This window comes from Streptosporangium sp. 'caverna' (genome assembly GCF_003203775.1).
Taxonomy (GTDB): domain Bacteria; phylum Actinomycetota; class Actinomycetes; order Streptosporangiales; family Streptosporangiaceae; genus Streptosporangium; species Streptosporangium subroseum.
In genome coordinates, this window is sequence record NZ_CP029711.1 from 5,880,770 (window position 1) to 5,938,102 (window position 57,333).

At 69.3% G+C, this 57,333-nt stretch carries 49 protein-coding genes (2 of these 49 only partly in view); 17 read left to right on the plus strand and 32 right to left on the minus strand.

Annotated features, from left to right (window positions below; genetic code table 11):
- Together DKM19_RS52790 and DKM19_RS25895 are read right to left on the minus strand one after the other, a co-directional pair.
- Positions 1–167 carry the start of a type I polyketide synthase gene (locus DKM19_RS52790; protein WP_162641758.1) on the minus strand. The gene continues 12,454 nt to the left of window position 1, outside the view, so only the first 167 of its 12,621 coding nucleotides appear in the window; the start codon lies at positions 165–167; its stop codon lies off the left edge, out of view.
- A gap of 807 nt (positions 168–974) precedes the next feature.
- Positions 975–2,570 (minus strand): MFS transporter, encoded by a 1,596-nt coding sequence (locus DKM19_RS25895; protein ID WP_110698993.1) that lies wholly within the window; start codon positions 2,568–2,570, stop codon positions 975–977.
- A gap of 178 nt (positions 2,571–2,748) precedes the next feature.
- On the opposite strand from DKM19_RS25895, the gene DKM19_RS25900 reads away from it, so the two are divergent.
- Positions 2,749–3,717 carry a zinc-binding alcohol dehydrogenase family protein gene (locus DKM19_RS25900; protein WP_110698994.1) on the plus strand — a complete coding sequence of 323 codons (969 nt, stop codon included), beginning with the start codon at positions 2,749–2,751 and terminating at the stop codon, positions 3,715–3,717.
- A gap of 11 nt (positions 3,718–3,728) precedes the next feature.
- Here the strand turns inward: DKM19_RS25900 and dpgD are convergent, their stop codons facing one another.
- The 9 genes from dpgD to dpgA are packed head-to-tail and all read right to left on the minus strand — an operon-like array spanning position 3,729 to position 14,638.
- A complete protein-coding gene (gene dpgD / locus DKM19_RS25905; protein ID WP_110698995.1) occupies positions 3,729–4,520 on the minus strand; it encodes an enoyl-CoA-hydratase DpgD in 792 nt (263 codons plus the stop codon).
- Positions 4,504–6,309 carry a biotin carboxylase N-terminal domain-containing protein gene (locus DKM19_RS25910; protein ID WP_110705979.1) on the minus strand — a complete coding sequence of 602 codons (1,806 nt, stop codon included), beginning with the start codon at positions 6,307–6,309 and terminating at the stop codon, positions 4,504–4,506. Before DKM19_RS25910 ends, dpgD begins: the two co-directional genes overlap by 17 nt.
- Positions 6,310–6,361: 52 nt before the next feature.
- A complete protein-coding gene (locus DKM19_RS25915) occupies positions 6,362–6,592 on the minus strand; it encodes an acyl-CoA carboxylase subunit epsilon (protein ID WP_110698996.1) in 231 nt (76 codons plus the stop codon).
- Entirely contained in the window at positions 6,589–8,223 is a 1,635-nt protein-coding gene (locus DKM19_RS25920; protein WP_110698997.1) for an acyl-CoA carboxylase subunit beta, read from the minus strand. The genes DKM19_RS25915 and DKM19_RS25920 overlap by 4 nt, the downstream gene beginning before the upstream one ends.
- Before the next feature lie 30 nt (positions 8,224–8,253).
- Positions 8,254–9,714: an aldehyde dehydrogenase family protein gene (locus tag DKM19_RS25925; protein ID WP_110698998.1), complete on the minus strand. Its 1,461-nt coding sequence runs from the start codon at positions 9,712–9,714 to the stop codon at positions 8,254–8,256.
- 2 nt (positions 9,715–9,716) lie between these two features.
- A complete protein-coding gene (locus tag DKM19_RS25930) occupies positions 9,717–11,405 on the minus strand; it encodes a thiamine pyrophosphate-binding protein (RefSeq protein WP_204358222.1) in 1,689 nt (562 codons plus the stop codon).
- On the minus strand, positions 11,402–12,724 hold the full coding sequence (gene dpgC, locus DKM19_RS25935) for a (3,5-dihydroxyphenyl)acetyl-CoA 1,2-dioxygenase DpgC (RefSeq protein ID WP_239513591.1): 1,323 nt from the start codon (positions 12,722–12,724) through the stop codon (positions 11,402–11,404). The genes DKM19_RS25930 and dpgC overlap by 4 nt, the downstream gene beginning before the upstream one ends.
- Positions 12,721–13,440 (minus strand): enoyl-CoA-hydratase DpgB, encoded by a 720-nt coding sequence (dpgB, locus tag DKM19_RS25940; protein ID WP_110698999.1) that lies wholly within the window; start codon positions 13,438–13,440, stop codon positions 12,721–12,723. The genes dpgC and dpgB overlap by 4 nt, the downstream gene beginning before the upstream one ends.
- Positions 13,441–13,486: 46 nt before the next feature.
- Entirely contained in the window at positions 13,487–14,638 is a 1,152-nt protein-coding gene (gene dpgA, locus DKM19_RS25945; protein WP_110699000.1) for a 3,5-dihydroxyphenylacetyl-CoA synthase DpgA, read from the minus strand.
- Between the two features lie 770 nt (positions 14,639–15,408).
- On the opposite strand from dpgA, the gene DKM19_RS25950 reads away from it, so the two are divergent.
- The 7 genes from DKM19_RS25950 (at position 15,409) to DKM19_RS25970 (ending at position 23,219) form a co-directional block, all read left to right on the plus strand.
- Positions 15,409–16,128 (plus strand): TetR/AcrR family transcriptional regulator, encoded by a 720-nt coding sequence (locus DKM19_RS25950; RefSeq protein ID WP_110699001.1) that lies wholly within the window; start codon positions 15,409–15,411, stop codon positions 16,126–16,128.
- Between the two features lie 221 nt (positions 16,129–16,349).
- Positions 16,350–16,586, plus strand: coding sequence for a hypothetical protein (locus DKM19_RS49755; RefSeq protein ID WP_162641759.1), 237 nt, complete (start codon positions 16,350–16,352; stop codon positions 16,584–16,586).
- Between the two features lie 356 nt (positions 16,587–16,942).
- The gene (locus tag DKM19_RS25955; RefSeq protein WP_110699002.1) at positions 16,943–17,722 is read left to right on the plus strand and encodes a thioesterase II family protein; all 780 of its coding nucleotides are present in this window, start codon (positions 16,943–16,945) and stop codon (positions 17,720–17,722) included.
- Between the two features lie 217 nt (positions 17,723–17,939).
- The gene (locus DKM19_RS53080) at positions 17,940–18,521 is read left to right on the plus strand and encodes a DUF6444 domain-containing protein (protein ID WP_369986509.1); all 582 of its coding nucleotides are present in this window, start codon (positions 17,940–17,942) and stop codon (positions 18,519–18,521) included.
- A gap of 878 nt (positions 18,522–19,399) precedes the next feature.
- Positions 19,400–22,144, plus strand: a complete 2,745-nt coding sequence (locus DKM19_RS25960) for a LuxR family transcriptional regulator (protein WP_110699003.1) — start codon at positions 19,400–19,402, stop codon at positions 22,142–22,144.
- The gene (locus DKM19_RS25965; RefSeq protein WP_110699004.1) at positions 22,144–22,998 is read left to right on the plus strand and encodes a metallophosphoesterase; all 855 of its coding nucleotides are present in this window, start codon (positions 22,144–22,146) and stop codon (positions 22,996–22,998) included. Before DKM19_RS25960 ends, DKM19_RS25965 begins: the two co-directional genes overlap by 1 nt.
- A 32-nt stretch (positions 22,999–23,030) precedes the next feature.
- Positions 23,031–23,219, plus strand: a complete 189-nt coding sequence (locus DKM19_RS25970) for a hypothetical protein (protein WP_162641760.1) — start codon at positions 23,031–23,033, stop codon at positions 23,217–23,219.
- Positions 23,220–23,270: 51 nt separating this feature from the next.
- Here the strand turns inward: DKM19_RS25970 and DKM19_RS25975 are convergent, their stop codons facing one another.
- From DKM19_RS25975 to DKM19_RS25995, 5 genes are all read right to left on the minus strand, one after another.
- Positions 23,271–24,677 carry a cellulose binding domain-containing protein gene (locus DKM19_RS25975; protein ID WP_110699006.1) on the minus strand — a complete coding sequence of 469 codons (1,407 nt, stop codon included), beginning with the start codon at positions 24,675–24,677 and terminating at the stop codon, positions 23,271–23,273.
- Between the two features lie 117 nt (positions 24,678–24,794).
- Positions 24,795–26,072 (minus strand): beta-N-acetylhexosaminidase, encoded by a 1,278-nt coding sequence (locus DKM19_RS25980; protein WP_239514483.1) that lies wholly within the window; start codon positions 26,070–26,072, stop codon positions 24,795–24,797.
- Between the two features lie 9 nt (positions 26,073–26,081).
- A complete protein-coding gene (locus DKM19_RS25985) occupies positions 26,082–26,906 on the minus strand; it encodes a carbohydrate ABC transporter permease (RefSeq protein WP_110699008.1) in 825 nt (274 codons plus the stop codon).
- Positions 26,903–27,883 (minus strand): carbohydrate ABC transporter permease, encoded by a 981-nt coding sequence (locus DKM19_RS25990; RefSeq protein WP_204358223.1) that lies wholly within the window; start codon positions 27,881–27,883, stop codon positions 26,903–26,905. The genes DKM19_RS25985 and DKM19_RS25990 overlap by 4 nt, the downstream gene beginning before the upstream one ends.
- Positions 27,884–27,922: 39 nt before the next feature.
- Positions 27,923–29,194 carry an extracellular solute-binding protein gene (locus tag DKM19_RS25995; RefSeq protein ID WP_110699009.1) on the minus strand — a complete coding sequence of 424 codons (1,272 nt, stop codon included), beginning with the start codon at positions 29,192–29,194 and terminating at the stop codon, positions 27,923–27,925.
- Positions 29,195–29,360: 166 nt separating this feature from the next.
- Between DKM19_RS25995 and DKM19_RS26000 the strand changes: the two genes are divergently transcribed.
- Positions 29,361–30,086, plus strand: coding sequence for a GntR family transcriptional regulator (locus DKM19_RS26000; RefSeq protein WP_089210015.1), 726 nt, complete (start codon positions 29,361–29,363; stop codon positions 30,084–30,086).
- A 150-nt stretch (positions 30,087–30,236) separates the two neighbouring features.
- Here the strand turns inward: DKM19_RS26000 and DKM19_RS26005 are convergent, their stop codons facing one another.
- The 6 genes from DKM19_RS26005 to DKM19_RS26030 form a co-directional block, all read right to left on the minus strand.
- On the minus strand, positions 30,237–31,571 hold the full coding sequence (locus DKM19_RS26005; RefSeq protein WP_110699010.1) for a hypothetical protein: 1,335 nt from the start codon (positions 31,569–31,571) through the stop codon (positions 30,237–30,239).
- A gap of 403 nt (positions 31,572–31,974) precedes the next feature.
- On the minus strand, positions 31,975–33,273 hold the full coding sequence (locus tag DKM19_RS26010) for a helix-turn-helix domain-containing protein (RefSeq protein ID WP_239513592.1): 1,299 nt from the start codon (positions 33,271–33,273) through the stop codon (positions 31,975–31,977).
- 502 nt (positions 33,274–33,775) lie between these two features.
- Positions 33,776–34,207: an ester cyclase gene (locus tag DKM19_RS26015; protein ID WP_110699012.1), complete on the minus strand. Its 432-nt coding sequence runs from the start codon at positions 34,205–34,207 to the stop codon at positions 33,776–33,778.
- A 114-nt stretch (positions 34,208–34,321) separates the two neighbouring features.
- A complete protein-coding gene (locus DKM19_RS26020) occupies positions 34,322–35,182 on the minus strand; it encodes an ABC transporter permease (RefSeq protein ID WP_110699013.1) in 861 nt (286 codons plus the stop codon).
- Positions 35,142–36,014, minus strand: coding sequence for an ABC transporter ATP-binding protein (locus DKM19_RS26025; RefSeq protein ID WP_110699014.1), 873 nt, complete (start codon positions 36,012–36,014; stop codon positions 35,142–35,144). The genes DKM19_RS26020 and DKM19_RS26025 overlap by 41 nt, the downstream gene beginning before the upstream one ends.
- Positions 36,011–36,466, minus strand: coding sequence for a MarR family winged helix-turn-helix transcriptional regulator (locus DKM19_RS26030; RefSeq protein ID WP_110699015.1), 456 nt, complete (start codon positions 36,464–36,466; stop codon positions 36,011–36,013). The genes DKM19_RS26025 and DKM19_RS26030 overlap by 4 nt, the downstream gene beginning before the upstream one ends.
- A 362-nt stretch (positions 36,467–36,828) precedes the next feature.
- Here DKM19_RS26030 and DKM19_RS26035 point away from each other — a divergent pair, with 362 nt between their 5' ends.
- Together DKM19_RS26035 and DKM19_RS26040 are read left to right on the plus strand one after the other, a co-directional pair.
- Positions 36,829–37,296: a hypothetical protein gene (locus DKM19_RS26035; RefSeq protein WP_110699016.1), complete on the plus strand. Its 468-nt coding sequence runs from the start codon at positions 36,829–36,831 to the stop codon at positions 37,294–37,296.
- Positions 37,297–37,563: 267 nt separating this feature from the next.
- Entirely contained in the window at positions 37,564–38,502 is a 939-nt protein-coding gene (locus tag DKM19_RS26040; RefSeq protein ID WP_110699017.1) for a MerR family transcriptional regulator, read from the plus strand.
- A 155-nt stretch (positions 38,503–38,657) separates the two neighbouring features.
- On the opposite strand, the gene DKM19_RS26045 is transcribed toward DKM19_RS26040, so the two are convergent.
- Together DKM19_RS26045 and DKM19_RS26050 are read right to left on the minus strand one after the other, a co-directional pair.
- Entirely contained in the window at positions 38,658–39,281 is a 624-nt protein-coding gene (locus DKM19_RS26045) for a carboxymuconolactone decarboxylase family protein (protein WP_110699018.1), read from the minus strand.
- Between the two features lie 86 nt (positions 39,282–39,367).
- The gene (locus DKM19_RS26050; protein WP_110705982.1) at positions 39,368–40,186 is read right to left on the minus strand and encodes a class I SAM-dependent methyltransferase; all 819 of its coding nucleotides are present in this window, start codon (positions 40,184–40,186) and stop codon (positions 39,368–39,370) included.
- 72 nt (positions 40,187–40,258) lie between these two features.
- Between DKM19_RS26050 and DKM19_RS26055 the strand changes: the two genes are divergently transcribed.
- Positions 40,259–42,727, plus strand: a complete 2,469-nt coding sequence (locus DKM19_RS26055; RefSeq protein WP_110699019.1) for a LuxR C-terminal-related transcriptional regulator — start codon at positions 40,259–40,261, stop codon at positions 42,725–42,727.
- A 45-nt stretch (positions 42,728–42,772) separates the two neighbouring features.
- On the opposite strand, the gene DKM19_RS26060 is transcribed toward DKM19_RS26055, so the two are convergent.
- On the minus strand, positions 42,773–45,034 hold the full coding sequence (locus DKM19_RS26060; protein WP_110699020.1) for an ATP-dependent RecD-like DNA helicase: 2,262 nt from the start codon (positions 45,032–45,034) through the stop codon (positions 42,773–42,775).
- 207 nt (positions 45,035–45,241) lie between these two features.
- Here DKM19_RS26060 and cpt point away from each other — a divergent pair, with 207 nt between their 5' ends.
- Positions 45,242–45,763, plus strand: a complete 522-nt coding sequence (cpt, locus tag DKM19_RS26065) for a chloramphenicol phosphotransferase CPT (RefSeq protein WP_204358225.1) — start codon at positions 45,242–45,244, stop codon at positions 45,761–45,763.
- 38 nt (positions 45,764–45,801) lie between these two features.
- On the opposite strand, the gene DKM19_RS26070 is transcribed toward cpt, so the two are convergent.
- The 4 genes from DKM19_RS26070 to DKM19_RS26085 form a co-directional block, all read right to left on the minus strand.
- Entirely contained in the window at positions 45,802–46,539 is a 738-nt protein-coding gene (locus tag DKM19_RS26070; RefSeq protein ID WP_110699022.1) for a TetR/AcrR family transcriptional regulator, read from the minus strand.
- A gap of 78 nt (positions 46,540–46,617) precedes the next feature.
- Complete coding sequence (locus DKM19_RS26075; RefSeq protein ID WP_162641764.1) at positions 46,618–47,916, minus strand: cytochrome P450; 1,299 nt, start codon at positions 47,914–47,916, stop codon at positions 46,618–46,620.
- Between the two features lie 211 nt (positions 47,917–48,127).
- Positions 48,128–48,772 carry a LysE family translocator gene (locus DKM19_RS26080; RefSeq protein ID WP_110699023.1) on the minus strand — a complete coding sequence of 215 codons (645 nt, stop codon included), beginning with the start codon at positions 48,770–48,772 and terminating at the stop codon, positions 48,128–48,130.
- Between the two features lie 307 nt (positions 48,773–49,079).
- The gene (locus DKM19_RS26085; protein ID WP_162641765.1) at positions 49,080–50,357 is read right to left on the minus strand and encodes a hypothetical protein; all 1,278 of its coding nucleotides are present in this window, start codon (positions 50,355–50,357) and stop codon (positions 49,080–49,082) included.
- 137 nt (positions 50,358–50,494) lie between these two features.
- Here DKM19_RS26085 and DKM19_RS26090 point away from each other — a divergent pair, with 137 nt between their 5' ends.
- On the plus strand, positions 50,495–51,499 hold the full coding sequence (locus tag DKM19_RS26090; protein WP_110699025.1) for a ketopantoate reductase family protein: 1,005 nt from the start codon (positions 50,495–50,497) through the stop codon (positions 51,497–51,499).
- A gap of 198 nt (positions 51,500–51,697) precedes the next feature.
- Here the strand turns inward: DKM19_RS26090 and DKM19_RS26095 are convergent, their stop codons facing one another.
- From DKM19_RS26095 to DKM19_RS26105, 3 genes are all read right to left on the minus strand, one after another.
- Positions 51,698–52,792, minus strand: a complete 1,095-nt coding sequence (locus DKM19_RS26095) for a winged helix DNA-binding domain-containing protein (protein WP_110699026.1) — start codon at positions 52,790–52,792, stop codon at positions 51,698–51,700.
- A gap of 243 nt (positions 52,793–53,035) precedes the next feature.
- Positions 53,036–53,833, minus strand: a complete 798-nt coding sequence (locus DKM19_RS26100; RefSeq protein ID WP_110699027.1) for a GNAT family N-acetyltransferase — start codon at positions 53,831–53,833, stop codon at positions 53,036–53,038.
- Positions 53,834–53,940: 107 nt separating this feature from the next.
- Positions 53,941–54,486 (minus strand): MOSC domain-containing protein, encoded by a 546-nt coding sequence (locus tag DKM19_RS26105; RefSeq protein WP_204358226.1) that lies wholly within the window; start codon positions 54,484–54,486, stop codon positions 53,941–53,943.
- Between the two features lie 102 nt (positions 54,487–54,588).
- Here DKM19_RS26105 and DKM19_RS26110 point away from each other — a divergent pair, with 102 nt between their 5' ends.
- The 3 genes from DKM19_RS26110 to DKM19_RS26120 all read left to right on the plus strand — a co-directional run.
- On the plus strand, positions 54,589–55,563 hold the full coding sequence (locus tag DKM19_RS26110; RefSeq protein ID WP_110699028.1) for a tyrosine-type recombinase/integrase: 975 nt from the start codon (positions 54,589–54,591) through the stop codon (positions 55,561–55,563).
- 268 nt (positions 55,564–55,831) lie between these two features.
- The gene (locus DKM19_RS26115) at positions 55,832–56,299 is read left to right on the plus strand and encodes a hypothetical protein (RefSeq protein ID WP_089210039.1); all 468 of its coding nucleotides are present in this window, start codon (positions 55,832–55,834) and stop codon (positions 56,297–56,299) included.
- Between the two features lie 177 nt (positions 56,300–56,476).
- Positions 56,477–57,333, plus strand: the 5' portion of a protein-coding gene (locus DKM19_RS26120) for an RNA polymerase sigma factor (protein WP_204358227.1). Its footprint extends 109 nt past the window's final position; only the first 857 of its 966 coding nucleotides appear in the window; the start codon lies at positions 56,477–56,479; the stop codon falls past the right edge of the window.

Sequence of the window (57,333 nt, forward strand, 5' to 3'; positions counted from 1 at the left end):
CGTTCGACACCCAGACTCGCCAGGTGACCGGCGAGCCGTGCGGTGTTCCGTTCGAGTTCGGCGTACGTGACGTCACGCCGATGATCACGATAGGCGAGCTTGTCGCCGCGGCACACGGCATGGGAACGAAGAAGTTCAGCCAGCGGCCGTACCAGTTCACTGCGCACTTGCGTACTCCCCGCCGGAGCTCGGATCTGCCAATCACGCAATCGGCGTGATCCAGCTCTAGAAGACACCGTGCTTGCAGTCTTGGTCACGGCGGTCGGCGCAGGTAACCCCTAATCAATAGGCTGTATCCGACCCCTGAGCCACAACCCCTCAGCACCCCTACATATCGACGCGGAATAGCATCAAATCCCCCTTTTGCCATTTATCCAAGGTTGCGATTCAAATCCGTGCGATCACTCTGTATGTTCGTTGGCGCCGGGTGTGGCCTGCCGATAGGGCGGCTGCTTGGCCTTCGGCCTATTTCCCGGGGGCGTTCCAGGTTCGAGCCGCGGCTGCCGGCAACGGCGAAGATCGCCAACGTGCCGGCCGGCCGAAGCTGTGCACAGGCGACCGTGATCAGATCCATCCACCGGCCGGTAACCGCGCCGAGGAAAGGCGCGCGCGGGCCGTGCCCGATCAGGCCTTCGCGAACCGATGGAAATACTCTTGGTCGAAGCGGCGCAGGTAGGCCGAATGTTCTGTGGGGCGCTGCCGAGGTCGGCTCACTCGGCCGCCAAGAAGCATCCGGCCGAAATCCGGAACGCCGAAGACAAGGAGCACGCCCAGGCCTCGGTCAAGGACTTCCAGGCCGCCTCCGGCGCCGAATACCCCAGGGCGGTTCGCCAAGGTGGTCAACGACCTGGACGAGCTGCTCGCCGACAATCCCCTATCACCGAGAGGCAGCCGGTAGCCACCTAATGATCTTGATCCGGGCGTATTGACGATTCCTCAAGATGTGATGGGCGGCCCGACTTCGCTCGGTGCCGTCAGGAGACCTGATCGTGCCGCCGCAGCGGGCCGGCGGCGGCCTGCTCTCCCTGCGCTTCCTCTTCGCTCTGGCCCTCGGCGTCGTCTGAAATGATCTTTGGTACGGAGCCCAAGGTCAGTAGCGCGACGGCCGCGGCGGCCAGGGCGAGCGCGACGCTGCAGTAAAGGTTGATGTGCAGGGCGTCCACGAAGGCCGACCGGGCTGCGGCGACGGCCTGCCCGGCGAGATCGGCGGGGAGTTCGGCCGCCGCCTCGACGGCTCCGGCCAGCGAGCCCCCGATCCGCGCGGCCGGGTCCCCAGTGATTCCGGACGGTACGGAGACCTCGCTCCGGTAGACCGCGTTCACCACCGACCCGAGCAAAGCGATGCCCAGCGCGGCGCCCAGCTGTGATGCGGTCTCCGAGGCCGCGGACGCCGACCCCGCCTGGGTCTTGGGTACCGTCGCGAGGATGGTGTCGGAGGTGATGGCGAGCGTGATCGACATGCCCAGCCCGGTCAGCATGATCGCCGCAAAGACCAGCACATAGTTGATCTGCTGGTCAAGCAGAACGGCGGAGGCCCCGAACGCGCCGGCGCCGATGACCAATCCGACGGTTATCGCCCTGGCTCGGCCCAACAAGTTGATCAGGAGCGGGGCGAGTGCCGCACCGCCGATCATTCCGCCGACCGCGCTGGGCAGTCCGGCCAGGCCCGCCTGCCAGGGCGACCAGTCGAGGACCAGCTGCCAGAACTGCGCGAACATCAGGGACTGCGCGATAATCGAGAACATCGCGATCATGTTGACGACGATCGAGCCGGAGTACGCCCGGATCCGGAATAGCCGGAAGTCGATCAGCGGGTCGGCCAGTCGGCTCTGCCGGCGGACGAACATGACCAGCAGCACTGCCCCGACGATGCCGACGACCAACCGCGTCACCTCGACCCCGTTGGCGGCCATCTCCTTGATCGCCCAGATGCAGCCGACCACCCCGGCGGCGGAGAGCGCGACGCTGGGGAAGTCAAGCGTCCTGGATCCCGGGTCGCGCGACTCGGGGAGCAGCAGCACTCCGGCGACGAACATCACAAGCATGACCGGCACGTTGCACAGGAAGACCGAACCCCACCAGAAGTGGTCCAGCAGCGCGCCGCCGACCAGCGGGCCCATGCCCACGCCCAGGGCGCTGACCCCGGTGAACATGCCGACCGCCATGGCACGCTCCTTGTGGGCCCGGAAAACGTTGCGGATCAGCCCCAGCGCGGACGGCATGAACGTTGCGCCCGCCGCGCCGAGCAGCACCCGGGCCACGATCAGCAACTCGGCGTTCGGCGCGTAGGCCGTCAGCGTCGAGGTGACGGCGATCGCGCCGACCCCGATGAGGAGGAGGCGCTTGCGCCCGATGTGGTCTCCGAGCCAGCCCATTGTGATCAGGAGGGCGGCGATCGCGAAGGCGTAGCCGTCTGCGATCCAGAGTATCTGGGTGGCCGACGGATGAAGGTCGGTGACCAGCCGGGGAATCGCCAGGTGCAGCACGGTCAAGTCGATGGAGAGGACGAGGCCGCCGACTGCGGCGATCGCCATCGTGCCCCACTTCTGGGCGGTAGAGATCGAGTCCATAGTGCCGGGATCTGCCTTTCCATTGGCTCTGGGCTGATGAGCGGAAGAACGATGCGGTCAAGGCGCCGTCCCGCTTGACACGTGGGATCACCCGACTGCACACTGAACACCGTATCAGCGAATCGAGATTCGCTGAAGATTGATTCAGTTTCATTCGAGAGGCTCAGGTGGTTCAGACATGCATGCGGCCGTACTCAACGCGTTTGGCACGTTGCCCCGCTCGGCGGAATTCTCCGACCCTGTTGCGGGCGAAGGAGAGTCTCTGATCGAGGTCCGCGCAGCCGCCCTCCACCGGGTGGATCGGGTGCGTGCGACGGGCGACCACTACACCAGCGGCAACCCGGGTGACCTGCCGCTGGTCTGCGGCCTCGACGGCGTCGGGATCAGCCCGGACGGTGGCCGGTACTACTTCGCGCTCCCGCGGGCCCCATACGGATCGATGGCGGAGCGCACCGTCGTGCCGAACTGGATGCTCGCCCCGATGCCCAGCCAGCTCTCGGACGCGGAGGCTGCGGCGTTGATCAACCCCGGCATGGCGGCCTACCTCCCGCTCGCCTGGCGCGGGCGGCTCGCCGCGGGCGAGACGGTGCTCGTCATCGGCGCGACAGGGGTGACCGGCCGGCTCGCGGTCCAGATGGCGCGTCTCCTGGGTGCCGGGCGCGTGGTCGCCGCCGGGCGCAACCCGCAGGCACTGGAGTCGCTGACCGAGCTCGGCGCCGACTCGCTGATCTCGTTGGACCGGCCCAAGGACGAGCTGGTGTCCGCCTTCGCCGCCGAGGCGGGCAAGGACGGCTTCCAGGTCGTCGTCGACTACCTGTGGGGACCGCCCATGGAGGCCCTGCTTGCCGCCATCACCCTGCACGAGTTCAAGGCGGTCGAGCACGAGACCCGGATCGTCCAGGTCGGGGACATCGCCGGACCTACGCTCGAACTGCCCGCCGACGCACTGCGCAGCGTCCCGGTGACGCTGACGGGCTCGGGAGGATTCGTCCCGATGGAGGTGCGAACCGAGGCATTCGGCAAACTCTGCGAGTTCGCGGCCTCCGGCGCGATCAAGATCGCCGTGGAGGAGGTCCCATTGGCAGAGGTGGAGGAGGCCTGGCGGCGGGGCGACCGGGACGGCCGACGCCAGGTGCTCATCCCCTAGGCGCGACCCGCTCAACGTCCCAGCCACCGCGGTGGGCGCTTCTCCGCGAACGCGCGCGGGCCTTCGAGCGCGTCCTCACTGTGCATCCGGCGCTCCTCCCAGATGTACCGGGTGGCGAAGGCCCGCTCCAGCGGCAGACCGGCGGACGTCTGCGCCGCTTCCTTCACCGCTCGTACGGAGAGGGGCGCGCAGCTGAGCACGTCGGCTACCCAGGAGTCCACGCAGGCATCCAGCTCCTCGCCTGGCACGACCTCGTTCACCAGGCCGTACTCCAGAGCCTGCGCGGCCGAAAGGCGGCGTCCGGTGATGAGCAGCCCCATCGCGGTCCGGTAGGGGAGCTGCCGGGTGAGGCGGAAGACGCCGCCGGCCCCCGGGATGAGGCCGAGCCGGGCCTCGGGCAGCCCGAAGGTAGCGTGTTCCGCGGCGATGATGAGGTCGCAGGCCAGGGCGATTTCGAACCCGCCGCCCAGCGCGTGACCATTGACCCTGGCGATGACCGGCTTGGCGAGCGAGAAGCGCTCGGTGAGGCGTGGCCAGCCAGGCTTCCCCCGGCTGCCGAAGGTCGACGGCCGGGCGGTGCCGTTCTCGTTCTGGACCGCGAGCTCCTTGAGGTCCTGCCCGACGCTGAAGGCACGATTCCCGGCTCCGGTGAGCACGGCGACCCACAGGTCGTCGTCGGCCTCGAAGTCGTCCCATACCCGGGCCAGCTCCTCGTGCGTGGCCAGATCCATGGCGTTGAGGACCTCGGGACGGTCGAAGGTCACGTGGGCCACGTGCTCGCGCTTCTCATACCGGACTCGCAACGTCGGCTCCCTCGGTAATGGCGCAGACGGCAAAGCCCGTCCCGACCGAGGCCCCGACCTCGACGGCGAGGCCGCGGACCGTGCCGGTCCGGTGCGCGGTGAGCGGCTGCTCCATCTTCATCGCCTCCAGGACGACCACGAGGTCACCTTCCTGGACGAGCTGTCCCTCCTCGACGGCGACCTTCACGACCGTGCCTTGCATCGGCGCGGCGAGCGTCTCGCCGGACTCCGCGGTCGCGGCCTTCCGGAGGTCCCGCCGCCTGGGCCGTACCGCGGCCGGTCCCGCGGTTCGCGCCGGGCGGAGGCCGAGACCGGCCGGCACCGAGACCTCCAGGCGACGACCGCCCACCTCCACCACGACGGTCCCGCGTTCGTACTGGTCGGTGGGGTTGGCGGGGCCCGCCTCAGGGTTTCCGGCGAACTGCGGGATGGTGTTGACGAACTCGGTCTCGATCCACTGGGTGTGGACCGAGAAGGGGCCCGCCGAGCCCTTCAGCTCGGGGGCGAAGGACGGATCCGCCACCACGGCCCGATGGAAGGGAAGCGTGGTGGCCATCCCCTCGACCCGGAACTCGGCCAGCGCCCTGGCCGCCCGCCGCAGCGCCTGCTCGCGGGTGGCGCCGGTGACGATCAGCTTGGCCAGGAGCGAGTCCCAGGCCGGTCCGATCACGCTGCCGCTCTCCACCCCGGAGTCCAGCCGTACTCCCGGGCCCGACGGCGGCGCGAAGACGGTCACCACGCCGGGAGCCGGAAAGAAGCTCCGGCCGGGGTCCTCTCCGTTGATGCGGAACTCCAGAGAGTGCCCGCGCACCTCGGGATCGTCGTAGCCGAGGGCCTCGCCATCGGCGATGCGCAGCTGCTCGAGCACGAGGTCGATTCCGGTCACCTCCTCGGTGACCGGGTGTTCCACCTGGAGCCGGGTGTTGACCTCCAGGAACGACATCGTCCCGTCGGCGCCCACAAGGAACTCCACGGTGCCCGCGCCGACATACCCGGCTTCCCGGAGGATGGCCTTCGAGGCGTCATACAGCCGCCGGGTCTGCTCCGTCGTCAGAAAGGGAGCCGGAGCCTCCTCGACGAGCTTCTGGTGCCGCCGCTGGAGAGAGCAGTCGCGCGTGGAGACCACAACGACGTTGCCGTGAGCGTCGGCCAGGCACTGCGTCTCCACGTGCCGCGCCCGGTCGAGGTAGCGCTCCACGAAGCATTCACCTCGCCCGAAGGCGGAGACGGCCTCCCGCACGGCGGACTCGAAGAGCACAGGCACCTCGTCCAGGGTCCGCGCCACCTTTAGGCCGCGTCCACCGCCGCCGAACGCGGCCTTGATGGCGACGGGCAGCCCGTGCCTCTCGGCGAACGCCACCACCTCCGCGGCGTCGGCCACCGGGCCCGGGGTGCCGTCGACCAGCGGTGCCCCGGCCCGCTCGGCGATCCGCCGGGCCGCGACCTTGTCGCCCAGGTCGCGGATCGCCTGCGGCGGCGGCCCGATCCAGATCAGCCCGGAGTCCAGTATCGCCTGGGCGAAGTCTCCGTTCTCGGAGAGGAATCCGTAACCCGGGTGGACCGCGTCGGCACCGGAGTCGGCAGCGGCCCGGAGCACCTTGGCGATGTCCAGGTAGCTGGCCGCCGGAGTGTCGCCTCCCAGTGCGAACGCCTCGTCGGCCGCTCGGACGTGGACGGCGTCGCGATCCGGTTCGGCGTACACAGCTACGCTTCTGATCCCGGCGTCGTGGCAGGCCCGGATCACCCGGACCGCGATCTCGCCGCGATTGGCGACGAGAACCTTGTGCAGTGCCACCGCAGCCTCCTTCCTGTCGATGCTCCGTGCGATGTGGCGGCCGCGCTCAAAAGAGCGGTCGCCACGCGGGATGGGGCCGGGCCGCCCATGAAAGGGCGGGGGCCGAGAGGAACGGGGCGGCCCAACGGCTGGCCACGGTGGCGGGCGGGTCGTCGTCCTCGGGGAAGCCGGTGGCCAGCACCGTGGCGAGCACGACGGTGAGCGCGGCCAATTCGTGGGGGTCCGGATTCCCCCGGACGATCTGGATCGTCGAGGGCTCGGGGAGTAATGGATTCACTGCGGCTGGTTCCCGTGCTTGCGGCTGGGCAGGGAGGCGTTCTTGGCACTGAGCATGGACAGTGCCGCGATGAGCCGAGCCCGGGTCTCGCCGGGCTCGATGACGTCGTCCACGAGACCCCGTTCGGCGGCGTAGTAGGGGTGCATGAGCTGCTCCCGGTACTCGGCGGCCCGGTGCCGCCGCATCCGCTCCGGGTCCTCCGCGGCCGCGATCTCCCGCCGGAAGATGATGTTGGTGGCGCCCTCCGCGCCCATCACCGCGATCTCGTTGGTCGGCCAGGCGAAGGACAGGTCCGCCCCGACCGACCGAGAGTCCATGACAATGTACGCGCCGCCGTACGCTTTGCGGAGGATGACCTGGATCCGGGGCACGGTCGCGTTGCAGTAGGCGTACAGCAGCTTCGCGCCGTGCCGGATGATCCCGCCGTGCTCCTGCTCGACGCCGGGCAGGAACCCTGGCACGTCGACGAGCGTCACCAACGGGATGTTGAACGCGTCGCACATCGCGACGAACCGTGCGCCCTTCTCGCTGGCCTCGATATCGAGGGCCCCTGCGAGCCTGGCCGGCTGATTGGCGACGATCCCGGTCACCTGGCCGCCGAGCCGGGCCAGACCGCAGATGAGGTTCTCCGCCCACCGCTCGTGCACCTCGGTGAAGTCACCGTCGTCCACGATCTCCTCGATCACATGGCGCATGTCGTAGGAGCGGCGGGAGTCGGCGGGGACGAGGTCGAGGAGCCGGTCGGTGGGGCGGTCCGCCGGATCGCCGGGCGGCAGCGCGGGGGGCTGCTCGCGGTTGTTCGACGGCAGCAGCGAGAGGAGGTAGCGGACCTCCTCCAGGCACTGGGCCTCGTCGTCGTGGACGAAGGCCGCGACGCCCGAGGTTGTGGCGTGCACGTCGGCACCGCCGAGGTCGTCGTGGGTGATGGTCTCGCCGGTGACGGCCTGGATCACGTCGGGCCCGGTGATGAACATCTGCGAGGTGTTGCGGATCATGAAGACGAAGTCGGTCAGCGCGGGGGAATAGGCCGCGCCGCCGGCGCAGGGGCCAAGTATGACGCTGATCTGCGGGATGACCCCGGAGTTGCGGACGTTGCGCTGGAAGATCCCGCCGTACCCGGCGAGCGCGGAGACGCCCTCCTGGATGCGGGCCCCCGCGCCGTCGCACAGCCCGACGATCGGGGCGCCCGCGGCCGCGGCCAGGTCCATCAACTTGTGGATCTTCGCCGCGTGCGCCTCGCCCAGCGCACCGCCGAAGATCCGGAAGTCGTGCGCGTAGACGAAGACCGTCCGCCCGTGCACCGGCCCCCATCCGGTCACGACCCCGTCGGTATAGGGACGGCGGTCCTCGATGCCGAAGCCGCTGGCCCGGTGCCGGCGCAGCCCATCGATCTCGATGAACTCGCCGTCGTCGAAGAGCAGAGCGATGCGCTCGCGGACGGTCAGTTTGCCCCGCGCGCGCTGCTGTTCGGTGGCCCGGTCGCTCGGGCCGCGCCGGGCCTGCTCACGCCGTTCCCGGAGGGCGCCGACGGCGGCTCGCACGTCCGGTTCCAGCTCGCTCTCGGCTACGTCCCACTGTTCGGGCGCATTCAGCGCGGGGGTGAACGAAGCGTTTTCCTGGACAGCTGTCATCTCATCACCTTCGAAAGGTCTCGGAGTAACTCAGAACGCCGGAGATACCGCCGTGTCCCGCGTCGTGATCCAACGCCATTCGGTGAACTCGTCCCAATGGTGGAGTGCGCCGTGCCTGCTTCCGTTGCCGGAGGCGCCGAGCCCGCCGAACGGGACGTACGCGTCGTCCTCAATGATCGGATCGTTGATGTGCACGATGCCGACCCGGAGCCGGTCGGCCAGCGACTCGGCCCGCTCGGGAGCGCCGGTGACGATCGCGGCGACCAGCCCGTGCTCGTCGGTGTTCGCGACCTCGATCGCTTCCTCCTCGTCCCGGACCCGGACGATTGGCGCGACCGGGCCGAAGATCTCCTCCCGGAAGGCGGGCATCTCGGGCGTCACCCCGTCGAGGACCGTCGGCGCGTAGTACAGGTGCCGGTGCGTCCCGCCGGCCAGTAGCCGCGCCCCGCCCGTCACCGACTCGGCCACGATGTCACTGACCCGCTTGAGCTGTCCGGTGTCGATGAGCGGGCCGAGGCTCACCTCCTCGCGCCACGGGTCGCCGACGGTGATCTCATTCGCTCGGCGAGTCAGCAGTTCGGCGTAGGAGTCGGCCACCGCGTCAAGGACGATGTGCCGACCGGCGGCCATGCACACCTGCCCCTGGTGGAAGAACGAGCTGAACGCGCCGATCGCCGCTGCGGTCGCGATGTCGGCGTCGGCGAGGACGAGCAAGGCGTTGTTCCCTCCGAGCTCCAGCGAGGTGCGCTTGAGCGCCCGTCCCGCCCGCTCGCCGATGGCCCGGCCGACAGCGGTTGACCCGGTGAACGCGATCATCCCCACGGCGGGGTCTTCGACCAGCGCCGCACCGGCGACGGCCGTTCCTGGAAGAACGTGCAAGACGTTGTCCGGCAGCCCCGCCTCCTCGAAGAGCCGGGCGATCAGCAGGCCGCCGCAGACCGCGGTCCGCGGGTCGGGCTTGAGCACCACCGCGTTGCCGAGCGCCAGAGCGGGCGCGACCGCGCGCATCGACAGGACAAGGGGGACGTTCCACGGGCTGATCACGCCGACCACGCCGATCGGCGTCCGGTGCGCCACACTGCGCCTGCCCGGCGTCGGCGGAAGGAGATGACCCGGCGACTGGCCGGGCAGGCCCGCCGCCACATAGAGCTCGTCGAGCACGGACTCGATCTCGAACGCCGCCTTGCCCCGGGTGGAGCCGCTCTCCCGCACCAGCCACTCGGTGAACTCGTCCCGGTGGACGCGCAACAGGCCGGCGGCATCGCGCAGCACGCGAATCCGGTCCCGGTGCCCGGCCGCCGCCCACTGCCGTTGCGCGGCGGCGGCGAGCCTCGTGGCGCGGCGTACGTCGTCAGGGTCGGCGAGCCCGACCTTGGCCAGGACCTGACCAGTGGCCGGTTCCACGGCATCGGCCGAGCCGCCGCCCGGTCGCCGCCAGCCGCCGGAGCTGATCACCCCATCGAGGGTCTCAGGAAGCAACAGAGAAACCATGTCTACTCCTCCGGATTCAGCGGTGCCTTGGCGTGCCCGGCGATCGGGACCTCCACCAGCAGCGGTCCCTGGGCCGCGGTCGCCTTTGCGACCGTCTCGGCGAGTTCGGTGAGCGACCCGACGCGCACGGCCGGGACCCCGAACGTCTGCGCGGCGGCCAGGAAGTCGACGTGCGGCGGCGCGAGGTCGAGGCTGGCGTAGGCGGCGCTCCGCCCGGGCGCGTCCTCGTGCCAGGCGTCGAGGGTGTCCTTGAGCGTTCGGTACTCACCGTTGTTCATCACCACGAACGTCACGGGAACCCCCAGTCTGGCTGCGCTCCACAGGCCCTGGAGGCCAAACAGGGTGCAGCCGTCGCCGAGGACCGCGACGACCGGACGCCCCGGCGCGCCCAGCGCGGAGCCGACCGCCGCGCCGATCCCGTGGCCGAGGCCACCGCCGACCGTATGGACGTACGACCCGGGCCGGTTGAGCCGCAGCGCTTTGCGGAGCAGCACACCGGAGGTGATCGCCTCCTCCACGACGATGGCGTCGTCGGGCAGCGCGGCGGCGATCGCGCAGACGGCCGCCAGCGGATCCAGCCGGGTACCGCCTGGAGGGCTCGAGGCAGGACCCGCGGCAAAGCTCGCGAGTTCCGCGTTCCGGCGGGTGGCCCGCTCGGACGCCGCATCGAACCGCCGCCGTGCCGCGTCGTGGTCGGGGCGGAGGCCGTCGGCGAGGACGGCGAGGCTGGGCCGGATGGCGCCGACCATGGCGACCGTGGCCGGGAAGTTCCGCCCGATCTCCGCCGGGTCGCTGTCGAGTTGCACGACCCTGACGCCGTCGGGGATGGGCACGTCGGGCGTGTAGTGGTGCGGGGTGAAGGCGTGGCATCCGACGATCAGTACCGCGTCGTGCCCCGTCAGCGCCTGCCGTACGGCCGCGTTGGTCGCACCGAGCATTCCGGCGTGCAACGGGTGGGCGAAGGGGAAGTCCACCCCGTCGTGGAAAGGCTGGTGGAAGACCGTGGCGCCGAGCGCCTCCGCGACCTCGACAAGCTCGGCCACCGCGCCCTCCCGGCCGACGCCGTCACCGGCCACGATGGCCGGTGCGACGGCCGAGGAGAGCAGCGCCGCCGCTAGGCGCACGTTGCCGGGGTCCGCCGGGCCGGGCGTCCCGACGTCCCCGCGCGCCGGCACGTCCACCGGTGTCCGCTCCGCGAGCAGGTCCATGGGGATGGACAGGAACACCGGTCCCGCCGGTGCCCGGCGCGCCGCGGCGAAGGCCCTGCGGAACAGCACGGGCAGGTCGTGGCCGTGCTGGATCTCGTAGGACTCCTTGACGGCGGGTCGGGCGAGCGCGGCGAGGTCGGCGGAGAGCATCGGGTCCTGGACCAGGTGACGCCTGTCCTGCTGACCGGCCATGACGACCAGCGGCGTGCGTGAGCGGCGAGCGTTCAGCAGCCCGACGAGGCCGTTGGCGGTCCCGCCCGCCGCGTGCAGGCTGACGACCGCCGTCCGGCCGGTGGCGCGAGCGTACCCGTCAGCCATCGCGACCACCGACGCCTCCTGGACGCCAAGCACGTATTCGATTCGCGGGTCGCTCGACAGTGCCTCCAGCAGCGAAAGCTCGGTCGTCCCCGGATTGCCGAACACCCGATCCACGCCTTCCTCTCGGAGGATGTGGAGCAGTGCCTCGACGGGCGTGCGCATCATAGGGACCGGCCCGCCCGGCGCCCCACCTTGGCGATCACGTCATCGCCGTAGAGGCGCAGCGCCTGCTCAAACGCGAACTCCGCGAGATAGCCGCGGAAGGCGTCGAACGGCTCCTCGACGGTGTGCAGGATACGGCGGTTGGCCTGGACGGCCGGGGAGTCGAGTCGACGTACCACCACTTCCAGGGCAGAGTCCATGGCCTCCGCTGGGACCACCTCGTCGAACACCAGCCGTCCTTCCGCGCTGGAGGCCCAGATCTTGCTACCGGAGAGCAGGATCTGCCGGGTGAGCCGGGCACCGGTGTGGCGGCTCATCCGGAAGCTGCCCGCCCCCGGCACAATGCCCTCCTGGGCGGCGGGCAGGCTGAAGTAGGCGTCCGAGGCGGCGAGGACGTAATCGAAGACGAGCAGCAACTGCGCGCCGCCGCCGATCGCGAACGTGTCCACCGCGGCCACCCAGGGCTTGTGCGTGAACCGGTGCGGCCAGGTGTCGGGGCCGGGAGACAGCAGTCCCCGGTAGATCTTGTGGATGTAGCCGAGCTCCCGGCCCATCAGGAAGCCGGTGAAAGAGATCCGTCCCTCGTGCAGGTGCTTGAGGTTGATCCCGGCGCTGAACACCCGCCGCCCCGCGTAGCGCGGGTGCGTCATGACCCCGCCGCGCAGCACCCCGACCCGCGTGCACGGGTCGAGCAGCACGAGGTCCACGGCGGTCTCCATGTCCGCGATGAGCTCGTTGTCCTCGGCGTTTAGGCAGTGTGCGTTGTGGACGGTGAGCTGGGTCGTGCCGTCGCTGCGCTCCATGCGCACCGCGCCGAGCTCCACCAGCCCCTCGGCGGTGAAGGCGTCGAGTAGATCCAGCGCGCGGGTCGTCGGCATGAGCATGCTCTCCATGAGGTGCCTGCCCGCGGTGGGGGACCGGAGCACCGCGGAGAGGAACACCCCCTGGTCGATCTCCCGGCCCTCCTTCTCGGCCTGGGTGAGCTCCGCCTCCTCGGCCAGTTGCTCGCTTGTCGGGGTCAGACCGGGGAACAGATCCGCGGCCGTCAGCGCCAGCTCGGTGACCCGTGGCCGTCGGCGCAGGCCGTCGGTGAGTTCTGTGTAGACCTGGTCGACGTGCTCGGCGAGGAAGGCGGCGCGCGCCTGCCTCGCGACGCGGTGGATCTCCTCTGCCCGCGCGGCCTGGTCCCGGTCCCGGGCGGGTTTCACGGGCAGCTCCGCCAGCATCTGGTCGGCGGCCCCGGCGACGGCGGCCAGATGTTCCGCGTCGGCGGCGAGCGAACCAGACCAGGCCGGTACGGCGAGTTCCACGCCGGCGGTCATCGGGGCTCCTCGCAGTCGTCGGCTCGGCCCTTCCGTAGAGTGCGGTCGACGGCGGACAGGTGCCCCCCGAGCGCCTCCTCGTAGCTGCTGACCACGGCCTCCAGCAGTAGTCTGCGCCGCACCGCCAGCTCGGTACCGGCGAGTTCACCGGCCTGGCCGACCACCACGGCGGCCGCGGCGGCCGTGTCCTCGGTCACCTCATCGAGCAGGCCGAGCTCCAGGGCCTCCCGCGCGGTCAGGCGCCGGCCGAACAGCGCCATCCGCCGAGCGGTCGCCATGCCGAACTGCTGCACCAGCCGGTGCAGCGCCATCCCGGGCCAGAGCATCCCTTCGCTCCGCGCCACCCCCAGCCGAACGTCCGGCGCGCCGATTCGGTAGTCGGTGGCCAGGAGCAGATCCAGCGACTGGCCCGAGCACTCGCCGGAGACCAGCGCGATGGTGGGAACGCCGAGCCACTCGAGCCTGCGCACCACCCGCTCCCACTTGTTGACCAGGGTGACACTCACATCCTTGGTCCATCCCGTGACCGCCTGCGCGTCCGGGTCGGGGCCGGCCAGTTCAAGCACGACCGGGCGCGGGACAGCGGAGTCCTCGGCCCGGTCACAGAGCTCGGAAACCTTGAAGATGATGTCGTCGGACGACCAGTAAGGATCGTCCAGCTGAAGGCGTAGATCGATGATGTCCGCAACCACGCCGGAGGAATAGACGGGCGACATACTGTTTACCTCTTTCTCTCAGGCTTTTTGTTCGGTCGACGGGTGCTCAGCATCGGACAAGCGCGGTTTCGATCGTCGACCCCGGGCCCATGGTCATGAATACGGCATGGTCGCCGGGCCGTACGACGCCCTCGTTGCGCAGCCGTTGGTAGGAGAAAAGGAAAGAGCCGCTCGATAGATTTCCGAAATCCCGGAGAACATCGGTGGTGTGCCGTAGATCATGCACGGTCAGACCCAGGTTGACGCGGACCGAGTCCACCACCTTCTTGCCACCGGAATGCACGATCCAATGCGTTATATCGGAACAGCGAAGGCCATTTCCTGCGAGCAGCCGGCTTATTACGCCCTCGGCATGTGCGCCGATGACATAGGGAACCTCGCGGTCCAGGAAGAAGCTGAACTTGACCGCCTCGTCGTCCCACTCGAAACGCATCGCGTCGATTGCCTCGGGAATCATGCAACTGGCGAAGTCCAGCAGTTCCGGGAGATCCGCGCAGGAACCGTCCGGCGCCTCTCCCGCACGGACCGCCAGCGCCGCCGACCCGTCTCCGAACAGGCTGTTGACCACAGATGTGCGCATCGTGCCATCGAACACATAGGCTGCCGAGCACGCTTCGGTGCAGACCAACACGGCTAGGTCGCCGGGGTGCGCGGCCGCCCATCCAGCGACTGCGGTGAGCCCGTTGAGCCCGGCATTGCATCCCATTCCGACTACGTCGAGCCGCGCGCAACTCGGGTCGAGGCCTAGCTCGCGGATCATGAGCGCCGTGAAGCCGGGCGTCAGAAAACCGGTGGAGGAGACGCACACCAGGTACCGAATGTCGGTGGCCTCGGCCCCGGCCTCCTTCAGACACTCGTTGAGGGCGCGGTTTCCCATGTCCAGCCCCTGCATGCGGTGCTTGGCCAGCAGCTGCCCCTGGCTCTCCGGCTGCCGGATTCCCTCCGGCCCCTCCGGGGGCAACGTCAGATAACGCCTTTCGATGGCGCTGTTCAAAAAGACCGAACGAACCTTTGGATCCGCCACCCGGAATTTGTCGAGCAGTTCCTCTTGCGTGTAGGAGCTATCCGGAACCGCCGTGCCGACGCCGAGGATTTTCGGCTTTAAACCGGCAAGTCCAAAAGTGCGCTTCGGCGCCTCTTTAGGATAGTTGGATGTTGTGTCGACCGCGCTGTCCACGATCGGCGTGAGACTCGCCATCTAACTTCTCCAATTCCCGAAAGGACATGTACTCCCGGGGTGTGAATGCGGGCCGTCCCCCGGCGTACGATGACCACCCCTAGTCCCAATGGGTACCTTAACGACCCTTAGCCGGATATGGGTATCCGGGTTCGGTGGGCGGCGACGGCCGCGATATAGGGGTGCTTAGGGGTTGAGTCCCGGGTATTGCGAAGCGGCATCTGTCAGGGCTTTATGCGCCCGCCGGTTCTTCCTCAAACTCCGACAAACAACTGCCATCAATATCACAGCCGAGGACCGACCATGGTGCGTAACGAACTAGTACGCCGCCACAGCCTGGCCGTCAACACCGCCCGGGCCCGCCGCCGGCGGCCGCCACAACAGCGACCGGGGCACCTGCGCCTCCTGAATCACCTTCCGGTGGCGTTGCCACAGCGGACATGGGCGTGGAGACGTGGACGAGCATGATGTTGACGTGCCGAACCGTGGCAACAAAGCCCCTGGTCCGAGCGTCAGGATCTTGACAATCCACGTCCCACCAGGAGCTTTGCCATCTTCCGATCACCGCCCGCATCAGACGATCGTCACCGACCGGTGATCAGCTCCAACGCCAACGGTCACTACGCCACGTATCGCCCATAGCTAAAGGATGGCAGGCGCCGCGCTCGCTCTATAGTGATCCTTAACGAATCTGTCTCATTGAATCTAGATTCAATGAACGCAGTTACAGATTTCGGTGATAGCCTCCCCGGTGGGAGGACGACGCGCCGTCCGGCGCTAAAGGAGTATCGATGGCCGAAATGACACCGGTCCGGTCTACGCAGGTCGGGGCGGAGACGAGGCAGGGCCCGCCGGCCGGCGGCACCAGGAAGGCCAAGGCCGCCGCGACCGAGGCCGCGCTGAAGGCTGCGGCGTTGCGGGTCTTCGAACGCTCCGGCTACATCAACGCCAAGGTCACCGACATCACCACGGAGGCCAACCGGTCCGCGGGCTCGTTCTACAGCCACTTCCCGCACAAGGAGGCGCTGCTGGAGGCGCTGCTTGCCGACTGGATCGAGGAGATGGGCGACGAGCTCACCGCCCACACCATGGTGCACGATCTCACCAACCGCGAACACCTGCGCTGGCACGTCGCCGTCGTGTGGGGCACCTACGGGCGGCGCCGGCCGGTACTCATCGCGTTGCAGCAGGCGGCGCTGAGCAGCGAGGCCTTCGCCCAGCGCATGCTGGAGCTTCGCTACGAGGAGACCGCGATGCTGCGCGCCCACCTGGACGACATGCGCGCCAAAGGAGTCCCGCTCGCGGGCCGGTCCGCCGTACTCGCCTCGGCGGTGCTCGCGCTGCTCGAACAGTTCTGCCGGGTGTGGCTACTGGAGGGCGGCGACCCGATCACGCCGGAGCTGTCCGACGATGAGGCCATCGACACGGTCACGGATCTGCTGCTCTACGGCCTGACCGGGCCGCCGGCCGACTGGCGCTCAGCAGTGCCCTCCGACGGTGACGGCCGCTGACGGCGAGCAAGCGCATTCGCTCCATCTAGCGTGCACGAGCTTCAGCCCTCATCAGCAGCCGCCGCTGCCGTTCATCGAGATGAGGAAGATCGCCTGAAACTCCGCCCTCGGCGTCTCCCCCTCTCTGCGTCACACCCACGCCATCTCAACGACGAACTCCACCAGACCCGCGCCCCGATCAGCCACTACCGCCGCCGCGGCGACCCACTCCCTCAAGATTTATGCATGTAGTACAGGCCGGCCGGGCCACCAAGCCCGGCGCTGCCGGGCAGCCAGTGGAACCGGTCCCGGTCAGCTACCGTGAACTGCCCAAATTCCTGCGCATCCTCGTCCTGCTCCCGCCCCAGCAGAACACCGAGGCCGACCATGCCCTGCGCTGGTCGGCGCCGCCGACATCGTTTCCGCGCCAAGGCCTGTCCCGCCACTGGAACCAGGAGACAGCGGCAGCGATCACCTGAGTACTCACAGCAAAGATCATGATCTACAGCTGCCGTATCAGACCGGGCTCCTCCAAGGCCGCCGCCTCCCCGAACCCCTTCCTCCAGCGCCCTCGCTGAGCTCACGATCTCAGACAGACAGGCACCCACCGAATTATCGTAAAGCTCAATCAATCCTTATAGCGTGGAATTAAGGCAGTCTCACCGGAACGTCCCATCTCTGTAGGAGATGTGAACAGCTGTTTCTCCAGAAATAGGGGTCGGTGTCGGGGTAATCGCTCCCATCATGGGGCACCCGATTATCCTCTCAGGGGTTCTGTATGCGCTTCAGTCAAGTAAGGTCTCCATGTAACATCTGTCAGAGGTTGGGGTAAAAATTGACAGGCTCGCCGGACTTCTTCGATCAATGGTTCAAATCATTCCACCACGACGGCGCCGACGTCCGCCTCATATGTCTTCCGCACGCCGGTGGGTCGGCGAGTGGGTTCTTCCGGCTGTCCGCCGCATTGCCACCCTGGATCGAGGTGTTAGCCGCACAATATCCAGGACGCCAAGAGCGGCGACGGGAACCCGCTTTCACCGAAGTGCGCGCGCTTGCGGAGGCTCTGGCCGAGTTGCTGGCCGACCGGCAGGACCGGCCGTACGTCCTGCTTGGCCACAGCATGGGAGCCGTGGTCGCATTTGAATTGGCTCTGTCCATGCGGCGGCGCGGCGCCCGAAGCCCCGGGATGCTGATCGCCTCTGGCCGCAGGGCGCCCTCCACGACCCGGGCCGAGAGCGTCCATCGGCTGGATGACGCCGGCGTGGCGAACGAGTTGCGGCTACTCAACGGAACAGATCCGACCTTCCTCCAGGACCCAGAACTGATCGAAATGATTATGCCTGTCCTGCGCGCGGACTATCAGGCCCTGGAGACCTATCAGGCCGTACCGAACTCGGTCGTCGCCTGCCCGATCACGGCGCTGGTGGGTGACCATGATCCGCGCACCACCATCGACGAAGCGCGCGCCTGGCAGGCGCACACGGTGGCCGAATTCGACCTTCGCATATTCGCCGGCGGCCACTTCTTCTTCGATGACCGCCTGTCCGAGGTCGTGAACGTCCTCACCGATATCCTGCTCCCCTATTCGGCAGCGGCTCAAGACGCCCAGATGTGAATCACGAGCACACGTGAACCGACGAGAAGGATTCTGCGGCACGATGGCGGAACGAGGACGGCTCTCGAAAACTGCCGGGCTGAGCGTCGCGACCACCGGCTCACACCGGGCTCTTGAAAAGTAACCATTCAGAAGCTCGTGATAATAGTGACGTGAATGCCGCGCGAACGGTGGGATGGTCTTCGGATGCCGAAGACTCCGGAGCGTCGCCCGGGATATGACAAGCCGGCCGCGCCGATGGTCCGGCAGATGGTTGCGACCGAGGCCCAGCGGAAGACGATGGCGTAGTTGGATCGACCGTGTGTCGCGTGAGCGGGTCGCAGCGCTGGACAAGCTGGAGGCCGAAAACGCGGGGTTGCGCGAGCGGGTCGCCCGGCTGGAACAGATGATCTCGCGGAAGAGCGGGAACTCGGGGACACCACCCTCCGCTGACGCCCGGCCCGCAAGACGCAGCCAAAGAATGAGCCGCCAGAGCGGGCACCGCCGATCTGGCTCGCGACCAGGGCAAAGACACCCTCGACTCGGGCACCGGGACATGTGGATCCGCGGCTTTCAGCACGGCGTCCGGGTCGGCCCGGCCGAACCGCCCGGGATCCCCGGGCCCGCCGACACCGTCACCCAGCCACTCGGGTGGGTCCTTCCTGAGGTGCTCCGCGACCGTGAAGGCGACGTGCCGCGCTGCGACCATCATCTCCGAGTGCCACCCACCAGCACAATCAGGCCGAACGCGACACCCACCTCGGCCACCTCTGGATGCCACCCGACCCCGCATCCGTCTGATCCTCCACTGGCGCCATGATCTGTCACGGCAGAAGACGATCACGCTCCGCGATCACTCCGCACCCGAATGCACCGGGGTTGAATGCGTACCGCGCCGACTTGTGCGCTCATCCGACCGGCCCCTTGACAGGAGGAAGCGTCCTCGCCAGACTCTGAATTCAAGTTCACTGAACTTGGGGTCGATGAACCAGGGCCCGGTATTCGACTTTCGAATGGTGCGGTCCCTGAGTAGTCGAACCTATTCCGAATTGCACCGCCTGTAGCATTGGGGGCTCTTCGCAACTAGGCAGAAAGCGTGTTGGCTTCACCATCTTCTGCAAGGAGTGATCGGGGCACCATAGATCGCCCTGCTTGACATTTCATCAGGTCAGGGCACTTCTCGTCACTCGCCGCAACGAGTCTGTGACGAAGTTTTGCAACCAAGTGATTACATAATCTGCACAGCTGCGAAGAGTCGCATTGAGTCGCCTGCGCGTCCGCGACATACGGATGGGAGCCCTGCCGCTCCGAATAGCATGTTTCCGCTCTTCGCAACTGGATATAAAAGTGTGTCGATCCCATTATGCTGCCAGGCGATCGGGTATCATCGGCCCTTTGTATGGCATTTCAGCAGGCCGGAGGCACCTGCTGTCGCCCAGCACGAAAAGGTCGCGACGCGGTCGGGTAAACGAGTGGCTCGAATTCCACTCGACTGCGAAGAGCCTTGTTTGTTCCAATCAGAGCGATATCTTGTCTCGCAGAGGTTAAGGCTTGCTTTGTCCTTTGCCTCGCGAGACACAATATCGCGTCTGCCCATGGCCGGGATCGGAAAAAATTCTCCCGCCATAAGCAATTGCCATCGCCATTATCAAGCCACGGGGTGCACGTCAGGCTTGCTCGGGGAAGGACACTCAAGACTTGTTAGTCGAACGAGAAGTCCAAATTGCGGAGCTCAGTACTTCTTTTTCAAATCAAGGTCTCTCCTTCGGATGTATCGGTCTCATCACCGGAGGTATCGGATGCGGCAAGACCGAACTCCTTGAGGAGGCCGCCCGGCGTGCCAGAGACGCCGGCTTCCGTGTGATCAGCGCAAGCTGCTCCACCCTGGAACAGTCGCTGCCGTATGCCATGATCGATCAACTCTTCCGTGACCTAGCGCTCGCCGGTGAGCTTCCGCTCATGCCCGACGCGCTGCGCCCGGCGCGCGGTGACACCTGGCCTTCTCCCGAACTGCTGCGCTTCTACCACGAGGTGCTGGCCACGATCGCGGCCAGCGGGCCGGTGTTGCTGGCCATCGACGACATCCAGCACGCCGACGAGCCTTCGCTGCGCAGTCTCCTCTATCTCTACCGGCGCTTCCAGGGCTCCCCTGTCACCGTGATGGTCACTCATGGCGCGCAGTTCGGCATTGACGCCACCACGCCACTCGGCGAACTGCTGTTCCAGCCGCGGATCAACCGGGTCACCGTGGGCTCGCTCAGCAGGGAGGGCGTCTGCCAGCTGATCCGGTTCCAACAGGGAGGGGAGCGGCGTGACGTCGATGAGGTCGTCGCACTCACCGGCGGCAACCCGCTGCTGGCCAAGGCACTGCTCCAAGACCCGGTCTCGGCGAGGGCAGCGAACTCAGTCGGCGACTCCTTCCTCTACGCGGCACTCGCCTGCATCCACAGCAGCGGCACCGCAGGGTTGCGGACTGCGGGAGCCATGGCGGTGCTGGGCGGCAACGTGTCCGTCGAACTGCTCAGCAGGCTCACCGGTCTGGAGACACGCATCACGAAGCGGCTGATCCAGGCGCTCACCGACTCCGGCATCCTCTCCGATCGCGGCTTTCACCATCCGCAGGTCCGAGCCGCCGTGCTTGACAACCTGTCCACCGACGAGGCGGCCGAGCTCCATCACCGGGCGGCCGTACTCCTGCACGAGGAGGGCGCCCCTAATCTGGTCCTCGCCCACCACCTGCTCGCTGCGGGGAAACTCAGCAGGCCCTGGGCTACCCAGGTGCTCATCGAGGCGGGCCGCGAGGCTCTGCGGACCGACCAGGTGTCACTGGCCCTGAAGTGCCTGCGAGTCGCGGAGGAGCACGCGGCGGACGAGCGGGAGCGCCTGATCATCAACACCGAACTGGCCACGTCCGTGTGGCGGGTCAAGCCGGAGGTCGCGGCCCGGAAGCTCAGCGCGCTGGCCGAGCCCATCAGCCAGGGCAGGCTGCCCTCTGCCCGTTTGCTGGCCATGGTGCCTGGCATGCTCTGGCATGGTCTCGAGAAGGAAGCCGTCTCCGCGCTGGAGTTCGTCGAGGCCTCAGGGCCGACCGACCCGGCCCTGAAGCTTACTCGCGACGCGATGCTCCTGTGGATCCAGTGCAACTATCCCGGAGTGGCCACCCGGATCGGCGGCCTGATCGAGAGTATCCCGGCGCACCCTCCCACCTCACCGTCCGTTCCCGACCATTCGGGGTATGCCGCGCTCTGGGCGCTGGCCTCCGTCGTCCAGGGCAATCAGATCGACACGGCCGTGGCCACGGCTGAGCAGGTGCTCCAGCGGGTGCGCATCGGTGACAAGACCCTCGAGTCGTTGACCGCCGCTATCTCGGCCCTGCTGTACGCGGGGCGGCTGGATCTCGCCGACTCGTGGTGCGAGCGGCTGGGGAGCGAGGCGGCGGACCGCAAGGCCCCGACCTGGCAGGCGGTGTTGTGCGCGCTGCGTGGGCAGGTCGCGCTACGGCGGGGCGATCTGCCCACGGCCTCCCAGCTGGTCGACGAGGCGCTGCGTCTGACGTCGGCGTTGGGTTGGGGGGTCGGCATCGGGCTGCCGCTGGCCACCGGGATCGACGCGGCCATCAACAAGGGCGACTACCAGACGGCCGAGAAATTAGTCCTCCAACCGGTGCCGGAGCGCCTCTTCGAAACTCGTTTCGGCCTGCACTACCTGGTTGCCTGCGGCCGCTACCACCTGGCGCAGGGCCACTTGCAGGCAGCGCTCGCGGATTTCCTCAGCTGCGGCGAGCGAATCAGATCCTGGGGAATCGACTCCACCGCGCTGGTGACCTGGCGCATCGGGGCCGCCGAGACCTGGTTACGGATGAACAACCGCGAACGGGCGGTACAGCTCATTGAGGAACATCTCACGATGACCAACTCGAACCAGTCCGGCGTGCGGGGTGCAGCGCTCCGGGTCCTGGCAATGACCGCGCCCCCCAGCCGGCAGCAGAAGCTGCTGGCGGAGGCACTGGAACTGCTCCAGGCAAGCGGCAACCGTTACGAGATGGCACTCGTCCTCGCCGACTTGAGCAGCCTGCACCGGGGGCTCGGCGATCCTGCGCGGGGACGGATCTACGCCCGCCGTGCCTGGCGGATCGCCAAGGACTGCGGGGCGGCGGCTCTGTGCAGATCGCTGTTCCCCTCCGCGCACGACCGAATGCTCTCCTCGGGCCCGGACGACCTGACCACGACCGAGGTGATCGGATCCCTGACCGAGGCGGAGCGGCGGGTCGGCGCGCTCGCGGCGCAGGGCCACTCCAACCGCGACATCGCCGACCAGCTGTTCATCACGGTGAGCACCGTCGAGCAGCATCTGACTCGGGTCTACCGAAAACTGGATGTCCGCCACCGGCAGGACCTGCCTTCCAGCCTGGCCTTCGACGAGCCGGACAGGAACACCGCCTGATGGCCGGAGCACAAGGTCGCCTCCTCGCGACCAGCGACCTCCATGCCGGCGTGGCCGACAACCGGCGCATCGTCGAATCCCTCCGGCCGGAGGCCGCGGCGGACTGGCTCATCGTCGCGGGCGATGTGGCCGAGCGGAGCGACGACGTGGCGTGGGCGCTCCGACTGCTCGCGGAACGGTTCGAGCGGGTGATCTGGACACCTGGCAACCACGAGCTCTGGACTCCACGCGAGGACCCGGTCCAACTCCGCGGCGAGGCCCGTTACCGCTTCCTGGTGGAGCTCTGCCGGGACCTGGGAGTCGTTACACCGGAGGATCCGTTCCTGATGTGGCAGGGGCCCGGCGGGCCTGTCGCGGTCGCGCCCATCTTCACGCTGTATGACTACACGTTCCGGCGGCCGCGGTCGATGAGCAAGAAGCAGTCGTTGGAACTGGCCTACGAGGCCGGGGTCGTCTGCACGGACGAATTCCTGCTGCACCCCGACCCCTACCCGTCGATCGAGGATTGGTGCTCTGCGAGGGTCGCTGAGACCGAGCGGCGACTCGCCGAGCACGACCCGGCGATACCCCTGGTGGTCGCCGGGCACTGGCCCCTGCTGCCCGACCTCACGAAAACCCTGTGGCGGCCGCAGTTTGCCCAGTGGTGCGGCACCGAGTTGACCGCCCGCTGGCATGTCCGCTTCCGGCTGGAGGCCGTCGTCTACGGCCACCTCCACATTCCTCGGACGACCTGGCACGACGGCGTGCGGTTCGAGGAGGTCTCGATCGGCTACCCGCGCGAATGGCGGCGACGCGGACATCCCATGGGCTTGCTGCGGCAGATCCTGCCATCCGCCGGAGCGGGGACCGCATGATCGAGGGTATTCTGCCGGACCTGGTGTCTTGCGTGAGCACGCGGAACGACGAAGTGCCCCCGGATGTGCCGTTCCCGGAAGAGACGGAGATCGTGCGGAACGCGGTGCCGAGGCAGTACCGGGAGTTCTCTGCCGTACGCCGATGCGCCCGCCAGGCCATGGCCGGCCTGGGTCTGCCACCCGTCGCCGTGCTCCCCGAGCCGCGCGGCGAGCCGCTTTGACCGGAGGCACCATCGCAGCCGCCCTGCGATGGTGCCTCCCTCATGCGTCCGTCAGGGGTTGGGGACGGTGTCCTTCCAGGTCGTGGCCGTCGTACGGTAGCCGTTCACCCGGTTGACGACCTCGGCCGGGGCGACCACTTCGTTCTTGCTGAAGTAGAACCAGTCGACCTGCTGGTTGTAGGCCCGCGGGGTCGAGCTGCCGACGAGTCCGCCGCCGATGAACCAGAGGTTGAAGTTCACCGACTGCGGCGTCTCGGGGTAGTAGATGTCGCCGTGCTGGGCGAAGAGGACGCCGTCGATGTAGTACTTGACGTTCCCTCCGGCGACCTGCAACACCAGGTCGTGCCAGCCGTTGTAGCTGGCCGTCTGCTCCTGGTGGACGTTGACCGCCAGCCAGGGCTCGTTGCGGTAGGTCTCCCAGGTGGTGGCGTACATGATCGGGCCCTGGGCGCCCCAGCCGCCGTTGGGCAGGTACTCGAAGTCCTGTTCGCTGTAGTTCGGGTCGAGGTCGGCTGCGAGCGGGGTGATCGTGAAGAAGGTCTGCACGATGTTGTCGCCGTCGGGGCCGCTCTCCGGCGTGTCGGAGAACTTCACCCGGGCGGCGTAGGTGCCCTCGAAGAACTTGCGCTGGTTCAGGAACTCCGACTGCGAGGTCCCGCCGGTGGTGCCGTCGGTGGCGGCCCGAAGCTGCAGGGCCTTGTTGCCGGTGCCGATCGACGGGAAGGTGACGTTGGAGGCGGGCCAGCTCGCGCCGGGCACGCCGGGACCGCCGCTGTTGGTGCGGACCGTCCAGTTGTGCGCGGTGATGGCCGGGTCGGCCGAGCCGGTGTAGGCGAAGTCGTCGAAGACCACGCCGTCGCCGCCGGGGTTGGTGGGCGGAACCGTCGGGGTCGGGGTCGGGGTGGGCGACGGGCCCGTTCCTCCCGCGGGCGGCGTGCCCCACGCGAGGCTGCCACCGGTGTAGACGGCGACCTTGGTCCAGTCGCCGTACGTGGTCCGGGCCGCGCTGAAGGAGTAGTCGTCGCTCTGGGTCAGCGTCTGCCAGTCCGCCCGGTAGAAGCGGAGCTGGAGGTCACCGGTCGAGGCGCCGGCCGCGAGGGTGCCGGCGGTGAAGCCCACCTCCAGGTAGCGGTCGGCGGTGGCCGTGCCGGGCGAGAGGGTGCCGAAGACGCCGGTCACCGTGGAGCAGGACAGGACCGCCCAGGAGCAGGCGAAACGGTACTGCTGCGCGGCGGAGTCGGCCTTGAAGTAGTAGCGGATCTTCACACCGCTCAGCGGCACGGACGTCGTGCCGGAGTTGACCAGGTTGAACCATGGCTCGACCTGGTCTGCGGTGGCGCCGGTGGCGCTCGTCCTGTACTGCAGCCGCAGCGACTGCGCGGCGCTGGCGGGGGTGACGACGGCCAGGGCGGCCAGCAGTGCGGCCACCAGGCCGCCCCATAACAGTTTCTTGAACAATGCCTTCCCTTTCAGGGTGAGGGGTCCCCGAGTCCTGTGGGTCGAGCGGGCCGGCGTCGACGCCTCGCGCCACCCGGTTGTGGGCCGGGCGGGCGTCGGACGCCCCGGGCCGCTCGGCTACGGGTTGAGCGGGCCGACGTTGACGCCTCGCGCCGCCAGGCGGGCGAGGTGCGCCTCGAGCCTTCCGAGGAAGTCCGGGTAGTCGCCGGCCGTGCCCCACGCGACCTCGGCGAAGGCGCACAGGCGGGGGAACGCCATGTACTCCACCCGCGCGGGCGTGGGCATGTACTCCGTCCAGAGCTGGCACTGCACCCCGAGGATCCGGCCGCTCGCCCCCGCGGGCGTCTCGGGCGGGGTGAAGCCGTAGGCGTCGGCGAGGGTGAGCGCGAACCCCTGAGGGCCCGGCACATCGGACGGATAGTCGAAGTAGGTGCGGCGGTGCGGCGTGAGCACCACGTCCAGGCCCTCGGTCGCGGCGCGCGGGCCGCTCTCCTCGTCCAGCCAGGTCATCGCGGTCGTGCCCGGCGTCGCACCGGGCTTCTCGTACCAGTAGACGAGACGGCGTCCCCGCTCGGTGAGATGCTCGGCCATCCTGCCGGTGAACCAGGCCCGCGCGGCCCCGGCCCCCGGCAGGCCGAGCTCGCGCAGCCGCCGCTGGGCGGTCTCGCTGCGCTCCCACTCCGCCGGGGGGCACTCGTCCCCGCCGACGTGGACGTACTGTCCGGGGAAGAGGTCCACCACCTCGTCGAGCACGTCCGTGCAGAACCGGAGCGTGGCCTCGTCCAGGTTGAGCACGTGCTCGCTGACCCCCCACCCGTCCCAGACCTCGAGCCGGCGGGAGGGCTGGTTGCCGAGGCGGGGGTAGGCGGCGATGGCGGCCTGGGCGTGGCCCGGCATCTCGATCTCGGGGACGACGGTCACGAACCGGTCGGCCGCGTAGGAGACGATCTCGCGGATGTCCTCCTGGGTGTAGAAGTCCCCGCTGACCTCGGTGAGCCGGGGGTAGCCCTTGATCTCCAGACGCCAGCCCTGGTCGTCGGTCAGGTGCAGGTGCAGGACGTTGAGCTTGTGCAGCGCCAGGAGGTCGATCAGGCGGAGCACGAAGTCCTTGGGCATGAAGTGCCTGGCGACGTCGAGCATGACGCCCCGCCAGGCGAACCTCGGTGAGTCCTCGATGATCCCGTACGGCACGTCGGGTCCGAGCTGGCCCAGCGTCTGCAGGGCGTAGAACCTCCCCGCGGGGCCTCCGGCGGTCAGTTCGGCGGCGGAGGCCGTGACCTCGAGACGGTAGCCCTCCGCGCCGAGCGACGGGTCGTCGGGACGGTGCCGCAGGAGATCGTCGTGGAACGGGACGGAGCCCCCGGGTACGGCCAGTTCACGTGGCCGCGGAATCATCACGTTGGTTTATCCCTTCACCGCGCCGGCGATCAACCCTGAGGTGACCCGGCGCTGCAGGACGAGGAAGATGGCGAGCACGGGAAGCATGAAGAGCGTGGCGGCGGCCATGGTGGCGCCCCAGTCCGTGCCGAAGACGTTGCTGAAGGAGGAGAGCCAGACGGGCAGGGTCCTGTCGGCCTGGTTCTTGATGATGAGCGCGTTGGCGAAGGCGAACTCGTTCCACGCGGTGATGAAGCCGAAGAGCGAGGTCGACATCAGCCCCGGCGCCAGCAGCGGCAGCACCACCCTGCGGAAGGCCGCGGTACGGCTGCAGCCGTCCATCTGGGCGGCCTCCTCCAGCTCGGGGGGGATGGCCGCGATGAAGCCGCGCAGGGTCACGATCGTGAACGGCAGCGTGGTCATGAAGTAGATCAGTGTGAGCATCGACAGCTTGTCGAGCATGCCGGTGTCGCGGGCGACGATGTACATCGACACCAGCAGCGCCTCCCAGGGCGCCATCTGGGCGATGAAGACCATCAGGATGAAGGCCCGCCGCCCGCGCCAGCGCATCCTGGCCACCGCGAAGGCGGCCAGCAGCGCGACGACCAGCGCGAGCAGCACCGCGCCCACCGTGATCGACAGGCTGTTGCCCCAGAAGGTCCAGAATCCCGGTGTTCCCACGGCCGTCGTGAAGTGCTCCAGCGTGGGGTGCGCGGGCCAGAAGGTCGGCGTCTCCGACATGATGTCGGTCGTCGGCTTGAACGCGGTCAGCACCATCCAGTAGACGGGGAAGACCGAGACCGCGAGGACCCCGAGGGCCGCGAGGTTGAGCAGGACGCGGCGCGGCCTCATGCTTGCTCTCCTTCGTGCTTGAGCATCCGCCGTAGGTGGGTGATGAGGACCGCGATCAGGATCAGCACGGTGAGCGTGGACACCGCCGAGCCGAGGTCGTACTTGTGGAGCGACTGCGCGATCTGGAAGGCGTAGACGGGCAGCGTGGTGGTGGCCTCGTCGGGTCCTCCCTTGCTGATCGCCCAGATCTGCGCGAAGCACTTGAAGACCCAGATCACCTCCAGCGAGACGATCAGACCGAAGAGCGGGCGCAGGATCGGGAAGGTGACGGAGCGGAAGATCTGCCATCCGCTCGCGCCGTCGATCCGCGCCGACTCGTACAGCTCGGTGGGGACGGTGGTCAGCCCCGCATACAGGGTCAGCGCGGCGAACGGCACCGACTGCCAGACCACCAGCGCGACCAGGATCGCGAAGGTGGAGTTGCCGTCGGCGAACCAGGTGTAGTCCTTGAAGGAGTCGAACCCGAGCGTGACCAGCAGCCAGTTGACCACCCCGAGCCGCGACTGGAAGAGCCACTGGAAGATCGTCGTCGCGGCGAGCACCGGGGTGGCCCAGGTGAGGACCATCCCGCTCATCACCGCGAGCCGCATCCAGCGCCCGAGCCTGGGCAGCATCAGCGCGACCAGCGTCGAGATCAGCGTGATGAGGACGACGTTGACGGCGGTCCAGACGAGGGTCCGCCGCACCACCGTCCAGAACTCGGCGCCCCCGAGCACCTCGGCGTAGTTGTCGAAGCCGACGAACGCCGCCCCGCCGCGGATGAGCTCTCCCAGCCTGAAGTGCTGGAAGGAGATCACGACGCTGCGCACCAGCGGGTAGACGAGCAGGTACGCGGTGCCCGCCAGCGTCGGCGCGATCAGCAGGTACGGCCAGAGGTCGGCCGGCCTGAACCGTCTCGGAGCCCGGGGCGGCGGGGTCGCCTCCGGGGTGCGGGGACGCGGCCGGGTGGCCTGGGGTGCGGCGGGCACCGGGGACACAGCACACTCCTCAGGTGGTGGAGCCGGCGAGGGGGCCGGTCAGGACTTGGTGTTGAGGATGGCGGTGATGGCCTCGGAGGCCGCGCCGGCGTCGGCGGTGGCATCGTCGCCGGTGAGGAACTTGGTCATGTATTCCTTGATCAGGTTCTTGGCCTCGACCGCCGCCCAGTTGGGCGAGTTGGGGGTCGCGTGGCCGTTCGCGGCGCCCGCCGCCATGGCGGCGGTGGCCTCGTTGCCGCTCAGGACCCCGGCGAAGGAGACCTTGTTGGGCACGTAGCTCATCTCCTTGGCCATGTCGAGCTGGAACTCCTCCCCGGCCAGGGCCTTGACCACCTCGTAGGCCTCGTCCTGGTGCAGGGAGGCCTCGGGGATGACCAGGTCGGACCCGCCGGTGAAGACGGCGCCCGGCTTGTCGGCGGTCTTGCCGGGGATCGGGAAGAAGCCGAGCTTGCCCTTCAGGTCGGGGTTGGCCTTCTCGATCGCCACGGCCCCGCCGGGGGCCGAGATGAGCTGGGCGACGTCACCCTTGGCGAAGACGGTGGCCTGCAGCGGCTTGGCCTCGTCGGAGTCCTTGGGACCCTCGCCGAGGGCCTGCAGCTTCTTGTAGAACTCCGCACCGGCCAGCGCCTGCGGCGTGTTCAGCGCGCCCTTCCACTGGTCGCCCTCCTTGACCGCCAGGTCGCCGCCCTCGTCCCAGATGAACCCGGCGAGGGTGTACCAGTTCTGGCCGGGCAGGTAGATGCCCTGGTCGCCGCCCTTGTTGAGCTTGGCGGTGACGTCCAGCCACTCGTCCCTGGTCTTCGGCGGCGTGGTGACACCGGCCTTGGCGAAAAGGTCCTTGTTGTAGATCACGACCCGGTTGGCGGCGTACCACGGGATGCCGTACTGCCGGCCGTCGATCTTGCCGGGCTCGGCCAGTCCGGGGATCCAGTCGGCGCCGCCGAGGTCGGCGACCTTGTCGGTGAGGTCCTTCACGCCGCCGCTGGCGGAGTACTCGGCGACCTGGGTGTTGCCGACCTCGATCACGTCGGGAGCGTCCTTGCTGGCCAGAGCGCTGATCACCTTCTGGCCGATGCCGTCCCACTCCTGGATCTGGATGTCGAGGGTGACGCCGGCGTGGGACTGCTGGAAGGCGGTCTTGAAGCGGTCGAGCACGGGGTCGGAGAAGCTGTCCCGCATGACCCAGACGGTCAGCTTGGTGGCACTCGCGCTCGCGGTCCCGTCCGGGGCGGCCGCGGTTTCCGACGAGGAGCTGCACGCGGTGAGGCCGACGGAGAGCGCCGCCGCCGTGGCGAGTAAGCGGTACCTCATGGGTTCTCCCAGTGGTCAGTTATTGGTAACCCGATGAGAGGAGAGTGGTCTTAACCAGTTGGCATGTCAATAGGCGTAATAAACCAGTGACTTGCCGATTCACCAGGGAACCCAGCTACCCGCACTGGTAAGTTGTTGGTAAGGTCCAAATGTGCAGACAACGGGGTTGAATCTTCCAACGGGGCTCAAACGCGACCGGGTCAGAGACTTCCTGCTCGACCTCATCGCCGACAAGGAGCCAGGCAGCGCCATCCCGTCCGAACGGGACCTCTGCCGGGAGCTGGGCGTCTCACGCCCGACGCTGCGCGCCGCGATAGACGGGCTGGTGCACCGGGGCATCCTCATCCGCGAGCACGGCCGGGGCACGTTCACCGGCCCTCGCAAGGTCACCCAGGTCCTCGCGGCGGGGAGCAGTTCCTTCCACGCCCCCGCGGCCGAGGGCCACTGGCTCAGCCGCATCCTGGAGTTCGACTCGGCCCCCGCCACCGCCAGGCTCGCCCATCGCCTCCAGGTCTCCCCCGCCGACCCCGTCCTGCGCGTGGTACGGCTGCGCACGGTCGACGACGAGCCCATCGCGATCGAGCGCATCCACCTGCCGCACGCCCTCGTGGCCGGCCTCGGACCCGACGACATGGAGTCGGGTAACTTCTACCAGTTCCTCCGCACCCGATTCGGCGTCGACGTGCGCAGCGCGACCCAGAGCATCGAGCCGACCGTCACCGACGAGATCGAGGCCGAGCTGCTCAACGTGCCCCAGCACGCCCCCGCCCTGCTCATCGAGCGCACCTCCCGCGACTCAGGCGGGCGGATCGTCGAGTTCACCCGCTCGATCTATCGCGGCGACCGCTACCGGATCACCTCCGAGCTCCACTTCGACACCTCGTCGGGCTGAGTGGCCCGGGTGGGGCCGAGTGGTCCGGCCCGCACGCGGGTCGTGGACGCCGCCGTGGGGGCGGCACCCACGACCCGTGATCGGCTCGTTTTCCTGCCACTTCCTACAGCGCCGGGCGCCCGTTCCCGCCGTGCGTCCCGGTGCCCGCTCCTACAACTCCGCGCACGTCAGGGCCTGCCGCAGCGCGGCGTGCCTCTGATCCGACTGTCCCGCGCCGTCGTAAAGGTCGGCGACGGCCATCCACGCCTCCGAGGCTCGCCGCAGCGCCTTCATCCGCTCCAGCTCCCGCGCGGCCCCGGTCTGCGCGGCCACCGCCTCCTCCACGCGCCCGAGCGCCTGATAGACCTGCGCCAGCAACTGGTGCGCCTCCACCGCCACCGGCCCCACCACGCCCGCCAGCTGCTCCACCGTCTTCAGCCCGCGATCGAGGGCACGCTCTGGCCTGCCCCGTAGAAGATCGACGCGGGCCAGCGACAGCAGGCACGAGGCGATGTCGCCCGGGTGGGCCGAGGCCGCCACCAACTCCGCATGCGCCTGGGTGAGCATCCGATCGACCTTCTCGATATCGATGTCCTCCACGGCATACAGCAAAGCGTGTATGGCCATGCACATCCGGAGCCGGCCCACCTCCAGTGGATCATCCAGGGTGGCCTGCAGGCGGATGGCCCGGTTGCTCAGGTGATCGGCTTCCAGGAAGTCACCGAGGACATGGGCCACCACCGCGCTGTTCCAGGACGCCGCCACGATGGCCCGAGGCGATCCGAGCCGGTCGGCCTCCTCCAGGAGCTGGGTGGCGAACTGCGTCATCCGCTCGCGGTCACCGCGCTCGATGTAGGCCGCCAGCAACGTCGAGGCCAGTTCCACCAGCCGGTCGGTCCATCCCAGAGGCTCCTCACGATCCAGGGCCTCCTCGCCGACCCGTACGGCAGCCGGCAGCTCACCCGCCTCGCGATGGCACCGGCACAGCGCCAGAGCGATCGACATGCGCTGCTCGCGAAACTCCACCTCCACGTCGGCCAGTGCGGCCTCTATTTCGGCACGCACCGAGCACGCCTCCTCCAGCAGCGTTCTCAGCTGCTCGATCGCCGCCGGCCAGTTGCCGGTGACCTCCAGCGCGCGAGCCGATCCGTATCCGACACGCCGGCGCAGGTCGGGCAGGAACTCGAGCGCGGGCTCCGCGCTCAGTCGCGCGAACTCCTGTCCGGCCTCCTGGACCTCTCTCGCGCGCAGAGCCGTCTCCGCGCGACCCATCCGCGCGTACAGCTCGGCCACCTGCTGATCGGTGATCACATGCCCCGGAAAAGCGAGGGGACGGCTCAACCTCTCCGGCAGGATCCGCAGCTCTGCGACATCGGGGTCGCGCGCATCGCGCTCGATCGTCTTCACCTCCTCCTCGGGCAACCCAGGCCCCGGAATTCGCGATACGGCCACGCCGCGCTGCTGACGCAGTTCCCGCAGCCGCTCGCCCACGTTCTTGCCGATCACGCTGTACTCCCTGGACGCTGCCGGATGGAGACCTGCGCGGACCACTTCATCAGCGCATCCTAAACACCACTAAGCCATAACCGCACAGATGCCGCAACCGGCAGTTGTGTCACTTAGCGATACGCGAGACAATCCTCACGAAGATCCACAAAATGCGATCGCGATGGAGATATCTGTGAGAACCGGACGACGTTTTTTGGTCGGAATCACGGCCACGGCCGCCCTCTGTTTCGGATTGCCCAGCACGGCATCGGCGGCCTCTCCGTCGACTTCGAGCTCGCCGGCGACAACCTCGTCGCAGCACGGCGGCGGCCTGTGCTGCGGGACCTGATCTGACCCGCCCGTAAAAGAGCCGCTGGGACCCCGCGGCTTCGCCTGCGACCCCGGGGTCCCATCCGCGCTCTTACACCCCCACGCAGGCCAGCGCCCGCCGGTAGGCGTCCACGCTTCGGGCGGGCTCCTCGATCCGTTCCAGAGCCTGCGCGACGGCCAGCCACATTCGCGCGGTCCGCGGAGTGGCGGGCGCTCGCGCCAGCCACTCGGCCACCGCCGTCAGCTCACGCATCGCATCTTGAGGCCGTTCCAGCTCGACCAGTGCCCGGCCCGCCGACAGGCGGGCCTCGACGGCCGATTCCTCGGGAAGACCCTCGGCGATCCGCAGGAGAGCCGTGACGTGCTCCGCGGCTCTGTCGGTGCGACCTCGCAGCAACTCGGCGTTGACCAGGTTCGTCACGCATCGCATCGCGTCGATCGAGGCCGCCGGATCGCCGGCGAGCTCGGCCTCCATCTGCTTCACCAGCGTGCGCACCGACGCGGTGTCCACGGAGGAGGCGCTCAACACGATGCGGGCGCGATCGCTCCGAAGCCGGCGCAGGCGGCCCGGGTCACCGGCATCGCCGTAAACGACAATGGCTCGTTCCACATGCCTGATCGCCTCGGTGCCGCGGCCGTTCTCCACCGCCAGGAGTGCTGCCACCCGGTGCACGGAGGCGAGCAGCGAGGCATCGCCGACGAGTTCGGCGCCCACGAGCAACTCGCCGCAGAACTGGCTGCCCCGCAGCAGATCACCCCGTTCGATGTAGGCGGCGAGCAGTTTGACGCCCAGGCGCACCAGCCCGTCGCTCCACGCGGGGCGGACGGAGCCGTCCACCATCTCCTCGGCGACCAGCACGGCCCGCGTCAGGTCCCCGCTGTGGCGATAGCACCGCGACAGCGCACAGGCGACGCTCACCAACTCCTGGGTGGACATGACCCTGGCGTCGCGTTCCCGAACCCGGGTCAGCAGTTCGATCGCCTCACTCCACTGACGGCACGACTGCATCGCGTCCGCCAGCCCGAGCTCGGCCTCACGCCGCAGCGCGGGAAGTTCAACCAGGACCTCGTCGGCCACCAGGCTGGCGTACTCGGCGCGAGCCCTGTCCGTCTCACCGCTGTCCAGCGCCGTTCGCGCGCTCTGCAGGCTGAGCTCGATCTGCTCCCTCTGCTCGGCATTCACCCCGCTGACCAGATAGGACAGGGAACAGTCGAGCTTTTCGGCCAGTAACTCCAGGACCGAAGGCGTCGGGACTCGTTTGCCGCTCTCGATGAGGGACACATAACTGTCCGATAATTCAGGATGAGCGAGTTGCGCCTGTGAGAGGCCGCGTTGACGGCGGACCGTTTTGATTCGTCCCCCAGGCCCAGTCAAAACTTTGCTGGCCACGTCACCCCTTGGAAGCCTTGGATCAGGCGATCCAGCCCCGGCAACGGTCCTGCGACTCGGGACGGTGCCCTACACCCCGTCGTCCCCGCCATCCCCGCCACGGCTGCATTCGCCGTCAAATGTCATGCTATGACCCTTACAAGTTACATTACTGATCATCACGGAGAGGGCGCATTGTCATGTCGGGTCTGCGTCAGTACGTTTCGCCCAATCAAAACCCGTTCGCATTTCCCTTCCGCATCATCCAGAACGGCCGCTGACGCGGAGATGCGGGATACGGAGGTCGACGCACCGCCCCGCACGGACGGGCGGAGGCGGGGCTCCGTGCCCGCCTCCCCCGCGCCATGGCGGTCGCCGGTGCGGCAGCGTGCCGCCGGGTGCGCTCGGGCGGCTCACCGAAGAGCGCTCGAACCGGGGCGCGCAGGTCATCGGTGATGGAAGAACCGCCCTCGGCGGCTGCTTGACCGAGGCGCCCGCGGGAGATGCGCCTCCGGAACGGACCCTAGTCGAACGACTCCGAGGTGGAAGGAAGCCGGAGACCGAGCTGGCTGTAGACCTCCAGCTGGTCATAGTAGACACGCTGGCTGACGATGAGGTCGTCCGCCAGCGTGAACACCCAGCACGTACGGATGTTGACGGCTCGCCCCGTCGCCTGGAGCACCTCACCCCCCGCCAGGAGGAACGGCCCCCCATGGGCGCCCGAGGCCAACGCCTCGATCATTACGAGGTCACCGCACACGACCTTCTCCCAGACCGTCATGCGCAAGGCGGGAAAACCCTCGAAAAGATGCATATGGCAGGCCGCGATCTCCTCCAGGCCCTCTGCCTGAAGCTCCGGCCCCACAACAACTGCCTGAGGGCTGTAACACCGCATCGTCGCGGCTAGATCGCGAGCGTTCATCGCACTTACCAGATGGTCCACGACATGTGACATCGCGGGAACCCCCTTTCTCGCGTGCGTACGTCACGCTACTAGGGCCTTGGCAAGGTGGGGCATAACAGAAGGTAACCGTAAGAATGGATAAAAGGTCGGTGATTTAGACCTCCGTCAACGCGCCAGCCGCCCCAGCAGACAGGACGCCGCCGTGATGCCGACCGCCGCGGCGACGATCAGGACCGCAAAATCCAGCGGCAGGTGGGAGGGAGTGCCCAGCAGCAGGCCGCGCAGGGCGTCGACCTGGTAGCTGAGGGGGTTGATCGTGCTGACGGCCCGGAGCCAGTCGGGCATGATCGCGACCGGGTAGAGCGCGTTGGAGGCGAAGAAGAGCGGCATCGTGATGGCCTGGCCGACGCCCATCAGGCGGTCGCGGGTCAGGACGATCCCGGCGATCGTCATCGACAGGCAGGAGAAGAACGCCGAGCCGAGGATCACGACCGCGGCCACGCCGATCAGGCGCAACGGGTTCCAGGTCAGGGACACGCCCAGCGCCGCGGCGATGACGACCACGACGACCGCCTGGATGAGCGCCTTGACCCCCGCCGCGAAGGCCTTGCCCGTGACCAGTGCGGCCCGGGGGGTCGGAGTGACCAGAAGCTTGGTGAGAACGCCCGCGTCGCGCTCCCAGATGATCATGATGCCGTAGAAGATGGCGATGAACATCGCCGACTGGGCGATGATCCCGGGAGCCAGGTAGTCCAGGTACGGAATGCCCCCGGTCGGGATCGCCCTGATCCGGGTGAACGTCTCACCGAAGATCAGCAGCCACAGGGCAGGCTGGACCGCGCGGGTGTAGAGCTCGGTGCGGTCGTGACGCAGCTTCTGCAGCTCCACGACGCACATCGCGGCGACCCTGGCCGGCAGCACGCGCCATCCCGCGCGGGCGCGCGGCGGGACCAGCAGCAGATCAAGCCCCAGGGCGCCGGGGCCGTCAACCGACACGGGACGCGGTTCTGCGGGTTCGGCGGACATCACGGAACTCCCCTCCTTCTTCGTCAAGACCACTGCCCGCGACGTCCCTGAAGACGTCCTCCAGCGTCGGCGTCGAACCGTCGTCGCGGCGGGCGCGCAGATCGGCCACCAGCTGATCGGGTGTGCCGAGTGCCCGTATGCGCCCCTGGTGCATCAGCGCGACCCGGTCGCAGTACTGCTCGGCCTCGTCCATGTAGTGGGTGGTGACCAGGACCGTCATCCCCGTGGCGGCTCGCACCGCCATGATGTGCTCCCACACGCTGGTACGGGCGATGGGGTCGAGCCCGATCGTCGGCTCGTCGAGCATCAGCAGGCGTGGCGCGCTGATCAGCGCCTGGGCGAGTTCGAGGCGGCGCACCATGCCGCCGGAGTACGTTCCCGCCATCCGGTCGGCGGCGTCGGCGAGCCCGACCGCCTCCAGCGCCTCGGCGACGCGGGCGGCGCGCTCACGGCGGGAGACGTCGAAAAGGCGTGCGAACAGGGCGACGTTCTCCCGCCCGGTGAGGCTCGCGTCCGCGGAGAGCTGCTGGGGGACGTAGCCGAGCAGGCGGCGCACCGCCATCCGTTCTCTGGTCGCGTCATGGCCGAAGACCCGCACCATGCCGGACGGGACCGGCAGCAGCGTGGTCACGCAGCGGATGACGGTGCTCTTGCCCGCGCCGTTGGGGCCGAGCAGGCCGAATATCTCGCCGGAGGCGACCGACAGGTCGAGACCGTCCACGGCTTTCACCTGGCCGAAGGAGTAGCTCAGGTCGCTGCAGGTGACGGCGTCCCGGGCAGCCTCACCCGCCGTCGTTCCGGGGTCGGCGACCGTCTGCGCGTCATCGCTCATAGTTTCTCCACTTCCTCCTGCAGGCCTTCCGCAAGTCTGTAAAGCGCCGGCAACGCGGCGGCCAGCGCCGCCCGGTCGGCCTCTCCGAGCCGCTCCACCTGATCGCGAACCAGCGCGACACGCCGCTCCTGCCAGTCCCGCAGCTGCGATTCGGCCTCGGGGGTGGGCAACAACAGCGCGGACCGGCGGTCCTCGGGGTCGGTCTCGCGGCGTAGCAGACCGGCCGCCCTGAGCTGGTTGACCAGTGTGGACACCGAGTTCCCCGCCAGGTAGAGCTCCTTGGCCGCCGCCGACACACCGATCCCGGGGTTGGCCGCGACCAGCCGCAGCAGCTCGACCTGGGCGCCACGCAGCGGCGGCCTGCCCAGACCGTGGCGCAGCCTGCGCCGGATGAGCCGCTGGATGCCGAACAGAACGCCGGAGAGGGCGTCGGGGAGATCTGCTGTACCCATGCAGAAATGTTAGCTCTGCTTACGACATAATGCGAATAATCAGTTATTTCAGGACAAAAGCATGGGGTCAGAGATCGACTTCCCCCTCACCCGACGCCACACAGGTGACGAGTATTGAGACCGAAGCGCTCCGGCTCCGAGACGACCGGATGGCGGATGCGTGGGCCGACGGGCGAAGCTTCACAGGGCTCGACGGACGGGCCCAGACCCGCCGTGGTGGGCGACCTCGGTCCATGGCCGCCGGGTTGCACTCGACCTGTGGTCGAACCACCCCGCCTGTTCACACGGCCGTGTCGTAGCGGTCTCACAGACCATCGTCCAGGCGCTCCGGAATGTGCCACGATCGCAGGGTGATGACAGCGATGCGGGTTCTGATGGCCGTGGCCGGTTTGGTGCTGGCGCTGGGCGGACCGCGGATGCCGAAGGGCGGCGGAGTGCTGGACGGATTCGTGATCGGGCACGTTCCCCGCGAGGTGGGCCCGAGCACGTCGGACTTCGAATCCGAGCCGGAGGAAGGGGTCCGGTTCACCTCAAGGGTCTCGGAAAGAGAGACGGCCGACGGGGGGCACTCCGTTGACCTGATGGTCATCGTCATACGCTCCGACGGCTTGGCCACGCTCGGCGACCTCCGCGACTTCATGTCGGCGTATCACGAGCGCGATCCGGCCTCGTGGACGAAGGTCCAGGTCGGTTCCCGTCCCGGCCTCAAGGATGCCGGGAGGGTGTTCTGGCTGGTGGAGCCGGGCGTCGCGATCTCCGTCATGATCGACATCGCCCGGTTCGGCGCCGGCGAACTGATGACGGTGGCCGAGAGCGTCCGCAAGCAATGACGGCCGGCCGCAAGACCGGGCCATCGGTCCAGGTCACCGACTCGGGCCGGGCGGAGAGCGGGTCGCCGGGCGATCCCCGGGAGACGGCCCACGCGGGCCGTACGGAATGCCGTGCCACCCGCCGGCAGCCGAACCGCCGGGAGAGCCACGGTCGTTCACGGGAACCCACGGTCGAGGGGTTTCCAGGGCTTGCGGATGAGGAGTGGTTCGCCGTCGGCGGGCGGATGGGATTGCGTCTCCCGTAGAGGGAGACGCAAGGGTGAGGGCATGGACGACGGCACGCTCTATACGATCGGTGACCTGGCCCGGCGGACCGGGCTGACGGTCAAGGCCATCCGGTTCTACTCCGATCGCGGGATCGTGCCGCCGACCGACCGCAACCCGGCCGGCTACCGCCTCTACGACCTCGACGCCGCCGCACGCCTGGATCTCGTACGGACGCTGCGCGACCTGGGACTGGACCTTCCCACGATCCGGAGGGTCGCGGAGCGGGAGATCTCGCTTCCCGAGGTCGCCGCGGCGCACGCCGAAGCGCTGATGGTGCAGATCCGGACGCTGCGCCTGCGGCACGCGGTGCTGACGGCGGTGGCCAGGCGCGGGTCCACCCTCAAGGAGATGGATCTCATGCACAAGCTCGCCAAGCTCTCCGAGGACGAACGCCGACGTCTGATCGGCGATTTCCTCGACACCGCCTTCGGCGGCCTGGACGCCGGCACCGAATTCGCCGGGATCATGCGCTCGATGACCCCCGAACTTCCCGACAGCCCCGAAGCCGAGCAGGTCGAGGCGTGGGTGGAGTTGGCCGAGCTGTCCCAGGACCCGGATTTTCGCGCCGGCATGCGGCGCCTGGTCGAGCAGCATGCGGCCGATCGCGCCCGGGGCGACACCCCGCTCCCGCGCCGCGACGCCGCCGCGATGGTCCGCGACCAGGCCGGTCCGGCCCTGGCAGCCGGCATCGACCCGGCCTCGTCCCAGGCCGATCCGGTCGTCGCGGCGGTCACGGCGCAGTACGCGCACGCCTTCGGCCTCCCCGACGACGTCGATCTTCGGCACCGGCTGCTGACCCGGCTGGAGACCGCGAACGACCCTCGCCGGGAGCTGTATCTTGAGCTGCTCGCAGTGATCAACGGCTGGCCGGCCCCGGAGAGCCTGGCGCCGGTGTTCGACTGGTTCATCCAGGCTCTGCGTGCCCGGATGCCGGACTGACATCGGGCCTTCACCCGGCCTGAAGGCCGGAGCGCCGGCGGTACTGCGTCATGACGTCCTTCATTGGCTAATGCTTATAGCCCTAAAGCTAATGAAAGTACCCAATGGACGTCAAGTCCTCTTCCCGGCGCTCATTCGAGGCGAGATCTCTTCCGCTACGAGGGAAAACCCGTCCCGATCTCCGGTGTCTCGTCGTCGATGGGACGGCCGAAGGTGACGGCGTCGAGAACGGCTTCGGGCGCCGTGGAACGGAGGGCCGCGTCGGGACGCGCGCCGAGCGCGTCGTTGACGGTCGAGAACGCGAGACGCAGCGCGACGAACACCGTGATCGCGAAGATCTGGGCATCGGCGAACCCGGCGTCGCGTAGCTCCTGCACGTCGGCTCCGCCGGTGCGGCCGGGGTCGCGCGCGACCTTTCTGGCCCAGCTCGCCATCGCTCGCTCGCCGGGGGTCAGCCCGTCGTCATCGCCCCGGAGCACTCCGGAGGCCGTCTGCGCGTCGGTCGCCTCGGCCAGCTTGCGCCCCCACGCCAGCGAGCAGTACGAGTCACCGAAGGCCGACGCGCAGGCGGCGATGAGAATGCCACGCCGGCGGACGTCGAGCGCGTGCGCCGACACGGTCTCCCCCAACAGGTCGAAGAGCGCGAGCAAGGTGGCGGGCTGGTAGGCCCACAGCCTGGAGACGTTCATCACGTAGCCGACTTCGGAGACGTCGTCGTCGAACAGGCGCTGGGCCTCGGCGGTGGTCTCCGGAACGCCGAGGAATCCGATTTCGCTCATCGCGACATCATCCGTCGCGGTCGGGCCCGCGCGCGAGACAGCCGGCCACGGCTGTCCGGGGGGATCGACGCCGGGGGGCCGAGCGGTCATCCACGCCGGACGCCAACCGCTTCGAGGTACTCCGCCGGGGCGGCCACCGTACCGTCGTCGGCCCGGTTGTACCGCAGGGCGACCCCGGCGAGGTCCTCCCCGAACCGTTCCAGGTCCTGGCTGGTCAGGTTGCCCGCCAACCTGGTGATGGGCCCGTAGAACCGACGGAACCACTGCGAGAAGTGCGCGGGCGAGTGGTAGCGGAACACGTACTCCCGCCTGGTGAGGCCGATCCACTCCACCCGCTCCCCGAAGAGTTCGGCCAGGTGCTCCGGTGTGCCCCACAACGTCGGCGGGCGCACACCGGCCGGTGGCGGCGCCCAGGCGCCCACCGTCCTGAACAGCTGGCCGATCATGCCGTCCGGCGTCCAGCTGGCCAGCGCGATCCTCCCTCCCGCGGCCGTCACGCGGACCAGCTCGTCGGCGGCCCGCCGGTGATCCGGTGCGAACATCACGCCCACCGTGCTCAACGCCAGATCGAAGGAGCCGTCGGGAAACGGCAACCGTTCGGCGTCGCCCTCGGTGAACGTCACCGCCAGGTGCTCGGCCGCCGCCCGCTCCCGGCCCTGTGCCAGGAGGTTGACGGCATAGTCGACGCCGGTGGCCTCCGCGAACCGCCGGGCCGCCGCGATCGCCGCGTTGCCCTGCCCGCAGGCGACGTCCAGCGTCCGCTGCCCGGCTCGCACGTCCGCCGCCTCCACCAGCCGTTCGGCGATGATCTGAAGCGTGTTGCCGACCCGCGGGTAGTCACCGGTCTCCCAGCCCGCCCGCTGTGCCTTCTTGATCGACTCGAAGTCGATGTCCGTGTTCGTCATGACGACATTCGACATCGGACGCGATCTCCGCACATCCGTGCTCAGTACGGAAATGCAGCGGATACTCACTCCATGGGTTCCGATATCTCCCCCGATCCGCTGCGGGCGGCCGGAGTGACGTCAAGAGAGCTCGAGGTCTTCTGGCTCGTGGGAGACCGTCTGCACAACCGGGAGATCGCCGACAGCCTGCGGGTGTCGGAGAGGACCGTGGAGAGCCATGTGTCCTCCCTGCTGCGCAAGCTCGGCGGGTCGAACCGCCTGGCGCTGGTCGACGCCGCGGCTCGGCTCCGGGTCCGCCGGGAGCCCGGCAGCGTGCTGCCCAGGCCGCTGTCGTCGTTCGTGGGGCGGACCGGGGAGACCGAGGACCTCCTGCGGCTGGTCGACGCCCACCGGCTGCTGACCTTGACCGGTCCCGCCGGTACGGGTAAGACCCGGCTGGCGCTGCACCTGGCCCACTCGGCGACCACGCTGCCGCCCGCCATCCTGGTCGATCTCGCGTCCGTGCCCCCCGCCGACGCCGTGGACCGAGCCTTCGCGGACGCCCTCGGCGTCTCCGGGGACGAACGCCGGCTGCGCGACCTGGTACGCGGGGCGCTCGCCGAGGGCCGGAACTGGCTCATCGTGGACAACTGCGAACACGTGACCGACACCGCGGCGGCGCTGCTCGCCGACCTGCTGACCACCACGGACCACCTCCACGTGCTGGCCACCAGCCACGGGCCGCTCGGGGTGGCGGGAGAGGTCGTTTACGAGATCTCGCCGCTGCCGCTTCCCGAGGAGCTCGACGATCCGTCGGCCGTGCTGGACGCGGCCTCCGTACGGCTGTTCGCCGACCGTGCGGCCGCGGTCTCGCCCGGCTTCGAGGTCACCCCTGACAACGCCCGGCACGTCGCGATGATCTGCCGCCGGCTGGACGGCCTGCCGCTGGCCATCGAACTCGCGGCCGCGCGGGTCCGGTTCTTCTCACCGGCCGAACTGCTGTCACGTCTCCACAACCGGTTCGCGCTCCTGCGCGACGGGGCGCACGGCCCCCCGAACCGGCATCGCACCCTGGAGGAGGCCCTGAGGTGGAGTTATGAGTTGCTGGGAGACGACGAACGGCTACTGTTCGAACGTTGCTCGGTGTTCCCCGGCGAGTTCGGCTACGACACCGCGGCGCAGATCCTCGCCTATCCGCCGCTGGACTCCGCCGATCTCGTCCGGCTCTTCCCGCGCCTGCTGGACCGATCTCTGATCTCCCGTCGCCGCCGGGACGAGACCACCGAATATCGCCTGCTCGACAGTGTCCGCCAGTTCGCGCACCGGCAGTCGGTGTCGCGCGGCGACGCCGGCACGGTACGCGAGCAGCACGCCCTTCACCATCTGCACCACGCCGTGACCGCCCTCACCGACCTGCGAGGGAGTGACCAGGCCGCCGCGCTGCGCTGGTTCAACCGGCACTGGGCGGATCTGCGGACCGGGATGCGCTGGGCCCTCGAACAGCGGGAGACCGCGCCCGCCTGGGAGTTCCTCACGGGCATCGGTACGGGATGGGAGATCCTCGGTGCGCGCGGCGAGCTGTTCGGGTGGATCGACAGGCTGCTCCTCCGGCCCCTGCCGGAGGGCGCCCTGGGCATCCGGGCCGCGGTCACCTGCTCCATCGTGCTGTGCTACCAGGACACCGAACGGGCGCGGGCGTTCGCCGAGCAGGCGCGCGAACGCGCCGAGCGCGGCACCGAGCAGGATCAGGCCCTCGCCCTTCTCGCCCTCGGCTGGGCGATGATGTACGGCGAGGATCGCGCGTCCGCGATCACGTATCTGGAACGGGCGACGTCGCGGTTCGAGCGACTGCGCGACGACTGGCACCGCGCCCTGGCGATGTCCGGTCTCGGGCAGGCCACCCTGGACGACGCGACCGCCCTGGCACGGCTGGCCCACGCCGCCGAGCTGTTCGGCCGGCTCGGCGACCATGTCAAACGCGCCAACGGTCTCAACCAGATGGCCCTCCGGGCGATCGAGGGCCGGATCCGCCTCGACGACGCGGCGGCCTGGCTGACCGAGGCCGGGCGGCTGGCCCGGATCAGCGGCAACGACCACGAGCGGCTGCACGCCGAGGTCTTCCGGGCCTGCCTCCACCAGCAACGGGGAGACCACGCGACCGCCGAATCGGGCTTCGGCGGTCTTCTCACCGAGTTCCGCCGCATCGGCGACCGCCGCTGCACGGCCCGCTGCCTGCTCGGTCTCGGTCGCGCCGCGGCTTTCGAGAACGACCATGAGCGGGCGCGGCGCCACCTCGCCGAGGGCGTCGAGGTCGCCACCGCCGTCGGGGACCTCCGCGTCATGGTGACCGGCCTGTTCCTGCTCGCCGAGTCCGACCACGCGACCGGCCACTTCGGTCGTGCCACCACCCTGCTCGGCGCCGCCGAACGCCTCGATCCCGGACACCTCGCCCCCGACCACGCCCTGCGGACGGCGTTGCGCGACCGGCTCGGCTCTGCGGGCTTCGCCTCCGCCCTCGCCGCCGGCCACCGGACGCCGCTCACCGGCCTGCTCTCCCCGTGACCCGGACGGAGCCGCATACGGGGCCGGCAAGGGGTTGAGGAGGAGTCAACCGCGGTCACTCGCGACCGGCTCCGACCTCCGGTCGGCGACCTCACCCGCCGTGACAGGCTCCGACCCCGGGCCGGCTTTACGCGCCGTGGCCGGCGCGTCTCCCAGGCTGAGGGCGAGCCGCAGGGCCAGGCCGGTGTTCCTGCGGTAGCCGAGCTGGTGCACGGCCTGCTCCAGCGCCTCGCGCTGGCCGACGAGGACCACCCACGACTTCGCCCTGGTGACCAGCGTGTACAGCAGCCTGCGGCGCAGCATCACTCCCCCGGCCTCGGCCACGATCGGCGCCACCACGAACGGGTATTCGCTGCCCTGGGAGCGGTGCACGCTGATCGCGTAGGCGTGGGTCAGCTCGTCCAGCTCGCCGAAGGTGTATTCCACGCTCACCCCGTCATCGGTGCGGATCTCCATCAGCCGCTCCTGCGGGCTCAGCGCCGTGACCGTAGCGGTCTGTCCGTTGAACACGCCCTTGTCGTAGTTGTTGCGGATCGGCATGACGCGGTCGCCCACCCTGAAGACCGAGGGGCCCGACCAGTGCTCGGCCGCGCCCTCGCGTGCGGGGTTCAGCCGCTCCTGCAGCCTGCGGCCGAGCTCCGCCGTGCCCGTCGCGCCCTTGCGCATCGGGCTCAGCACCTGGACCTGGTCCCTGCCGATGTTCTGCTTGCGGGGAATCGCCTCCGTCGCCAGGTGCACCACCCGCTCGGCCACCTGGTCCGGATCGTCGAGCTCCTCGAACCAGAAACCGCCCCTGCCGGGCAGCGCGGGCAGCTCGCCCGTCCGGATCCGGTGGGCGGCCTGGACGATCCCGCTGTCCTGCGCCTGCCGGAAGATGTGGGTCAGCCGGATGCGCGGAACCTCCTCCACCCGCAGCAGGTCGGCCAGCACGCTGCCGGGCCCGATGCTGGGGAGCTGATCGCTGTCACCGACCAGCAGCAGGTGGCTGCCCGCCGGGATCGCGGCCGTCAGCCGGGTGGCCAGCTGCAGGTCCAGCATCGACGCCTCGTCCACCACGATCAGGTCCGCCTGCGCGGGAGACTGCTGGAACAGCGTGCCCTCCTCCCGCTCGGGCTGCTGGGCGAGCATCCGGTGCACGGTCATCGCGGGCAGGCCGGTGAGCTCCGACAGGCGCTTGGCCGCCTTGCCCGTCGGCGCGGTCAGGGTCACCGTGCCGCCCATCGCCCGCACGGTCGCCGCGATCACCTTCACCGTGTGGCTCTTGCCGCAGCCGGGGCCGCCGGTCAGGACGCACACCGTGCTGGTCAGCGCCAGGTTCACGGCCACCCGCTGGTCCTCGTGCAGCCCCTCGTCCTCGGCGAACGCGCGCATCGGCAGCGTCGAGCGGGCCCGCCAGAGCCTGTCCAGGTGCGCCGTCAGCGTGACCTCGCGGCCGTGCTGCTCCTTGGAGTACGCCACCTGGCCAGGCCCCGCCGACGACGCCTCGACGACGATCCTGCGCTCGGCGACCAGCCCGTCGACCGCCGAACGGATCAGCTCCTCCTCCTGCTCCACCAGGCTCGCCGTCGCGACGAGGAGGGCGGGCAGCGGCAGGAAGCAGTGCCCGTCACGGGCGGCCGCCGTCTCCAGCCTGTCCACGATCGCCGCCTTGATCCGCTGCGGGCTGTTCTCCGGCACCCCCGATCGCAGCGCGATCCGGTCGGCGGTGTGGAAGGCGATCCCCCTGACCTGACCGATCAGCCGGTACGGGTCGCCGGTGAGGACCTCGCGCGAGTCGTTGCCGTACACCTGGTAGATCTTGGCCCCGAGCAGCGGGCTGATCCCGAAGCCCTGCAGGACGACCATCAGCGCGGCGATCTCCTTCTGCTCCGCCCACGCCTGGACGATCTGCTCCTGCCGCACGGCGCCGATGTTGATGACTTCCCGCAGGCGTTCGGGCTCGGCGTCGATGACCGTGAGCGTCCGCTCGCCGAAGTGACTGACGATGGCGTAGGCGAGCCGCGGCCCGATCCCGCGGATCAGGCCCGAGCCGAGGTAGAGCGTGATGGCGCGCACGGTGGAGGGGACCACCCGCTCGCACCGCTCGACCACCAGGCGGCTGCCGTGGCGCGGGTGCTCGTCCCACTCCCCGGCCAGCCGCAGCGTCTCGCCGGGCTGCACCCCGGCCAGCGCGCGGCCCGAGGCGACAAAGGCGGCCAGGCCGTCGGCGCTCATCCGCGCGACCGTGTATTCGTCCTCGCGGACATACACCAGTTGCTCGACGGAGGCTTCCACCTCCGTCGGGTACGGCTTCGCGGGCGCGGTCACCGTACGCTCTCCGGGATCATGTGCAGCACCTCATCGCAGGACACTAGCGGGCGGCTGCGACAGTTCGGGACACGCCCACGGCGTTGACCTGCCCGGTACGGTCCTCCATGGCCGTCCGGGCACGGCTGGGTTCCGTGCGGAGGTCTCCCCGAAAATCATTGCGACCCGGATGGTGCCTGCCTCTACAGTGGCGCGGTGGCGACTGAGGTGATTGTTCTCAACGGTGGTTCCAGCGCGGGAAAGTCGGGCATCGCGCGCTGCCTGCAGACGATTCTGCCCGACCCGTGGCTGACCTTCGGGGTCGACACGTTTGTGGAGGCGCTGCCCGCCCCCATGCGGGACTCGGATGCGGGGATCGCGTTCGGCCCGGACGGGCAGGTGACGGTCGGGCCCGCGTTCCGGACCCTGGACGAGGCCTGGATCCGGGGCATCGCCGCGATGGTCCACGCGGGTGCCCGCGTCATCGTGGACGAGGTGTTCCTCGGTGGTGCGGCCTCGCAGGACCGATGGCGGACCGCCCTCGACGGACTCCGGGTGCTGTGGGTCGGGGTGCGATGCGACAGCGCCGTCGCCGCGGGACGAGAGGCCGCCCGGGGCGACCGCGTCATCGGAATGGCGCGGTCGCAGGCCCAGATCGTCCACCATGGCGTGACCTACGACCTCGAGGTGGACACGACGCACACCGAGGCCATGGAGTGCGCCCGCGTGATCGCCGAGCACCTCGGGTAATCCGCAGGAGAGGAGGCGGAATCGCGGCGAGTTCGCCCTCAGAGAGCGTTGGCGGGATCACCCGCGTCCGCCGATCCGGGCCGGTCCAGCCCGGCGGCCAGCTCGGCGATCGCCTCGTCGATCTCGTCACGCAGGATCGCCATGGGCGGTGTGTCGTCCGGGCCGTCGGCACGATCAAGCCACCGTCCCATGACAACGCGCAGCGCCGTCAGCGCCGTTGCCGCGCACAGTGCCGGGTAGATCCCGCTCGGGATGGGTCGGCCTTGGTCCCGGGACGCGGTGCCGGGCTGGAGGCGTTCGGCGATGGCGCCGGCGAGCGCCTTCTCCTGGGCTGCCAGTACGGCCAGCTGGTGGGGCACGAGCGACGGCGTCCTCCGGATGAGCTGCAGCGCCCTGATGTAATCACGGCTGGCGGCGTCACCCTGGTCGACGATGGCGAGCACCGCCTCGCGAAGCGCCCGCAACACCGATTCGGCGCCGGGCCGGGCCCGAAACTCGGCGAGGAGCGCTTCGGCGCCGGCCGCGGCCGCCGCCACCACCGCCTCCTCCTTGCTGGAGAAGTAGTTGAAGAACGTCCGCACCGCGATGTCGGCCTCGTCCGTGATCTGCTCGATGGTGACGTTCTCCACGCCGTTGCGCAGCGCCAGGCGCAGCGCCGCTTCCCGCACGGCGGCCCGGGTGGCCAGCTTCTTACGCTCGCGGCGCCCGGCCAAGGCCGCCGTGCCGGTGGCGGGAACGGCGCGGGCCGCCGTGACCGGCGGGTCAGGGCGAACCATGGTGATCCCCTTCTGTTCGCGTGGCGTCTCGGCGGCCCTCAGCCGGTCGAGGCCGGCGTCCAGCCTAAAGGGGATCGGTCATGCCCACGTCACGGGCAGGGAATGCACCCCGAAGATGAGCATCTCGTTGCGCAGCGGCACCTGCTCGGCGGGCACGGCCAGGCGCAGCTTGGGCAGCCGGGTCAGCAGTTCGCCCAGGCCGACCTTCATCTCCGCCCGGGCGAGCTGCTGGCCCAGGCACTGGTGCACGCCGTGCCCGAAAGCCAGGTGCGGGGTGCGGGTCCGGTGCACGTCCAGCCGGTCGGGCTCGCTCCAGTGGCGGGGGTCGCGGTTGACCTCGGGCGTCGCGATGATCACGGTGGAACCTGCGGCGATCTTCACGCCGGCCACCGTGACATCCTCGGTGGCCACCCGGCTGACCCCCATCTGAATGATGGACAGATACCGCAGCAGCTCCTCGACCGCGGTGTCCAGGAGGGCGGGGTCGGCGCGCAGCGCGGCGAGTTGGTCGGGGTGCTCCAGCAGCGCGAAGGTACCCAGGCCCAGCATGTTGGCGGTGGTCTCGTGGCCGGCGCCGAGCAGGACGAGGGCCATGTCGATCAGCTGGGCGTCGGTCAGCGGCGGGTCGGCGTCATGGACGAGCCCCGACAGCATGTCGTCGGCCGGCTTGGCTCGCTTGGCCGCCACCAGTTCCTGGATGAAGGCGTACAGCTCGAGGCCGGCGCGGGCCCGCTCCTGGTCGTCGGCGTTGGAGTTCAGCGCGATGGCGGTGCGCTCCTGGAACTCGGCCCGGTCGGCGTAGTCGACGCCGAGCATCTCGCAGATCACCAGCGAGGGAATCGGCAGCGCGTAGGCGGGCACGAGGTCGGCCTCGGTGCCTGCGGCCTGCATGGCCTCGATGTGCTCCACGGCGATCTCGCGGATGCGCGACTCCAGCGCCCGCATCCGCCGTACGGTGAACTGGCCGGTCAGCAGCCGCCGCAGCCGCGTATGCTCCGGCGGGTCCATGAAGACGAACATCCCGTCGGTGCGGCTCTCCACGGCCTGCGCGGCGACGGCCGCTTCCGCCGCGGCCATCTGCCCGGCCTCGTCCGACTGCGGCTGGGTGGCGCCGGGGTGACGCACCCGGTCAGAGCTGAAGCGGGGATCGCTCAGGACGGCGCGGGTCTCGTCCAGGCCGGTGACCAGCCAGCTGGGAGCACCGTTGAGCAGCTTCAGCGGCTGCACCGGTCCCTGACCACGCCGCTGCTGCAGGCCGGGCGGCGGGTCGAACGGGCATCCGCTCCGCTCGACCATGTCCGCGGACAGCAGACGGCGCATCGCGGTGGGGGATTTTGTTGTCGGCCTGGCCTCGGTCTGATCGCCGGGAGTCGTCATCACCACATCCTTTTCTCGGGCGGACGCGGCTCGGCCGCCCGTCGCTGGCTGGGTCTGCCCGCCAGGCTACACCCAAACATGCAGACAATGCATAGATGCATAACGAGCACGTTTGTGGGCAGGCGCACACGCGCGGACAACCATGTCCGCTCACAGCCGGGTGACGCGAAAGGGGGAACGGCCGCTCAGCGGCGATCGGGCGTGAGCGTTTTCACGCGGCCACGGCGCTCGATCGGTCGGTGGCGATGCGGAGGGCGAGCCCGGTCAGTACGGCGCCCATCAGGTAGCGCTGGACCCGCATCCACATCGGCCGGCGGCCCATGAAGGCCGCGACCGACCCGGCGGTCAGCACGATCGTGGCGTTGACCGACAGGGCGATGACGATCTGGATGAGACCGAGGACGAGGCTCTGCGCGGCGACGTCACCGCGCGCCGGATCGACGAACTGGGGAAGCAGCGACACGTACAGGATGGCGATCTTGGGGTTGAGAAGGTTGGTGAGGAGTCCCATGGAGAACAGCCTCCGCGGCGGATCCACGGGGAGCGCGGTGGGGGCGAAGACCGGCTCGCCGCCGGGCCGCACCGCCTTCCACGCCAGCCACAGCAGGTATCCCGCGCCCGCGAGCTTGACCGCGGTGTAGACGGCGGGCACCACGGCGAAGATCGTCGCGATGCCGGCGGCCGCCGCCACCAGGTAGACCAGGAACCCCACGGCGACACCCGACAGCGAGATCAGCCCGGCCCGGCGCCCCTGCGTCACCGACCGGGACACCAGGTAGATCATGTTGGGCCCGGGGGTGAGGACCATTCCCAGAGCGACCGCCGCGATGCCGGCGAAAGCGTTGACAGAGACCATTGCCGAATCATCCGGCCTCTCCCTCCGCCGGGAAAATAGCCAATTCCCGGAAATGGCCTTGCAGGAGCATCGGCCCCGAGCAGGCCCCCGGCGGCAGCCAGGAGAATCCGGATCCGCTCCGTCTGCGGTGAGACACGGTTCGGGGCATGAACGAACCGGCCGCCCACGCGGCGCCGGCCGGGGTGCGTCTTCGCGACGCGCGGCAGCAGCTGTTCGACGCTGCCGAACGCGTGCTTCCGCGGGACGCGTAGAACCCCGATCCGCGGGGACGGGTGTGCCCGGCCGATGGCCGGGCACACCCTGCGGGTCAGCCGGCGCCCGGCGTGACCGTGACCAGATGGAGGGCCTTGGCCGGCCCGGCCGTGGCGTACCCGGTCCACATCGCGAGGTAGAGGTACCTGCCGGCGGTCTCGAGCGTGTCGGTCAAGGCGTACGAGCCGTCGGCGTTCACGCTCACGGGCGGGAGCTTGACCGTCTCGGAGTCGTCGTCCCTCGCGATGCGCTGCAGGGTGATCGTGGCGCCCGGTGCGGGCGGCCGGCCGGCCGTCGTCAGCACGCCGGTCAGTTCCATCGGCTCGCCGACGGTGCCGGACGCCGGCCCGTCCAGGGTGAGGGCGGAGACGTTCCTGACCGTCACGGTGGCGGAGGCGCTGCTCCAGCGGGATCTGCTGTCGCCGTCCCAGAGCACGGTGTAGGTCACGTCTCCGACGCCCGGCGGCGTGTCCGTGAAGGTGAACCCGCTGTCCTTGCCTGTCGTGACGCCGTCGAGCGGCTCGCTCGTGCCGTCGGGCAGGCGGCGGGTCACGGTGAGCGGCTGGATGATGGCCGGCTTGCCGTTGGCCCGCGTGATCCGTCCTTCGACGGTGACCGGCGAACCGATCCACGCGTGCGCCGGGGTCGTCACCTTCAGCGTGGAGGCCGGCAGTGTGACGCCCTGCAGCCGCCACAGCAGCAGCCGGCCCGCCGGGTTCCGCAGCAGTGCGAAGGCGTCGGAGCCGGAGAAGGCGACGCCGTCCTGGAGCAGTTCGGCGTCCGGCTGGTCGGCCGAGAACATCGCCGCCCCGGTCGCGGCGTCGTAGAGCGTGAGGTCGGTGCTGCCCCACTGGCGTCCCGCGGCGACGTAGGCGCCGCCGGAGCCGATAGCCACGGCCGACGGATATCCGTCCCAGCCGTCGCCGTAGGTGCCGATCCTCGTCAGGGTCGTGGTGTCGTACCTGGTGAAGTGACCGGGGGCGTCGGCCGCCGCGACCAGGGTGGAGCCGTCGGAGGTCAGGGCGAGGTCGTTCAGGTAGTCGATGCGCCATGTCCGGCCGTCGATCGTGCCGCGCAGCTCCGGGGTGCCGTCGCCGACGTCGTAGACCAGCAGGTCGGCATGGTGCGTGCCGGTCTCGCCGACCACGAGCGTGTCGCCGGCGGCCGCGAGCACAGGAGCGCCCAGGTGCTCGCCCCCGACCGCCATCGGCGTCGGCGCCGGTGTGGCCGCGCTCAGATCCAGGCCGACGACGCCGCCGGGGCCGTTGTCGCACCCGTGCCCCACCCACAGCCGCTCGCCCAGCAATGCCAGGGTCGAATGCGAAAAGGCCAAGCGGTCAGAGCCGGCCGAAGCGAGGGCGCGGCCCCGAAACTCACCGTCCGCGCTGAGGCATGGTCTCGAGTGACCGGAAGCCGGGTTCGCCCTGCCGGCGGTTTGGACCTCGCCGATCTCCATGCAAAGGTCAGATAATGCGATACATCATCATCGGGGCAGGGGCGGTCGGCGGGACGATCGGCGGGCAGCTGTTCGCCGCGGGCCACGAGGTCGTCCTCGTGGCCCGCGGCCCGCACTACGAGGCGCTGCGCAAGGGCGGGCTTCAGCTCGCGACACCCCACGACCTGCTCACCCTGCCGATTCCCGCGGTCGATCGACCCGAAGCGCTCGAGCTCCAGCCCGGCGACGTCCTCATCCTCGCGGTGAAGACGCAGCACAGCGTCGCGCTGCTGGACGCCTGGGCCGGGCGGCCGGTGGCCGGCGGAGGCACCGCGGGCGAACTCCTGCCCGTGGTCTGCGCGCAGAACGCGGTGGAGAACGAACGGCTGGCCCTGCGCCGGTTCCGCCATGTGTACGGCATGTGCGTCTGGCTTCCCGCGACGCACCTCGAACCGGGGAGGGTCGCGGCCTCCGGCTCACCGCTGAGCGGCATCCTGCACATCGGCCGCTACCCGTCGGGCACCGGGGAGACCGCGGAGAAGATCTCCGCGGACCTGGAGAAGTCGGCCTTCCTGGCGCCGGTCCTCCCTGACGTCATGCGCTGGAAGTACGCCAAGCTGCTGTCCAACCTCGGCAACGCCCTGGAGGCCGTCTGCGGGCCGATCACCGGCGACGAGGCACTCGACCTGCACCGGCGGGCGATGGCCGAGGGCAGGGCCGTACTCGCGGCGGCGGGGATCGACCATGCGAGCGCGGCGGAGCAGGCGGAGGTGCGAGGCGACCGGGTGCGGCTGAAGCCGGTCGAGGGTGAGAGACGCGGCGGCGGCTCATCGTGGCAGAGCCTGGCCCGGGGCTCCGGATCCATCGAGTCCGACTACCTCAACGGCGAGATCACCCTTCTGGGACGCAGGCACGGGATCGCCACACCGGTCAACGAGGTTCTGCAACGGCTGGCGAACCGGTTCGCCCGCGAGCAGAGAGAGCCGGGAAGCATGACCGTCTCGGATCTGACCGCGCTCATCGACGCCCGAGGCGCCTGACGAGCCATCGGGCGGGATCGGTCCCGGGTCCGCCTCAGCCGGGAGGCCGGGTGCTCTGCCCCGTGCGGCGAGGCGGCGGAGACGGCGTCCCGAGCTCCCCACGGGCCGGGGGACACGGACGTCACGGCGGTGCGCCCGGTCAGAACGGATGCCCCGACGGCGGTGCGCCCAGCCGGAGCGGGCACCTCGACGACGAGCTCAGCCGAGGCGGATGTCACGGACCTTCGCCGAGGGGGCGACGAAGTCGAGCATGCGCATGCCCTCCAGCTCCAGCGCCTCCCGTTCCTGCGCGCTTACCGGCTGGAAGAGATCCACCTCCAGGACGGCCTCGCCCCGCTTCTGCGTCACCTTCCACATGCCCCGGACGAACCCGTCGACCAGCACCGTCGCCTTGATGATGCCGTTGATCGTGAAGACCCGCGCGCGGTACTCATCCGCCATGATCCGGGTCCGGGTGCGGTCGGCGAACGACAGCAGCGTGTTGTCGAACTCCGACAGGTAGCGCACCGGAGCCGGGGTGTCCGGGTCGGGCCGGGAGGCCTCGGGCAGATCCAGCAGCTCCGCGCCGTCCTCGGTCGCGAAGACCCGCAGACCCATGTCCCGGGCCACCTCCCCCAGCCGGGTCATGCCCGACCACTGCTGGATGTCCATCACCGTCGCGGGACCGTAGGCGGCCAGGTAACGGCGGATCGCCTCGGCCAGGGAGGGCCTCTCGTCCTGGGGGCGGCCCAGCCACGCCTCCGCGGTGGTGTGGGCGGGCTGCCCGCCCACACCCCAGATGCCCCTCGGCGGAACCTGCACCAGGGCCAGCAGGGTGCGCACCCCTCTGACCAGGTCGGCCGCGGCGTGCTCCGGCCACCGTTCTTGCAGCGGTCCCCCGAGCTCACGGAAGGTCAGGGGCTGTTCCTCCACCAGGGCCCGCCCCGCGGCGGCGAGCTCCTCCAGGTCCACTCCGGCCGTTCCCCTGCCGTACGCGCCCCCCAGCGCCCGCGTCATCATCGGCTGCAGCAGCGGGCGCAGGGCCATGCAGTCCTCCGCGGTGACCAGATGGATGGTGGAGCGCATCAGGCTCAGCCGCACCACCCGGCGCTCGTGCAGCAGCCGGGCGAGATCGTCGTGGGCGAACCCCTCAAGACGGGTCCAGAGCCCGATGTAGGGAGGATTCGGCGCCTGGGCCTGCATGCCGTAGAGGTGCCGGACGGCATCCAGCGCGGGCAGGTCCGTCCTGGTCAGCAGCAGCTGCCGGTCCAGGGTGGCTCGGTTGAGCGCGCGCCTGCTGAGCACCTCGGGCATGCGTGTCCTCTCACCGGGCTTCCGTTCCGAATCCCCACGACAATATCAGAACGGAATGTTTCGTTCCATTCAATTCTCCCGGCATTCCATCGCGACGGGCTCCACCCGGGCACCTCGCCCACTCCTACGGCGCACGCCCCTCGAACACCCCGTCAGCGACGGTCTCCGCCCGGACGCGGCCGCTCCCCTGCCGATGACGCGCCGGTCTGAGCACCCGCCCGGTCCGACCGGACATCCAGCCCGTCAGAGGGTCGGAGGCACCCACACGTAGGGCGTCGTCGTCGCGATCGCCTCCAGGCCCAGCCTGGCCAGGATCGGCCGGCTGCTGTCGGAGGCGTCCACCCGCACCAGCCGGAACCCCCGGGCCACCGCGAGATCCGCCCGATACGCCACCATCGCCCGATAGATCCCTTGCCCCCGCCACTCCTTCAGCGTCGAGCCACCCCACAGCGAGACGAAGTCCGTACCCTCGTGGAACCGCACCCACGCCGCGCACACCACGCGGTCCCCCGCCTCGGCGAGCACCACCACGCACGGGTCGCCGGGGCCGGCGATGTCGCGCTCCAGCATGTCGGGCAGCCAGCCGTGGTCGGTGTCCCAGACCGTCTCCTCCATCTCACGGATCCGCTCCAGATCGGCCCGCCCGCTCACCTCCCGCAGCCGCACCCCGTCGGCCGGCAAGACGGCCCCGGAGAGCTCGCCGACCTCGCCCACCATGATGGTCTCCCGCTCCTGGGCCTCGAACCCGGCCGCGGTCAGCCGATCGGGCAGGTCGGCGGGCAGGTCGTAGCCGTGATACTTCCACTCCACCTCACGGCCGACCCGGGTGAAGAAGTCACGCTGGCGCGCGATGAACGCGTCCAGTTCGGCGCCGTCCAGTCCGCCCAGATCCCGATACGTCAGGGAACCCTGTCCGTGCCCGTTGGACACGGTCCGCAGCATCGGCCCGATCTTCTCGGTCGTACGGCCAGGCATCGGCCGGGCCCGGAGCTGCTCGTCATAGATGTGGAGGTAGGCCGAAGCCCGCGATGAGATGTCCATTACGAACACCCAACCACACACACCGTCACCTCCGACATGGGGTTGCCAGGCGACCTGGCCGGCAAAACCGGCGGGATCCCCACCTGTCCCTCGCCGCTCAGGGCTTTCTAGACGCGGTCCAGCCGCCGGTGCGGAGGCGGCGGCAGCTCCACCTCGATCGTGTCTCCGGGCCTCACCTCGCCGCCGGCCACCACCACGCCCATCACCCCGGCCCTGCGGACCAGCTCACCGGCCTCGTCCCGGCCCACCACCTGCTTCAGCAGGCCCGTCTGGAACGCCTCGATCTGTACGCAGGGGTTGCGCAGCCCCGTCACCTCGACCACCGCCTCCTCCCCCAGCCGCAGCAGCGCGCCCACCGGCAGGCCGAGCAGGTCGACGTCACGGGTGGTGACGTTCTCCCCCAGCTCGCCCGCCGCCACGGAGAAACCCGCGACCCGCAGCTCGTCGTGGAGCTCGGCCTGGATCAGGTGGACCTGGCGCAGATTGGGCTGGGTGGGATCCTGCGCCACGCGCGAGCGGTGCTTCACCGTCACCCCGAGATGCGCGTCCCCCTCCACCCCCAGTCCGGCCAGCAACCGGATGCCCGGCAGGCAGACCTTGCTGAAGGTGTGTGTGGCGCTGCTGCTCACCGCTGTCACTCGTCCGCTCGTCATAAGACGATCCTGCCCTGCCCCCGCCGAGGCTGAAAACGAGTTTTCGAACAGGCCGGGCGCCTTTACGTTGTAGATTTCCAGGATCTCGGTAGGGTCGGCACGGTGAGCGCGCCCGCCGTACCCGAGTCGCCCCGACCCGCCGTCGAACCCGCACGAGATCCCTACCGGGTGTATCTCGACTCCCTCACCAGCGCCGAGTCCCGCCGCGCCATGCGCGGCTGCCTGGACCGGCTGGCCGCCCTCGTCTCCGGCGACGCGGTCTCCTCCGGAGCCGGTCAGCCCTGGCACCTGCTGCGTTACGAGCACACGGTGCGCATCCGCGCCCTCATGACCGAGCGCGGCTGGTCCCCCTCCTACGTCAACAAACATCTGGTCGCGCTGCGCAGGGTGCTGCGCGAGGCCTGGCGGCTCGGCCAGATGACCGCCGAGGAGTACCAGCGCGCCGCCGACCTCCCGACGATCGAACACACCCGCCTGCCCACGGGACAGCATGTCCCGCCCGAGGTCGTGGGCGCCGCGCTGGCCGCGTGTGACCGCGACGACTCCCCCGCCGGGGTCCGCGACGCCGCCCTGCTGGCGGTCCTCTACTCCACCGGCTGCCGCCGCGCCGAGATCGCCGGGATGGCCCTCGGTGACTACGACCCCGGATCGCGGTCGCTACGGGTGCGCGGCAAGCGCGACAAGGAGCGGATGGTTTATCTCACCACCGAGGCCGTCGGCAGGATGGAGCGCTGGCTGGCCGTACGGGGCCGCCCGGCCGGGGCCCTGTTCTGCCCCATCGGCAAGTTCGGGGGTCTCCGGATCCGGGACGGCGAGCCGGCGGCCATGACGGGACAGGCGATCGCCGACATCCTGGGCAGGAGACTGTCCGAGGCCGGGGCCGCCCCGCGTACCCCGCACGACTTCCGGCGCACCTTCATCGGCGAGCTGCTCGACGCGGGCGTGGACCTGGCCACGGCTCAGGCCCTCGTCGGTCACTCCTCCCCCGCCACCACGGCCCGCTACGACCGGCGTCCCGAACGGCGCCGCCGCGAGGCCGTCGACAGGATCACCCTGCCCGCCCCCAAGCCGTTGTGATCCCCGCACACCCGGCCGGTGTGGCCCCGGGGCGCGCCCGTCGTGATCCCCGCACTCGGATCACGGTGGTCTCGCCCACCCCGGCCCCGTCCGCCCCGGGCTGCTGTCGCCCCACCCGCCCCAGACCCCGCCGTGACCGCCCGAGGCCGGGGCCCGCGGTGATCTTTGCGCCACGGCCGCACCCCGACCGCCTCAAGTATTCATCGCACCTTCCACAACTGTCGGTCGCGCCCTTTACTATGAGCCACCTCAAGGAGGGACGTCCGCCATGTTGGATGCGCTGATGGTTTCGCTGCTGGTCACGACCGATCTGCCACCGGACACAGACCTGGCCGAGTTCGGACAGTTGGTGGCCGATGCGGTGCAGACGCTCCAGCATGGTGAGGTGACATATCCGGGTTTCCTGCGGGGCGCGGCGTTCTGGTTGGACCGGCCCGCGCCACCGTCCGACGACGGGCTCCCCCTCCCGGTGACCGAGGAGCTGCGGTTCGCGGCGCTGCTCGGCTACCTGTCGGCCTCCAGTCCGTCGGGATCGGCGAAGGAGACGGCCGCCGACGCCGGCCGGGCGATCACCGCGGCCGTCGCCGCCCGGTACGGTGACCTGGGAAGCCCTCCCGCCGTGATGGCGATCCGGAGCGAGGACGTGCGCGAGCGCACCCCCGCGTCGGCCGTTCTCGTCAGGACGACGGACGCCGTCCCCGAGCTGGCCACCGCGGCCACCCGCGTCTACGTCTAGTGCCCGGCCGGAGGATGAGCCCGGTCACCGTCATCGGAAACGACGTCAAACGGAGGGGAATGTCGACCTTAGGTCGCCATGCTGTGTCGCCCTTGCTGCTGATTTGTGGCCACAGCACACCGTCACAGGACGTAGCTTGATCTGCACAGGTGTTTACGCTGCGGCCCACGGGAAGGTGTGAGCTCTGTGAAGACCTCCGCGGAGGAAGACGACCTGACCCCGGCCGCGAGCGCGAGCACAGACCCGGTCAAGGACTACCTCAAACAGATCGGCAGGGTCCCGCTGCTCAACGCCGAGCAGGAGGTCGAGCTCGCCAAGCGCATCGAGGCCGGCCTGTTCGCGGCCGAGCAGCTCGGCGCCGACGGCGAGCGGCTGCTCGCCGACGTGCGGGCCGAGCTGGAGTGGATCGCCGAGGACGGTCTCCGGGCCAAGAACCACCTGCTGGAGGCCAATCTCCGCCTCGTGGTCTCGCTCGCCCGGCGCTACACCGGCCGCGGCATGCCGTTCCTGGACCTGATCCAGGAGGGCAACCTGGGTCTGATCCGCGCGGTCGAGAAGTTCGACTACGCCAAGGGTTTCAAGTTCTCCACCTACGCCACCTGGTGGATCAAGCAGGCCGTCACCCGCGCCATGGCCGACCAGGCGCGGACCATCCGCATCCCGGTCCACATGGTCGAGATGATCAACAAGCTGGCCCGCATCCAGCGGCAGATGGTCGCCGATCTCGGGCGCGAGCCCACCCACGACGAGCTGGCGACCGAGATGGAGATGACCCCCGAGAAGGTCGTCGAGGTCCAGAAGTACGGTCGCGAGCCGATCTCCCTGCACTCCCCGCTCGGCACCGAGGGCGACAACGAGTTCGGCGACCTCATCGAGGACTCCGAGGCGATCACTCCCGAGGACGCCGTGGCGTTCGCCCTGCTCCAGGAGCAGCTGCACATGGTCCTGGAGGCTCTGTCGGAGCGCGAGGCGGGGGTGGTGGCCATGCGGTTCGGGCTTCGCGACGGGCGGCCCAAGACCCTCGACGAGATCGG

What these genes read in the sequence shown, in the direction of transcription:
- DKM19_RS25895 (WP_110698993.1), bottom strand. Translation starts at nt 2,570, where the DNA reads ATGGACTCGATCTCTACCGCCCAGAAGTGGGGCACGATGGCGATCGCC.
- DKM19_RS25900 (WP_110698994.1), top strand. Translation starts at nt 2,749, where the DNA reads ATGCATGCGGCCGTACTCAACGCGTTTGGCACGTTGCCCCGCTCGGCG.
- DKM19_RS25920 (WP_110698997.1), bottom strand. Translation starts at nt 8,223, where the DNA reads ATGACAGCTGTCCAGGAAAACGCTTCGTTCACCCCCGCGCTGAATGCG.
- DKM19_RS25925 (WP_110698998.1), bottom strand. Translation starts at nt 9,714, where the DNA reads ATGGTTTCTCTGTTGCTTCCTGAGACCCTCGATGGGGTGATCAGCTCC.
- DKM19_RS25930 (WP_204358222.1), bottom strand. Translation starts at nt 11,405, where the DNA reads ATGATGCGCACGCCCGTCGAGGCACTGCTCCACATCCTCCGAGAGGAA.
- dpgC (WP_239513591.1), bottom strand. Translation starts at nt 12,724, where the DNA reads ATGACCGCCGGCGTGGAACTCGCCGTACCGGCCTGGTCTGGTTCGCTC.
- dpgB (WP_110698999.1), bottom strand. Translation starts at nt 13,440, where the DNA reads ATGTCGCCCGTCTATTCCTCCGGCGTGGTTGCGGACATCATCGATCTA.
- dpgA (WP_110699000.1), bottom strand. Translation starts at nt 14,638, where the DNA reads ATGGCGAGTCTCACGCCGATCGTGGACAGCGCGGTCGACACAACATCC.
- DKM19_RS25950 (WP_110699001.1), top strand. Translation starts at nt 15,409, where the DNA reads ATGGCCGAAATGACACCGGTCCGGTCTACGCAGGTCGGGGCGGAGACG.
- DKM19_RS49755 (WP_162641759.1), top strand. Translation starts at nt 16,350, where the DNA reads ATGCATGTAGTACAGGCCGGCCGGGCCACCAAGCCCGGCGCTGCCGGG.
- DKM19_RS53080 (WP_369986509.1), top strand. Translation starts at nt 17,940, where the DNA reads ATGACAAGCCGGCCGCGCCGATGGTCCGGCAGATGGTTGCGACCGAGG.
- DKM19_RS25965 (WP_110699004.1), top strand. Translation starts at nt 22,144, where the DNA reads ATGGCCGGAGCACAAGGTCGCCTCCTCGCGACCAGCGACCTCCATGCC.
- DKM19_RS25980 (WP_239514483.1), bottom strand. Translation starts at nt 26,072, where the DNA reads ATGATTCCGCGGCCACGTGAACTGGCCGTACCCGGGGGCTCCGTCCCG.
- DKM19_RS25985 (WP_110699008.1), bottom strand. Translation starts at nt 26,906, where the DNA reads ATGAGGCCGCGCCGCGTCCTGCTCAACCTCGCGGCCCTCGGGGTCCTC.
- DKM19_RS25995 (WP_110699009.1), bottom strand. Translation starts at nt 29,194, where the DNA reads ATGAGGTACCGCTTACTCGCCACGGCGGCGGCGCTCTCCGTCGGCCTC.
- DKM19_RS26015 (WP_110699012.1), bottom strand. Translation starts at nt 34,207, where the DNA reads ATGTCACATGTCGTGGACCATCTGGTAAGTGCGATGAACGCTCGCGAT.
- DKM19_RS26020 (WP_110699013.1), bottom strand. Translation starts at nt 35,182, where the DNA reads ATGTCCGCCGAACCCGCAGAACCGCGTCCCGTGTCGGTTGACGGCCCC.
- DKM19_RS26025 (WP_110699014.1), bottom strand. Translation starts at nt 36,014, where the DNA reads ATGAGCGATGACGCGCAGACGGTCGCCGACCCCGGAACGACGGCGGGT.
- DKM19_RS26030 (WP_110699015.1), bottom strand. Translation starts at nt 36,466, where the DNA reads ATGGGTACAGCAGATCTCCCCGACGCCCTCTCCGGCGTTCTGTTCGGC.
- DKM19_RS26035 (WP_110699016.1), top strand. Translation starts at nt 36,829, where the DNA reads ATGCGGGTTCTGATGGCCGTGGCCGGTTTGGTGCTGGCGCTGGGCGGA.
- DKM19_RS26040 (WP_110699017.1), top strand. Translation starts at nt 37,564, where the DNA reads ATGGACGACGGCACGCTCTATACGATCGGTGACCTGGCCCGGCGGACC.
- DKM19_RS26045 (WP_110699018.1), bottom strand. Translation starts at nt 39,281, where the DNA reads ATGAGCGAAATCGGATTCCTCGGCGTTCCGGAGACCACCGCCGAGGCC.
- DKM19_RS26050 (WP_110705982.1), bottom strand. Translation starts at nt 40,186, where the DNA reads ATGACGAACACGGACATCGACTTCGAGTCGATCAAGAAGGCACAGCGG.
- DKM19_RS26055 (WP_110699019.1), top strand. Translation starts at nt 40,259, where the DNA reads ATGGGTTCCGATATCTCCCCCGATCCGCTGCGGGCGGCCGGAGTGACG.
- DKM19_RS26070 (WP_110699022.1), bottom strand. Translation starts at nt 46,539, where the DNA reads ATGGTTCGCCCTGACCCGCCGGTCACGGCGGCCCGCGCCGTTCCCGCC.
- DKM19_RS26075 (WP_162641764.1), bottom strand. Translation starts at nt 47,916, where the DNA reads ATGACGACTCCCGGCGATCAGACCGAGGCCAGGCCGACAACAAAATCC.
- DKM19_RS26080 (WP_110699023.1), bottom strand. Translation starts at nt 48,772, where the DNA reads ATGGTCTCTGTCAACGCTTTCGCCGGCATCGCGGCGGTCGCTCTGGGA.
- DKM19_RS26090 (WP_110699025.1), top strand. Translation starts at nt 50,495, where the DNA reads ATGCGATACATCATCATCGGGGCAGGGGCGGTCGGCGGGACGATCGGC.
- DKM19_RS26095 (WP_110699026.1), bottom strand. Translation starts at nt 52,792, where the DNA reads ATGCCCGAGGTGCTCAGCAGGCGCGCGCTCAACCGAGCCACCCTGGAC.
- DKM19_RS26100 (WP_110699027.1), bottom strand. Translation starts at nt 53,833, where the DNA reads ATGGACATCTCATCGCGGGCTTCGGCCTACCTCCACATCTATGACGAG.
- DKM19_RS26105 (WP_204358226.1), bottom strand. Translation starts at nt 54,486, where the DNA reads ATGACGAGCGGACGAGTGACAGCGGTGAGCAGCAGCGCCACACACACC.
- DKM19_RS26115 (WP_089210039.1), top strand. Translation starts at nt 55,832, where the DNA reads ATGTTGGATGCGCTGATGGTTTCGCTGCTGGTCACGACCGATCTGCCA.